The sequence below is a fragment of the Dyella sp. genome (assembly GCF_035503745.1).
Lineage (GTDB): Bacteria > Pseudomonadota > Gammaproteobacteria > Xanthomonadales > Rhodanobacteraceae > Dyella_B.
On the sequence record NZ_DATJTC010000042.1, the window covers coordinates 1 to 57,671 of the forward strand.

48 protein-coding genes and 1 pseudogene (1 of these 49 running past the window's edge) are annotated in these 57,671 nt (G+C 63.2%); 18 read left to right on the plus strand and 31 right to left on the minus strand.

Annotation, left to right across the window (positions count from 1 at the left end; translation table 11 throughout):
• The 5 genes and pseudogenes from VME63_RS15720 to VME63_RS15740 form a co-directional block, all read right to left on the minus strand.
• A pseudogene (locus VME63_RS15720) lies at positions 1-247 on the minus strand (type VI secretion system protein TssL); the annotation flags it as partial.
• Between the two features lie 5 nt (positions 248-252).
• Positions 253-1,590 (minus strand): type VI secretion system baseplate subunit TssK, encoded by a 1,338-nt coding sequence (tssK, locus tag VME63_RS15725; RefSeq protein WP_325434299.1) that lies wholly within the window; start codon positions 1,588-1,590, stop codon positions 253-255.
• A gap of 75 nt (positions 1,591-1,665) precedes the next feature.
• Positions 1,666-3,003, minus strand: a complete 1,338-nt coding sequence (gene tagH / locus VME63_RS15730) for a type VI secretion system-associated FHA domain protein TagH (protein ID WP_325434300.1) — start codon at positions 3,001-3,003, stop codon at positions 1,666-1,668.
• A 20-nt stretch (positions 3,004-3,023) separates the two neighbouring features.
• A complete protein-coding gene (locus tag VME63_RS15735) occupies positions 3,024-3,569 on the minus strand; it encodes a DUF6931 family protein (protein ID WP_325434301.1) in 546 nt (181 codons plus the stop codon).
• 87 nt (positions 3,570-3,656) lie between these two features.
• Positions 3,657-5,669: a type VI secretion system Vgr family protein gene (locus VME63_RS15740; protein ID WP_325434302.1), complete on the minus strand. Its 2,013-nt coding sequence runs from the start codon at positions 5,667-5,669 to the stop codon at positions 3,657-3,659.
• 231 nt (positions 5,670-5,900) lie between these two features.
• Between VME63_RS15740 and VME63_RS15745 the strand changes: the two genes are divergently transcribed.
• Positions 5,901-6,692, plus strand: coding sequence for an N-acetylmuramidase family protein (locus VME63_RS15745; protein ID WP_325434303.1), 792 nt, complete (start codon positions 5,901-5,903; stop codon positions 6,690-6,692).
• 47 nt (positions 6,693-6,739) lie between these two features.
• The gene (locus tag VME63_RS15750; RefSeq protein WP_325434304.1) at positions 6,740-7,249 is read left to right on the plus strand and encodes a hypothetical protein; all 510 of its coding nucleotides are present in this window, start codon (positions 6,740-6,742) and stop codon (positions 7,247-7,249) included.
• A gap of 36 nt (positions 7,250-7,285) precedes the next feature.
• Here VME63_RS15750 and VME63_RS15755 read toward each other — a convergent pair whose 3' ends face one another.
• The 14 genes from VME63_RS15755 to ald form a co-directional block, all read right to left on the minus strand.
• Positions 7,286-8,626, minus strand: a complete 1,341-nt coding sequence (locus tag VME63_RS15755) for a tetratricopeptide repeat protein (protein WP_325434305.1) — start codon at positions 8,624-8,626, stop codon at positions 7,286-7,288.
• Positions 8,627-8,661: 35 nt separating this feature from the next.
• On the minus strand, positions 8,662-9,801 hold the full coding sequence (locus VME63_RS15760) for a lipase family protein (protein ID WP_325434306.1): 1,140 nt from the start codon (positions 9,799-9,801) through the stop codon (positions 8,662-8,664).
• A 47-nt stretch (positions 9,802-9,848) separates the two neighbouring features.
• Positions 9,849-10,349 carry a DUF6795 domain-containing protein gene (locus tag VME63_RS15765; protein ID WP_325434307.1) on the minus strand — a complete coding sequence of 167 codons (501 nt, stop codon included), beginning with the start codon at positions 10,347-10,349 and terminating at the stop codon, positions 9,849-9,851.
• 7 nt (positions 10,350-10,356) lie between these two features.
• Complete coding sequence (locus VME63_RS15770) at positions 10,357-10,644, minus strand: PAAR domain-containing protein (protein WP_325434308.1); 288 nt, start codon at positions 10,642-10,644, stop codon at positions 10,357-10,359.
• An 80-nt stretch (positions 10,645-10,724) separates the two neighbouring features.
• Entirely contained in the window at positions 10,725-11,327 is a 603-nt protein-coding gene (locus tag VME63_RS15775) for a hypothetical protein (RefSeq protein ID WP_325434309.1), read from the minus strand.
• Between the two features lie 63 nt (positions 11,328-11,390).
• Entirely contained in the window at positions 11,391-14,123 is a 2,733-nt protein-coding gene (tssH, locus tag VME63_RS15780) for a type VI secretion system ATPase TssH (RefSeq protein WP_325434310.1), read from the minus strand.
• Positions 14,124-14,212: 89 nt separating this feature from the next.
• On the minus strand, positions 14,213-15,235 hold the full coding sequence (gene tssG / locus VME63_RS15785) for a type VI secretion system baseplate subunit TssG (protein ID WP_325434311.1): 1,023 nt from the start codon (positions 15,233-15,235) through the stop codon (positions 14,213-14,215).
• Positions 15,199-17,082 (minus strand): type VI secretion system baseplate subunit TssF, encoded by a 1,884-nt coding sequence (tssF, locus tag VME63_RS15790; RefSeq protein WP_325434312.1) that lies wholly within the window; start codon positions 17,080-17,082, stop codon positions 15,199-15,201. The genes tssG and tssF overlap by 37 nt, the downstream gene beginning before the upstream one ends.
• A gap of 4 nt (positions 17,083-17,086) precedes the next feature.
• The gene (gene tssE / locus VME63_RS15795; RefSeq protein ID WP_325434313.1) at positions 17,087-17,590 is read right to left on the minus strand and encodes a type VI secretion system baseplate subunit TssE; all 504 of its coding nucleotides are present in this window, start codon (positions 17,588-17,590) and stop codon (positions 17,087-17,089) included.
• Positions 17,591-17,608: 18 nt separating this feature from the next.
• Positions 17,609-18,406, minus strand: coding sequence for a type VI secretion system accessory protein TagJ (locus VME63_RS15800; protein ID WP_325434314.1), 798 nt, complete (start codon positions 18,404-18,406; stop codon positions 17,609-17,611).
• Between the two features lie 95 nt (positions 18,407-18,501).
• Entirely contained in the window at positions 18,502-19,005 is a 504-nt protein-coding gene (locus VME63_RS15805; RefSeq protein WP_325434315.1) for an Hcp family type VI secretion system effector, read from the minus strand.
• 95 nt (positions 19,006-19,100) lie between these two features.
• On the minus strand, positions 19,101-20,591 hold the full coding sequence (gene tssC, locus VME63_RS15810) for a type VI secretion system contractile sheath large subunit (protein ID WP_325434316.1): 1,491 nt from the start codon (positions 20,589-20,591) through the stop codon (positions 19,101-19,103).
• Between the two features lie 6 nt (positions 20,592-20,597).
• Positions 20,598-21,116: a type VI secretion system contractile sheath small subunit gene (gene tssB / locus VME63_RS15815; RefSeq protein ID WP_325434317.1), complete on the minus strand. Its 519-nt coding sequence runs from the start codon at positions 21,114-21,116 to the stop codon at positions 20,598-20,600.
• A gap of 426 nt (positions 21,117-21,542) precedes the next feature.
• Complete coding sequence (gene ald, locus VME63_RS15820; protein ID WP_325434318.1) at positions 21,543-22,661, minus strand: alanine dehydrogenase; 1,119 nt, start codon at positions 22,659-22,661, stop codon at positions 21,543-21,545.
• Between the two features lie 163 nt (positions 22,662-22,824).
• Here ald and VME63_RS15825 point away from each other — a divergent pair, with 163 nt between their 5' ends.
• Positions 22,825-23,298: an Lrp/AsnC family transcriptional regulator gene (locus tag VME63_RS15825; RefSeq protein WP_325434319.1), complete on the plus strand. Its 474-nt coding sequence runs from the start codon at positions 22,825-22,827 to the stop codon at positions 23,296-23,298.
• 6 nt (positions 23,299-23,304) lie between these two features.
• Here VME63_RS15825 and VME63_RS15830 read toward each other — a convergent pair whose 3' ends face one another.
• A complete protein-coding gene (locus VME63_RS15830; protein WP_325434320.1) occupies positions 23,305-24,222 on the minus strand; it encodes a LysR family transcriptional regulator in 918 nt (305 codons plus the stop codon).
• 103 nt (positions 24,223-24,325) lie between these two features.
• Here VME63_RS15830 and VME63_RS15835 point away from each other — a divergent pair, with 103 nt between their 5' ends.
• Together VME63_RS15835 and VME63_RS15840 are read left to right on the plus strand one after the other, a co-directional pair.
• The gene (locus VME63_RS15835) at positions 24,326-25,075 is read left to right on the plus strand and encodes an SDR family oxidoreductase (protein ID WP_325434321.1); all 750 of its coding nucleotides are present in this window, start codon (positions 24,326-24,328) and stop codon (positions 25,073-25,075) included.
• 126 nt (positions 25,076-25,201) lie between these two features.
• Complete coding sequence (locus VME63_RS15840; RefSeq protein ID WP_325434322.1) at positions 25,202-25,996, plus strand: SDR family NAD(P)-dependent oxidoreductase; 795 nt, start codon at positions 25,202-25,204, stop codon at positions 25,994-25,996.
• Between the two features lie 58 nt (positions 25,997-26,054).
• Here the strand turns inward: VME63_RS15840 and VME63_RS15845 are convergent, their stop codons facing one another.
• The 6 genes from VME63_RS15845 to VME63_RS15870 form a co-directional block, all read right to left on the minus strand.
• On the minus strand, positions 26,055-28,283 hold the full coding sequence (locus VME63_RS15845; RefSeq protein ID WP_325434323.1) for a family 20 glycosylhydrolase: 2,229 nt from the start codon (positions 28,281-28,283) through the stop codon (positions 26,055-26,057).
• A 113-nt stretch (positions 28,284-28,396) separates the two neighbouring features.
• A complete protein-coding gene (locus tag VME63_RS15850) occupies positions 28,397-31,360 on the minus strand; it encodes a TonB-dependent receptor plug domain-containing protein (RefSeq protein ID WP_325434324.1) in 2,964 nt (987 codons plus the stop codon).
• Positions 31,361-31,514: 154 nt separating this feature from the next.
• A complete protein-coding gene (locus VME63_RS15855; RefSeq protein ID WP_325434325.1) occupies positions 31,515-33,194 on the minus strand; it encodes an alpha-L-fucosidase in 1,680 nt (559 codons plus the stop codon).
• Positions 33,191-34,222 carry a glucokinase gene (locus tag VME63_RS15860; RefSeq protein WP_325434326.1) on the minus strand — a complete coding sequence of 344 codons (1,032 nt, stop codon included), beginning with the start codon at positions 34,220-34,222 and terminating at the stop codon, positions 33,191-33,193. The genes VME63_RS15855 and VME63_RS15860 overlap by 4 nt, the downstream gene beginning before the upstream one ends.
• A gap of 517 nt (positions 34,223-34,739) precedes the next feature.
• On the minus strand, positions 34,740-37,355 hold the full coding sequence (locus tag VME63_RS15865) for a glycoside hydrolase family 3 protein (protein WP_414648282.1): 2,616 nt from the start codon (positions 37,353-37,355) through the stop codon (positions 34,740-34,742).
• Positions 37,356-37,399: 44 nt separating this feature from the next.
• The gene (locus tag VME63_RS15870) at positions 37,400-38,452 is read right to left on the minus strand and encodes a glycosyl hydrolase family 18 protein (RefSeq protein WP_325434328.1); all 1,053 of its coding nucleotides are present in this window, start codon (positions 38,450-38,452) and stop codon (positions 37,400-37,402) included.
• 492 nt (positions 38,453-38,944) lie between these two features.
• On the opposite strand from VME63_RS15870, the gene VME63_RS15875 reads away from it, so the two are divergent.
• The 7 genes from VME63_RS15875 to VME63_RS15905 all read left to right on the plus strand — a co-directional run bounded on the left by VME63_RS15875 (position 38,945) and on the right by VME63_RS15905 (position 46,536).
• Positions 38,945-39,973 carry an aldo/keto reductase gene (locus VME63_RS15875; RefSeq protein ID WP_325434329.1) on the plus strand — a complete coding sequence of 343 codons (1,029 nt, stop codon included), beginning with the start codon at positions 38,945-38,947 and terminating at the stop codon, positions 39,971-39,973.
• Positions 39,970-40,839, plus strand: coding sequence for an amidohydrolase family protein (locus VME63_RS15880; protein WP_325434330.1), 870 nt, complete (start codon positions 39,970-39,972; stop codon positions 40,837-40,839). Before VME63_RS15875 ends, VME63_RS15880 begins: the two co-directional genes overlap by 4 nt.
• A gap of 43 nt (positions 40,840-40,882) precedes the next feature.
• The gene (locus VME63_RS15885) at positions 40,883-41,629 is read left to right on the plus strand and encodes an SDR family oxidoreductase (protein ID WP_325434331.1); all 747 of its coding nucleotides are present in this window, start codon (positions 40,883-40,885) and stop codon (positions 41,627-41,629) included.
• A 20-nt stretch (positions 41,630-41,649) separates the two neighbouring features.
• On the plus strand, positions 41,650-42,513 hold the full coding sequence (locus VME63_RS15890) for a fumarylacetoacetate hydrolase family protein (RefSeq protein WP_325434332.1): 864 nt from the start codon (positions 41,650-41,652) through the stop codon (positions 42,511-42,513).
• Positions 42,514-42,604: 91 nt separating this feature from the next.
• A complete protein-coding gene (locus tag VME63_RS15895) occupies positions 42,605-43,924 on the plus strand; it encodes an L-fuconate dehydratase (RefSeq protein ID WP_325434333.1) in 1,320 nt (439 codons plus the stop codon).
• A complete protein-coding gene (locus VME63_RS15900) occupies positions 43,921-45,126 on the plus strand; it encodes an alpha-hydroxy acid oxidase (RefSeq protein WP_325434334.1) in 1,206 nt (401 codons plus the stop codon). Before VME63_RS15895 ends, VME63_RS15900 begins: the two co-directional genes overlap by 4 nt.
• 384 nt (positions 45,127-45,510) lie before the next feature.
• Positions 45,511-46,536: a hypothetical protein gene (locus VME63_RS15905; protein ID WP_325434335.1), complete on the plus strand. Its 1,026-nt coding sequence runs from the start codon at positions 45,511-45,513 to the stop codon at positions 46,534-46,536.
• A 112-nt stretch (positions 46,537-46,648) separates the two neighbouring features.
• Here VME63_RS15905 and VME63_RS15910 read toward each other — a convergent pair whose 3' ends face one another.
• Both VME63_RS15910 and fucP read right to left on the minus strand, forming a co-directional pair.
• Positions 46,649-47,008 (minus strand): L-rhamnose mutarotase, encoded by a 360-nt coding sequence (locus VME63_RS15910; RefSeq protein ID WP_325434336.1) that lies wholly within the window; start codon positions 47,006-47,008, stop codon positions 46,649-46,651.
• Positions 47,008-48,303, minus strand: a complete 1,296-nt coding sequence (gene fucP / locus VME63_RS15915; RefSeq protein WP_325434337.1) for an L-fucose:H+ symporter permease — start codon at positions 48,301-48,303, stop codon at positions 47,008-47,010. Before fucP ends, VME63_RS15910 begins: the two co-directional genes overlap by 1 nt.
• 192 nt (positions 48,304-48,495) lie before the next feature.
• On the opposite strand from fucP, the gene VME63_RS15920 reads away from it, so the two are divergent.
• Positions 48,496-49,272 carry an IclR family transcriptional regulator gene (locus VME63_RS15920; RefSeq protein WP_325434338.1) on the plus strand — a complete coding sequence of 259 codons (777 nt, stop codon included), beginning with the start codon at positions 48,496-48,498 and terminating at the stop codon, positions 49,270-49,272.
• A 44-nt stretch (positions 49,273-49,316) separates the two neighbouring features.
• Entirely contained in the window at positions 49,317-50,690 is a 1,374-nt protein-coding gene (locus tag VME63_RS15925) for an alpha-L-fucosidase (RefSeq protein ID WP_325434339.1), read from the plus strand.
• Here VME63_RS15925 and VME63_RS15930 read toward each other — a convergent pair.
• Positions 50,669-52,375, minus strand: coding sequence for an NAD-dependent malic enzyme (locus tag VME63_RS15930; protein WP_325434340.1), 1,707 nt, complete (start codon positions 52,373-52,375; stop codon positions 50,669-50,671). The genes VME63_RS15925 and VME63_RS15930 overlap by 22 nt on opposite strands.
• A gap of 143 nt (positions 52,376-52,518) precedes the next feature.
• On the opposite strand from VME63_RS15930, the gene VME63_RS15935 reads away from it, so the two are divergent.
• Positions 52,519-52,941 (plus strand): DUF2501 domain-containing protein, encoded by a 423-nt coding sequence (locus VME63_RS15935; protein WP_325434341.1) that lies wholly within the window; start codon positions 52,519-52,521, stop codon positions 52,939-52,941.
• Between the two features lie 83 nt (positions 52,942-53,024).
• Here the strand turns inward: VME63_RS15935 and fghA are convergent, their stop codons facing one another.
• Positions 53,025-53,855, minus strand: coding sequence for an S-formylglutathione hydrolase (gene fghA, locus VME63_RS15940; protein WP_325434342.1), 831 nt, complete (start codon positions 53,853-53,855; stop codon positions 53,025-53,027).
• Positions 53,856-53,866: 11 nt separating this feature from the next.
• The gene (locus tag VME63_RS15945; RefSeq protein WP_325434343.1) at positions 53,867-54,976 is read right to left on the minus strand and encodes an S-(hydroxymethyl)glutathione dehydrogenase/class III alcohol dehydrogenase; all 1,110 of its coding nucleotides are present in this window, start codon (positions 54,974-54,976) and stop codon (positions 53,867-53,869) included.
• A 152-nt stretch (positions 54,977-55,128) separates the two neighbouring features.
• Here VME63_RS15945 and VME63_RS15950 point away from each other — a divergent pair, with 152 nt between their 5' ends.
• The 3 genes from VME63_RS15950 to VME63_RS15960 all read left to right on the plus strand — a co-directional run.
• A complete protein-coding gene (locus VME63_RS15950) occupies positions 55,129-55,713 on the plus strand; it encodes a hypothetical protein (RefSeq protein ID WP_325434344.1) in 585 nt (194 codons plus the stop codon).
• 25 nt (positions 55,714-55,738) lie between these two features.
• Positions 55,739-57,094 carry a hypothetical protein gene (locus VME63_RS15955; RefSeq protein ID WP_325434345.1) on the plus strand — a complete coding sequence of 452 codons (1,356 nt, stop codon included), beginning with the start codon at positions 55,739-55,741 and terminating at the stop codon, positions 57,092-57,094.
• A 104-nt stretch (positions 57,095-57,198) separates the two neighbouring features.
• Positions 57,199-57,671, plus strand: the beginning of a protein-coding gene (locus tag VME63_RS15960; protein ID WP_325434346.1) for an ectonucleotide pyrophosphatase/phosphodiesterase. It continues 895 nt past the right edge of the window; only the first 473 of its 1,368 coding nucleotides appear in the window; the start codon lies at positions 57,199-57,201; its stop codon lies off the right edge, out of view.

Below are 57,671 nucleotides of genomic sequence, written 5' to 3' on the forward strand. Positions count from 1 at the left end.
GCGCCGCGTCGGGTGGCGTAACGCTGTGGCGCACCTGCACCCCCAGCAGCAACAAGGGGCTGGCCGCCCGCACCAGCGGATTCGTGCCGCCATCGAGCAGGTTGCCCATGTCCGCCGCTGGAACCGGCGTGCCGTGCGCTGGCGCGGCGGCATATCCGGGCGCCGCTGCGGGCGCCGCGCCGCGCGGGCGCACCACGGTGGCATCGCGCATCGGATCGTCGTCGTTGGGCCCGTTGCCATGGCTCATGATGATCAGCCCCTAATCGCCCACAATTGCAGATCGAGACCGGCAAATTCTTCGCCGAAATGGAAAGCGATGCCGCCGGAAGTCTTGAGCATTCGCCACATCGGCGAATTCTTGTCGAATTCAAAATACAGATAGCCGGAGTGGTAAGGAATCTGCCGCGGCGCCACCGGCATCGGCGCGACCGCGATGCCCGGCAATTGCAGATTCACCAGGTCGCGGATCTTTTCCACCGGACCGATCTTGGACTGTGCCGGCAACTGGCGGCGCAGGTCTTCGGATTTCAGGTCCGCCTTCGCCGCCAGCACGAAGACGGCGGTGTCCAGCAAGGTCAGATCGGGCACCACGGCCACCCACACGCCGAACTTGCGCTGTTGCAGCGGAATGGGTGTTGCGGTCTGTTCCATCACCGCGCTAAGGCTGTTGCGCAGCGCGACGATCACCGGCTCGAAACTTTCGCGCAGAAATTCGTGCCGATACGCGGGGAACGCCTGGGCGCGCTTGGCGGCGGAAGTAAACGTGGCCAGTTCGCCTGCCATCGCCACCAGCAGGCGGTACAGCTCTTCGGGATGTACGATCGGCGCGGCCGACAGATGCGCGATCAATGGTTGGTAGCGATTGACCACCTGCAACAGCAGAAAGTCGGCGATTTCCGCCGCGCCGCCGCGATCGGTTACCGCCACGCGGCTGGCCAGCGCCTCGCCGCGCTGGTGCAACAAGCCCAGCAGTTCGGTAAGGAAAGTCACCAACCGCGGCACGGCCTGACAGCTTTGCGCGGTGGGCATGAACACTTCGTCGAGCGTCACGCGCCGGTCGGGGCGGCATTCCACGATGCGCGCCAGCGGAATCTGCGCCAGCCCCTCCATCGGTTGCGATTGCGGCAACAGGCGGCTGCTCATGCCGCCCACTTCCAATGGCGTGATGCCATCGACGCTGCCCGACGCGTCGCGCACCTCCGCTTCGCGCACGCGGAAGCGGAACAGTTTCTCCGCCGGCGCTTCGGGGCGGCCGCTGTCGGGCTGGGTGGGCGAACGCAGCGGCAGCGTTAGGAAAACGGTCTGGTCGCGCCAGTTCGGATCCACCTCCAGCGCCGGCGGCAAGGGATCGTCGGCCGGCATCGAAAACGGCGTGCCATCCGGAAAAACGCCACGTGCGCGCTTGATGCCGAGCTTGCCGATCGCCAGCAGGTCCGTTTCCAGCTCCAGTTCGTGAAAACCCCAGGTATAGGGCCGCAGGCTGCCGGCGCGCAGTTCCACGAAGCGCTCCAGGTAGCGCTCCTGCTGCTGCATGTGCTGAGGCCGCAGGAACAGCCCTTCGCTCCACACCACTTTGTTGTTCTGCGTCATGTATTGCGCCCATCTGTCTTGCTGGTGTGATCGTCCGGCGCGGGTGCCGGTCCTTTGCCGTGCTGCCCTGCCTTGCTAACGCGGTTCATGCCGGCGCGACGTCTTCAGGCGCGCCAGCTGTTCTTCGTAGGCGCGCGCGAACTCGTCGCCGAACAGGCGGCGAAACGCGTCATCGGGGTTTTTCATCAAGACATCGAAATTCTCGCGATACCTTTCCCAATAGCGCCCCTTGCCGCCGCCGAACGCCGCGCGCTTGCCGCCGCCGTCTACGTCCTGCTCGTAGCGATCGGGGTTGAAGTGCATCAGCAGTGCTTCGAACCCTGCGCGCACGCCGGCAAGCATCGCCATCTGGTGGCAGCGGATATCGTCGAACGCATCCTGAAACGCGGCGGTGCCGGAAAGGAACGCGGGGCTGGCGGGGCCGAGGATCTTGAGCATGGCCTCGTCCGTGCCCAACGCGAATTTCAGCGGATTGTTTTCCGAGCGTTGAATGATCGTCACCGGCAGGCGGAACGTGTTCTTGATCTCCGCGCGAGCGCGCAGCACGTCCATCACGCCATCGACGACGATGCGGAACATCGGCTCCAGGTCGGCCGGCAGCGCACCGGCCGGAACGCTGGCGACCGGCACGGCAACGGCCGGCGGCGGCGCGGGTGCGGGCGCCGGCGGCGGCGCTGCCGGCTCGGCCGGCGCGGGCGCGGCGGACCCGAAGTTGCCCATCGTCAGGTCCCAGTTTTCCGGCAACGTGTTGGCCTGGCGCTGCACATCGGTGGTGGGCGGACGGAAGTGGTCGCTGGTGCTGCTGGTGTGATTCCAGCTTGCGGCGGGAGTAGCCGGCGCGGGGGCCGGAGCGCCGAACGGTTCGTCGAGAAAACTCAACGGATCCAGGTCCGTACCGCGCGAGGGGCTCGTGGGCGAACCGGGGATCAAGCTGTCGCCGGGCAGCGGCCGCGACGCGGGCGCCGGGCTGCCCGGTGGCCTGAGAAAATCGAAGTCCAATGGATCGGCCGCGGCCATGGGCGGGGCTACCGGCGCCGGTGCGGGTGACTGACGCGGCACCGATGCGCTGGGCTGGACGATGGTCTCGCTGTCCTGATCCATGCGCACGGAAATCTCGAAGGTGTCGATCTGCAGGCGGTCGCCGTTCTTCAGCGCGGCCGGATCGCCTTTGACCAGCGGCGAACCGTTGAGCAGCATGCCGTTGGTGCTGCGGTCTTCGATGAAATAAATACCGTTGAGGTAGCGCACCATCGCATGCACGCGCGACACGCCCGAGGCGCTGAGCACCCAGTCGCAATCCTCCGAACGCCCGATGCTGCCGTCCTTGCCGTGGAACGTTCTCTGGCTGCGACTGCCAAATTGCGCCGCCTGATGGCCTTGCACGGCTAGCGTCAATGTTTGCGGCGTCGGCACTTATCTTTCCTCCACGTCATTCAGCGATCGCCAGCACCGGTGCTGGCCTGCAGCAAAGTCATCGCGCGCTCGATGAACGCGTTGCGGCGCGGCTCGAACTGTTCGGTGACCAACGCGGCCATCAGGTTGATGGCCGCGACAGAGGCTCGCGCGGTCAGATGTTCGGGCGGCGGCACGGGTTTTTCCTGCGCCGCGGGCGCGAGGCTTCCGCCCGACCAGCCCGCGGCGGCGGCCAGCCATGCGCCCAGCGACTTATAGCCGCCGGCATTGGCAAATTCGAAGGCGGCGCGGCGGTTGTCCTCGTTGGGTTCGCGCACCCATTTTTCCGCCAGCGAGGCGCCGGCCTTGTCTTCCAGCCCCAGCGGCTGGTCGCGCGCGCACTGGCATAGCCATGCCACGGCGTAGCGCTTGGGCAGCAGGCGCGCGAGCAGTTTCAGCGCGTCCTGGGTGTCGCCGGCGTCGAGCAGGGCCTGCACAGCCGCCTGCGGCGCCATCTCCGGCGTCAGTTTGGCACTGGCCGTGGCGGACAACCCCATTTGTATTGAAGCCTGCGTAACGACTGACATGGCCGGTCCCCTTGCCCAAACCTGTTCGTGCAGCCCTACTCCGGTACTTGCCCCGATTGCCTGTGGTCGGTTGCCGATGCTGCGCGGCTAGCCGATCATGATGATGCCGCCGGACACCTGTGTCATGGCGTCGCCGCTGGCGGTCAGCATGGCGCCCTTCACCGTCGTCATGGCCCCGCCTTCCACGTCCATCATCGCGTCCGAATGCACCTTCATGCTGGCGCCGGCACCGATGTCCATGGTGGCGCCCGCCTTGATGCCGACCTGGACCTGTCCTTCCACCGACACCGACGAATTGCCCGTAATGGTGATGTTCACGCCGCTGATCTGGATCTCCCCGGTGCTCTTGAGGATGATACTCGAAGCACCGGTAACCAGCTCGATTTGCGTGCCGGCGGTGAGCTTGAAGCTCTGGCCGATGGTGGTGCTGCCGTTCTGGTTGACGTTGAGCGTGTCGTTGTTGGTAACCGTGTGGTTGCGGTCGTGCTGGACGGTCAGCGTCTGGTCGTTCTTGATGGTGATGGTCTCGTCGTGGTCGATGGTCACGACGTGGTCGTTCTCCACTTCCTCGTGCATGTCTTTTTGCGCATGCATGAAGAAATCCTCGCTGCCCTGCTTGTCCTCGAAGCGCAGCTCGTTGAAATCGGCCGTGCCGCCGTTGAGGCTGCGGCTCTTGATGCCGCTCTGTGTCTTGTTGGCCGGCAAGCTGTAGGGCACGGTGTTGTCGGCGTTGTAGACACTGCCGATGATCAGCGGCCGGTCCGGATCGCCTTCGAGAAAGCTCACCACGACTTCCTGCCCCACGCGCGGAATGCTGATGGCGCCCCAGCTCTTGCCCGCCCATGGCGTGGCGATGCGCACCGGGCACGAACTCTTGGCGTTGGTCTTGTCCGGCTTGTTCCATTGGAAGGTCACCTGCACGCGGCCGTATTGATCGACCGCGATGTCCTCGTCGGTGTCGCTGCCGGTGACGATGGCGGTCTGCAAGCCCACGATCGACGGCTTCACCGCCGTGGGCAGGCTGCGGAAGGTCTGGCTGCTTTCGATCGCCTCGAAGCTGCACTGGCAGGAGGGCTGCGCGTTGGTGCTGCCCGAAGCGTTGCCGCCGCCGGCCAGATGGATGACGGTACCGACGATCAGGTATTCGCGATTGAGCTCCTGGCGCGGGTAATCGGACAGCGTGAACAGGCCGCCGATCTCGCAGGCACAGGATCCGGTGGTGCCGGTGTAATGCGAGCGCGCCACGCTCAGCGCCTCGGCGCGCACTTGCGCGTAGTGCTGGCCCACGTCCGCAACGGTGTGCGCGCCCGGGTAATCGAAAGCCACCAGCCCGTTGCTGGAACCGGCGGTGCCGTGGCCGTCGCTGGTGCCAGTGGCCAGCAGCGAGGTTTTCGGCGCCATCGGGTCATAGTCGGTCAGCTGGTACTTGGCCGCGTCCAGGCCGCGCGCGCAGGCCCAGGTGGTGACGGTGGACTGCGTGCGCAATACGCTGTCGGTGGTGTGCAGGTACGGCACCTTGCCGAATTCCTTGTTCACCGAATGCGCGCTCATGCCGTCGGCCAGCACCATCGTGTGCGTGGTCGAATCGTGGGTGAAAAAATAATAGATGCCTTCCTGCTCCATCAATCGGCTGATGAAGTTGAGGCAGTCCTCGCGATACTGCACGCAATAGTCACGGGTGGCGTAGTTGCTGCTGAGGCTGAGCTTGACGTCGCTGTAGCCGGCATCGCTCAGCACCGACTTGACGATGTCGGGCACGCTCATTTCGGTGTAGATGCGGCAATCCACCTTCTGTCCCAGCAGCCAAGGCTTGGGTACCAGGCGCACGCCGTATTGCGCGTAGACGAGGCTGTCGATGGTTTCCACCCCGGTCTGCGCCGCTTCGCACACGATGCCGTTGAAATAGCGCTCGTAGCCGTCGGCGGTGGCGATCTTCACGGTCATCGGGGAGCCGAGCAATCCGCTCAGGTCGACGTTGCTGTCCTGGCTTTCGAACTGCACGTAGTAGCTGAACATCCGCCCCAGGCGTTCGTCGGCGGTCATGCTGACGAACAGCGCGTTGCTGCACTTGCTGGAGGAAATCGTGATCTGGTCGGTCATGGGGTGGATCTCCTCGGAACCCGATACAAGACGCTGCCGCCGGCCACCGTGCCGGCAGGACTTTCCCTGCCACCGTCCAGGCGAAGGTTATACGTGTGCGATGCCCGCTGCATGGCAGGGCGATGAGGACGCGCAAACCTGCTATAACTGCCCCCGCCAGCCAGGCTCCAACGTGATGCTTCCAGCGGCGGCAGGATTGCATCCGCCGGCCATTCAGTCGAGGGATCCAGCATGTCCAACGTCTCCCCACCCGGCCCGATCCTTTCCGGCCCGTTCTTTTCGGGTTTGTCGCCGGTGCCGGACCTTGACGCCCTGCTGAACCCCCTTACCTGCATCGCACCGCGCAGCGTATGGGCCGCGCCGTGGATGGGCCCCGCCCCGTTCGGGCCGCCGGCACGGCATCCCGCGGCCGAACCGGATGTGTCATTTCTGTTTCGCATGTGCCTCAATCCGAAGCAGGGGTTGGACCAGCAAAGCTACGAACATGCCGCCAAGCTGCTGGAAGCCGAAGTGGCGGCGATCCAGGCGGTGGCCGAGGTGGAAACCTCCGGCAAGGCCTTCGACGACGAGGGGCGGCCGCGCATCCTGTACGAACGCCATTACTTTCATCGCCTCACGCATGGTCGCTACGACCACCTGCATCCGGATATTTCCAGCGCGACGCGCGGCGGCTACGGCAAGTTTTCCGCCCAATACGGCAAACTCGAAAAAGCCTACGCGCTCGACCCCACCGCCGCGCTGAAATCGGCGTCGTGGGGACGTTTCCAGATCATGGGCAGCAACTTTCATACCGCGGGTTTCCCTTCCGTCCAAATGTTCGTGCTGGCGCTCACCCAATCGGAGGCGAACCACCTGCAGGCCTTTGCCAACTTCGTGAAGGCCAACAAGACCCTGCGCGAAGCCCTGAAAAAGAAAGACTGGGCCGCCTTCGCCAAGGGTTACAACGGCAGCGGCTACAAAGACAACAACTACGACACCAAGCTTGAGCAGGCATACAAGAAACTCACCTCTCCCCAGCGCTAAGCTACGCCACTGGCCTCCTGCGTCAATCGAACTTGGATCAATCCACCATGGGTCATTTCACCCTGCGCCACGCCTTCGCCCTGACCACCGCCGTGCTGCTGGCGTGGCTGTGCATCCATTCCGTCCCGGCGCGTGCCGGCGGCCAGTGCACGGCGCAGGAAACCACTTATTTCAGTTGCGATACCGCCAGGCACAAGGCCATCAGCCTGTGCGGCGCCACGCCGTCGGCACTGCAATACCGCTATGGCAAACCGCCGCAGGTGGAACTTAAATTTCCGGACAAGCCCTCCGACGGCGTCAACCAGTTGCGCTATGCCCACTACACGCGTTTCCAGGTCGATCGCAGCGAAGTCACCTTCAGCCACGGCGGCGTGGACTACGCCGTGTTCGACTACACCGAACAGGGCAAGCGCACGGCGGGCGTGCACATCACCCTGGCGGACGGCAGCGAGCATGAAGTGCAGTGCGCCGGCCCGATCGAAGGCCGCCTGAGCACGCTTGCCAAAAGCCTGCGCTGCGATGCGGACAACGCGCTCAACGGTGGCAATTGCCCTTGATCGGCGCCGGCTTGAGTCGCGTAAGGCGGCCACGCATCAACCCCGCTGTGCCAGGACCACCCAGCCATGTACGGGCTGGCCGCCTTCCCTGCGCAACGTATCCGAAGCAATCCGCGCATTTTGCAGGCCGGCCGCCGCGACCACGCGCTCCACATACGCACGCGTGTGCTGATAGCGCCCGCTGGGACTGAGTTCGATCCGGTCTTCCTCGCCCGCATTGGCCTCCAGCGTAAAGGCGAGCCAGCCGCCGGGACGCAACGCATCGTGGGCGGCTGCCAGCACGTCCTGCAGCCGCCCGAAATACACCAGCGTGTCGGCCGAGATCACCAGGTCGTAGGCGTGCGGGCGGGCGGCGAGGAAGGCGGTCAGCTCAGCTACGTCCAGCATGTCGTAACCGCCGCGCTGCCGCGCTTTTTCAACCATGCCGCCGGACAGATCCACACCGCTCAGGCTGCGTGCGTGGGGGCGCATCAACGGCGCGCACAGTCCGGTGCCGCAGCCGGCGTCCAGCACGTCCAGGCTGCCAGACGGCTGTGGCAATACCTGGGCGAGCGCATCGGCCAATACCTGCGGTGCACGGTAACCCAGGTTCTTCAGTAACTGTTCGTCGAAACTTTCTGCGAATCCGTCAAAGGTGTCGCGGACATAAGCGTCGTCCGCGCGTGGCGGTGCCGGGGCTCCGCCGCAGGACGCCAGCATGTGGCGCGGGATCGGATTGTCCGGTTCGCGCTCGAGCCAGTCGCGATAGACCTGCACCGCTTCGTCGCGCCGGTCCAGCACGTACAGCGAAATGCCCAGGGCCTCCAGTGCGCGCACGTTGCCGCCGTCCAGCGCATGCGCGGTGCGAAAACATTCGGCTGATTGCTCCATGTGCTGGACGTGCTGGGCATGGCTGCGCAGGAACAAGCCCATCAGGTAATGCCCCTGCGCATAGCGCGGCGCCTGCTGCAACAGCTTTCCATAGGCTTCAAAGGCCTCGTCCAGCCGCTCCTGCGCTTCCAACACCACCGCAAGGTTGCTCTGCGCGTTGTAATGGTCCGGGCCGCATTCGAGCGCGCGGCGATAGCAGCTTTCCGCCTCGCTCAGGCGGCCGCATTCCTTGTGGATATTGCCCAGGTTATTGTGCGCATCCGGATGGTGCGGCGTGATCTTGAGCGCCGCCGCGATCCACTCCACCGCCTCCTTGCTGCGCCCCTGCTGATGGCGTAACACGCCCAGGTAATGCATGGCATCCGGTTGTGCCGCGCGCAGTGTCAGAACCTGCTCGTACAGGCGCTCGGCTGCGTCCAGTTCATGCGCGCGGTGCGCCTGCAGTGCCTGCGCCAGTACCGCACGATAAGCCGGCGCCACTTCGGTAGCCCATGTATGAACAAACAAGCGGTCCGGGTCCCTTTGCATACTTCTGTCCAGCCTCAATCGGAAATCAGATCCACGGCTTTCCTCGCGATCGCCGCGATAAAGCGGAACAGCAAGCCAAGCACGTAGTCGATGAACGACACTGTGATATCGACCGTGGCCGACACCACTCGCCCCATGAAGCGCATCGCGGCCATCATCATGTTGCCGATCGCCCGCGCCAGGCGGATCGATTGCAGCATGCCGCTGTAGAGCAAGCGGGCGAGTCCGTCGATCAGGGTGGTTCCGGCAAACAGCAGCAGGCCGGCGCCATGGCCGATCTGCTTGAGGATCCAGTCCAGCGCCGAAAGAATCAGCCGCAGCGCGGCGGCCGAGCCCATGATGAAGGGGCCGCTGTCCTTGGCCGCCTCGGCAAGCCATTCGCTGGCCGCTTCGAAGCTGCTGTGCTTGGGCAGGATGACCGGCAGCGACGACCACGCGCAATCGGCCACCGACTTGCGGTACGTGGGCATCAGGTGCGACTGCACGTTAACCAGCGTGCCAGGCCCTTTCAGCCGATACGCATTGCTGTCGTAAGGTACGTGACTGTAGGGAAACACCGGCACCATCGGTACCGGATCGGTGTCGTGGTAGGCGCGGTAGATATTTTGGGCGCCCAATTGCTCGGTCAGGTATCGCGCATGTTCGTCCACGCCGCAGCGCGGCGCGCCGAAGGTGTACAAGCGCAAGGCGCAGCCGAGGTTGCTCAAGCTGTCGGCGATCAGGGTCGCCATCGCACCGCCAAGACTGTGGCCCACCACATGCAAGGCGGTGGGATTGTGTCCGTTCAATTGCTGGCGGATCTGCGGCAGCACCGACTGCGCGCCGCGCCAGAAGCCGGCATGCACGAGGTAGCCGCTCGGACCGATCACCCCACCCATGCGTACATTGCTCAGCCAGTCATAGGCGCTGGCCGTGCCGCGTACGGCAATCAGGCATTCGCCCTGGTGCGCGCCCTGCCCCCATGCCGTAAAACCAAAACCCGAGCGATGCTGCACACCGATGCCCGTGGCACCGATAAGGCGCGTCCCGCGGCCGATATCAAAGGCTTCGCTGACCGTCGGCGCGGCATCCTCGGCCACGCTCATATCGCGCGACAGACGCAACAGGTACGTGCTGGTTGCGACCTGGGCGGCCTGGGTCGGAGACAGTTCCATGACCATTCGCTACGATTCCCCCTGGATCAATCGCGTGAGCCGGTGCGTCACACTGCCTTGCAGATACCGTAATGCGTGCCTTCGTGTCCCGGAGCGCGAGTCAGCTCGCAGACCAGATTGATGGGCTTGCCGTCGAGTTCCGAATTGGCGTCGTAACTGTCCTTGCCGTAACGCCAGGCGATGTACTCCGTGCCCTGGTAGTGGATCACGATCTTCTGCAGCATGGCAGGTTGCGATGGAATCATGCGGCGCAAACCCGCCTTGCGTTCGATGGGCGCAAAGTGAAACATGCCCCTGGCATCGGTGGTTGTCTGCTGCGGCGGAATCTCATTTTCGTTCTCCGACCACACTACCGTCTGCACAAGCTCTGCGCCCTGCACCGGCTGGCCATCCTTCAACACCGTGCCATGCACCTCGGAAAAGAGCACCAACCGGTCGAACGCACCCATTGCACATCCCTCTGACAAACCCGATAACAAAAACACGATCAAGACCAGCGATGCCTTGCAAACCCCGCGTAGCATTGTCCGCCGCTTGCGCATCATCATGCACCCTTCAACCGATCATTACCGTGAAACATCCCAGCACGATCGTGCCACCGTGCGCGGTGGTGTCACCCATGCGCGCAGCAGGCTGTCCACCGATCAGCACCTTGGGCGAACCCATCGCAATGACGTCGGGCGGACCGACGCATACGGCCATGTCGCCCACCCGCGCGGCCGGCAGGCCACCGATCAGCACCGTTGGCGCGCCGGGGCCGGAGATAGGGCCGCCCACATGCGGCACGACGCCGGTCACCATCGGGCAGGCATGCATGTCGGTAAGGCGGGCTGCGGGCTGCATGGTGCGCTCCTCAAGAAAAGTTGATGCGGTAACCGGCTTGGATGTGCAGGCCTGTGCCGGTTGCTTTTGCCATTTGCCGCTTACTTATTTTTTTCTTGCCACCGGACGAAATTCTCCGTCGCGACATTCCTGTCGATTCGCCGATAGTATTGCTTATCTATGCGCTTTTCCGAGCAGCAGCACGATTGTTCGGTCTTGAACCAGTAGCAGTCGTTATAGACATTGAGAACGTTTGCGACTTCCGTAAAACGCCTCAGCTTGTTAGCCCCATTTTTACTGCTGACGCGGATCTGCGTGCGGGCACCCCACTGATGAATGGCCGACTCAATCCGCGCGGTGTGCAGAATGGCGCCCTGGTTGTATTCGCCTTCCTTACCGTTCAAGGCGCGAAAAACGATAATGTCGCCCACTTCCGGCTTTTTGTTCACCCGGCGCCACTCATCTTCCAATACGGTGTGCATATCGTCGTTGCTGAAAATGGAAAAGCCATGCAGCCAATAGCTGAACGTGGCATGCCCGTGACACCAATACCGGTACTGTTCCTGGATCCCTTCGTTGGGGCGCCAAACCTTGACCTTGCTGCCCGTATCGGTACGGCCCCAACCCAGATCGCCCACCGCCGCGGGTATTTGGTCTCCCCATGGTCGATAGCCGGAACTGATCAGTTCAAATGAACTTTTCATATCGATATCCCAATGAATGTTCGCAGGGTCGCCGCACCGCCAAATGGCGTACGCCGTCTCACGTCAAGCGAAACCATAGTCGAAATCCTGACCTTTGACCGTCACGTTCACTCCCTGCACGGCCTTGCCTTCGATCATCCGCATCAGGAACTCGCGGCTGACGTCCGGCAGCATCGAATTGGTGAGAATGGCATCGATCATGCGTCCGCCCGACTCGCTCTCGGTGCAACGACTGACGACCAGCTTCACTACCTCGTCGTTGTACTCGAACGGAATCTTGTAGCGCGCCTCGATCCGCTTCTTGATGCGTCCCAATTGAAGCTTCACGATCTCGCCCAGCATCTTTTCGCTCAACGGGTAATACGGAATCGTCACCAGCCGCCCCAGCAACGCAGGCGGGAAAATTTTCAGCAACGGCTCGCGCAAAGCCTTGGCCATGCCCTCATGATCGGGCATCAGCTCGGGGTCTTTGCACAAGCTTGCGATGAGATCGGTGCCCGCATTGGTGGTCAGCAGGATCAACGTATTTTTGAAATCGATCTGGCGCCCTTCGCCGTCTTCCATCACGCCCTTGTCGAACACCTGGAAGAAAATTTCGTGCACGTCCGGATGCGCCTTTTCCACCTCATCCAGCAGTACCACGCTGTATGGCTTGCGCCGCACGGCCTCGGTCAGCACGCCGCCTTCGCCGTAGCCGACATAACCGGGAGGCGCTCCTTTCAAGGTGGAAACGGTATGCGCTTCCTGAAATTCGCTCATGTTGATGGTGATCAGGTTCTGTTCGCCGCCGTACAGCGCCTCGGCGAGTGCCAACGCGGTCTCGGTCTTGCCCACGCCCGACGTGCCGGCGAGCATGAACACGCCGATCGGCTTGCTCGGGTTATCCAGGCCCGCGCGCGAGGTCTGGATGCGCTTGGCGATCATTTCCATCGCATGATCCTGGCCGATCACGCGCTGGCTCATGATCCGGGCCAGGTTCATCACCGTCTCCAGTTCGCTCTTGACCATGCGCCCGACGGGAATGCCGGTCCAATCGGCCACCACCGACCCGACCGCGGTGTAATCGACGGAAGGAAGGATCAACGGATGCTCGCCCTGCAATGCTGAGAGTTGCGCTTGCAGTCCGTGCAATTCTTCCAGCATGCCGGCGCGCTCCGCATCGGTGATCGCGGCAGGCGCGCTGACGGTTTGAGCCTCGGCTGCCGCGGCCTCTTCCAGCTTGCTACCGGTGCCTTCTACCGGGGAAAGGTCGCCGCGCAGCTTGGCGCGAATGGCAAGGAGCTTCTCGACCAGCGATTTCTCCGCCTGCCAGTTGGCTTCCAGTTTTTCCAACCGCTGTTTTTGCTCGGCGAGTTTGGTTGTCGCACTTGCCTCGCGTTCAGACACATTGATGCCGATGACTTTCTCGCGCGCGATGATCGCCAGTTCGGTCTCCAACGCGTCAATGCGTTTGCGCGTATCGTCCACTTCCGGCGGTACCGCATGCTGGCTGATCGCCACGCGCGCGCACGCGGTATCGAGCAAACTGACTGCCTTGTCCGGCAACTGGCGCGCGGGAATGTAGCGGTGCGACAACTTCACCGCGGCCTCCAGCGCTTCGTCGAGAATCTGCACGCGGTGATGTTTCTCCATGACGCTGGCCACGCCGCGCATCATCAGTATGCCCTTCTCTTCGCTGGGCTCATCGACCTGCACAGTCTGGAAACGACGGGTGAGCGCGGGATCCTTTTCGATGTGTTTCTTGTATTCGGCCCAGGTGGTGGCACCCACGGTGCGCAGGTTGCCGCGCGCAAGCGCGGGCTTGAGCAGGTTGGCGGCGTCGCCCGTACCCGCCGCGCCACCCGCGCCGACCAGCGTGTGCGCCTCGTCGATGAACAGAATGATCGGCCTGGGCGAGGACTGTACTTCCTCGATGACCTGGCGCAGGCGATTCTCGAATTCGCCCTTCATGCTGGCGCCGGCCTGCAGCAGGCCGACATCGAGCGTACGCAACTCCACGTCTTTCAATTGCGGCGGTACGTCGCCGGCAGCGATGCGCAGCGCAAACCCCTCCACCACCGCGGTCTTGCCCACGCCGGCCTCGCCCACCAGCATGGGATTGTTCTGGCGGCGGCGCATGAGAATGTCCACGACCTGCCGGATCTCCTCGTCGCGCCCCACAATCGGGTCAATCTTGCCGTTGCGCGCCTGTTCGGTGAGATCCACCGTGAACTGGCGCAAGGCTTCCTGCTTGCCCATCTGCGCGGGCGCCATCGCGCCGCTCGCTTCACCGGGCGCGGCACCGCCCATGCGGAAACCGTCGCTCGCGTTTTGCCCGTCTTCCGGCGAACCGGCCACGACTTCGGCGAATTTGTCGGCCAGCGTTTCCGGCTTGACCTTCTCAAACTCCTTGGACACGTTGATCAGTGCGTTACGCAGATGGCGGGTGCGCAGCACACCCAGCACCAGATAGCCCGTGCGCACTTGTGCTTCGCCGTACATCAGCGTGGCGATCACCCAGGCCTTTTCGACCGCTTCTTCCACATCGCCGGACAAGTCGGAGATGGTGGTGGAACCGCGCGGCAGGCGATCCAATGCATCGGTCACGTCGCGCGCCAGGTTCGAAGGATTGAGGTTGAACTGCTTGACGATGCGATGCAGGTCCGAATCCTGCAGCTGCAGGATCTGATGGATCCAGTGCACCAGTTCCACGTAGGGATTGCCGCGAAGCTTGCAGAACACGGTGGCGCTTTCGATGCCGCGATAGGCCAGTTTGTTGAGTTTGCCGAACAGCGCACTGCGACTGATCTCTGCCATGACGACTACCCTTGAGTTTTGGTTTCCCCTTCCCACTGCACGGAAAGGCAGTAAGGATGCATGTACCGCGTATTCGTCGCCGGCAAGGGTCAACCCACCGGCTTCAACACCACATCGTCGATATCGCCCTGCTGCCGCGAGGTTCCAAGCCAGGTGGACAAACCCATGCGCCCGGTCTTTCCAAGCTGGATGCCGGGCATTTCGTCCCGCCGCAACACCAGCTGGACGTCCCACGCTTTTTCTTCGCCGACGTACGTTTTAACCGCCGCCACCAGTTGCCGCAGCGCTTCGCCGCCTGGCAGGAAGTTGCCAAATTGCGCGCGCGTCAGCGGCCCCAACCGCAGCCGGAAGCGTTGTTGCGCACCCCATACGTACTCACCGAGCACCGCGGTAAGCCCCATGCACGCCACCTCGCGCGACGATCCCAGTCGCAAATGCGAGGAGGAAGGCAGGCGCATCCACTCCGTCACGAATTCGACGACGCGCACCGGTATATGGAAAAAATGTTCCAGCAGGCTTTGCAACCCTTCGGCATTGCGCGCCTGCGCCAGCAGGCGTCCGGAAAAGAAGCGCTTGTATTGATCGGGCAACGCGTCGCGCGACTGCAGATTGGGCGTAGAGAGCCCGATCAGCGCGCCGACGTACAGATTGAAGCGATCCTCGCCCGGACGGTCCAACTGCACGGTCGGCTGCGAATCGGCCCATGCCCGGTAAAACAGGCTGAGCATGCGATGATGAAAGATATTGGCGAAAGCGATGAAGGTATCGTCCTTCGCATTGCGCTGCCGGTCCAGCACGTACTCGGTCAGGTGCAGCGGCAATGGCGCGTTGGGGCCGAACAGGCCGAAGAACAGCCCGTGCATGCGCGGCGCCCTGCCCTCGGCCGCCTGCTCGAAACGCTCCACCGTGCGCGGAGCGAAGGCGAGCGAGGGCGTCTGGCACAAGCGCACCGCATCCTCGGCAGGCTTGGCCGAATGGCCCAGGCGCGGCAGTTCTGGATGCGCACACTCAAGCCAGCGCAACGCTTCGAAAAATTCGAAGGCTTCCGGCCGATCGCGCAGCGCATTCTCAAGCGCTACAGGATCTGGCGTTTGCCGATGCGCGCCGGCCATCGAGCCACCTCGTTCCGTTCCAGGGTACGCAACACCGTTTCGGTGAACGAATTCACCGAAACGTAGCGTGCAAAGAAATGCCGCATCACCGAACCGAGCAGGAAAGCGCCTGTGCCTTCGAACGCGCCGTCGTCGCAGGTAAGGGTGATTTCCAGGCCACGCCCAAACGTGATCGGTCCCGGCACCGGAATGCGCCGGACCACCGACTTGGAGCCGACCGCCTTGACGCCTTCGATCTGGCGCCGCGCGCTGGCGTCGAATTCGTCGCAATACAGCGTCAACATTTCGCGCAGGGCGGCCGCACCCTCTTCGTTACTTTCGCCCAGCAGTGATACGTAGTTGAGCTGCAGATGGCTCACCAGGCGCCATGCCGTTTCGCCGTTCGCACTGGGTGCGCGCGGCTTGGTCGGGCCGGCCACGCAGCGGATGGAAGCGATCGGCGCGCCTGTCTCCAGCGTGAAATCAGTGCGCGACTTGCCCACCGGCATCTGCAGTGGCAGATCGCGGTTGGTGCACATCAGCTGCATGCCGACCTGGCGCAATTGGGTGGAGTACGGCGCATCGTTGGCATCCACCAACGAAATGAACACCTCGCTGCCGATGTAACTGGAGCGCGCGCCCTGCAGCTTCTGCCGCGAGGACAGCAGGCGCGGCTCGCGGCGCGTGGTGTAGAAAGCGGCGCTGCCGCTATGCCAGACACGCTCGTCGCAACCGTAGAACGGCTGGAAACGCTGTTCGGGCTCCTGCCGGTCGCCGAAGCCCTCCACGTGATGCACGCTATGCACTTCGAAATCCATCGGGCGCGTGCGGTCGGCGACGACGTGGTATTCGGTTCGCCCCTGCTGCAGATGAATGCGATCGGCGCGGCGCGGAAACAGATTGATCGCCGGCGTGCAGAACAAACGGAAGTTGCCCGCATCCACCGCGTTGTGCAACCGTGTGACGCTGCGATCGAATAGCACCGTGATATCGAACTCGGTGGCCTGCGATCGCGCCAGCACCGATTTCAAGCCGGTGAATACCGCAAACAGAAAGCGCTCCGGGCAGGCGAAATATTCCTGTAGCAGCCGATAGCCGCTGAACGATCGATCGGTATAGGGCAACAGGGCCTCGCTATCGTCGAAGCCCTTGGCAACGATATTGTCGGCACTGAAAGTCTGCACCAGCATGCCGCTAGGGCTGGGCGCGCGCATGACGAAACCCACGGCGTTGCCCAGCAATTGTTCATACAAGCGTTTAGGCAATTCGTCCGCGCCCGCGATGAATACCGGCAACTCGTCCAGCGGCAGCATGTTGGCCTGCGCGCCGGCGGTAATGGTGAATTTCAGGCGCAGGCCCGCTCGCACGGTGCGATCGGCGGGAATCGGTACGCTGGCCGCGGCAATCGCCGCGGGCGTCTCGAAGTATTTGGCCTCGGTCAACTCCAGCGGCCACAGCGTGACATCGTGCGCGGTGCGGTATTCGCAGGCGGTGCGATCGTCGTTGGCCGTGAGACTGCGCAGCGCCGTGTTGCGCGCAACGGTGTAGCCGGCGGCCAGCGCACTTTCCTTGGTGTCCGGGTGCATCTGCACTACCGCCATCGATGGCACCGGGGCGAGATAGTGCGGATAAATCATTTCCAGCAGGTGCTGGGTGAACACCGGGTGTTGCGCGTCGAGCTTGAGCTGGATGCGCGCGGCCAGAAACGCAAAGCCTTCGAGCAGGCGTTCCACGTAGGGGTCGGCGCACTCGAAGCCTTCCATCCCCAGCCGCCCGGCGATCTTGGGATATTCACGCGCGAATTCCGCGCCCATCTCCCTGACGTGCTGCAGTTCGCGGTTGTAATAGCGGAGCAATCGCGGGTCCATGGCGTTAGCCGAAGCTCTCCGACACGTTGAATTTGCCCGTTTCCAGGTCCACTTCCGTCTTCAGGTAAAGGTTCAGCGGAATGGGCTGCGCCCACATTTCCGACTCGATGTTGAAGACCAGCGACTGCCGGTCCATGCGCTTGGTGTCGGTCTGTACGGTGACGCGCAGCGAACTGGCGGTAAGGCGCGGCTCGAAGGCCAGGATCGCTTCGCGCAGCTGCCGTTGCAGCACGCTGGCATCGACGCCGGCCAGCGCCGTGCCGGTGAGATCGGGGATGCCGAAATTGAGCACGGAGCGGGCGACGTCCGGATAATCGGCCAGTTCGTCATCCAGCCCCAGGTTCACGCAATTGAGCAGCCAGGAAATATCGCGCGCCACGCAGTCGCGCAAACGGGTAGCGGAAATCACCCGCTTTTCGCGGCTTTCGTCCGCTTTCGCCGGTTCGTCGTCGGCGAGCCGGTCCAGCAGCGAGGGTTGCAACCGTTCCTGGGTGGTCAACTCAGCCATGACGGTTCCTCGCGGCGGTCACGTTGAGTGGAAATTAATCGTGCGGATATCCAAGAGCGGATATTCGCCGGCATCGGTGGCCAACATGCGTTGGCCCGATCCCACGAAACAATCGCCGCCCAGATCCACCCATTCGGTCTTGCGCGCCAGCACCAGCTCGCTGTCGTGCGCGCGCTCGGAACCGGGATAACGGCACGGCACGAAGCCCACCGCTTCGCCGCCGTTGGTCCAGGTCACCTGTACCGGTGTCCAGACCTTGTCGCGCAGATCCGTCGGCTCGTCGAAAGACAGCCGCTGGATGCGCGAGAACGGTACCCATGAATAGCCACCGTTGACGATAATTTCCAGGCACGGACCGAAGCGCGGGTCGGCATCGGCGATCCACTCGAACGGTTCGCCGTCGATGTCGCCGCTTACCGCCTCGGCTTGTTCGAACGCCTGTTCGCGCAGCGGCAATGCCTGCGCGTATTGTCCCTGCCCGATCAGCTTGAGCGACTGCAGCAGCAAGGCGAGCCACTGCGCCGGCTCGCCGATGACCAGTGGCGAACGCGTGCCACCCATCACTGCCTGACGCTCCAGCTCGCCTTGCAGGGCTCGGCTGTATGCACCGACCATCAGCGTGTTGTTGGCATCCAGTTCGGCGCTCACCTTCAACTGGGTTTGCGCGCGCTCCCACTGGCCGAGCACCGACAGCAACTGGAACAGGAAAACGCGCGCCTTCGCATCAGCCGGGTTGCCGCGAACCTGCGCGGTAAGCCCCTGCAGGGCCTCGTCCAGGCGACCTTCTTTCAGCATGTTCTCGGGAGTCATGTCCACGCCCAGCATTCGGGAAGGCGACGAGAGAGCCTCGACGCAAATGGCGTCGAGACTCCTTAAGTCGATGCACACAAGATCAGCGTGAAACCAGCCGGTTAGGTGCTGGCGACCTGCTGGATGTCGAACGTGAAGTCCTTGGTGCCGCCCTGCTTGCCGCCCTTGTCGTCCTGGGGCTGGAACGAATACTTGAACTTGCCGAAGTGCAGCGTGATGTTTTCGGTGAGTCGGTCCTCGCCGCCGCTACCGCCCGTGGAGGTGGAGGTGACCAGGATGCCTTCGCTCAGCTCGATGGTGAGGAAGTCGGTCTGCTCGCCGGTGGCGTTAGTGACATACAGCCACGCCTGATCCACGCGCGCGCCAGTGCAGCACGCCTGCAGCAACGCGTTGGAGCACCCGTCCACGTACTTGGTAATGGAAATGTCCTGCACATGGGCCTTGCCGCCGCTGGCCGAGCCCGCACCGGTGTGCAGGTCGCCGCTATTGCTGGTGCCCCACGACCACGCCAGGATCGGCACTTCGCCCTTGTGCTTCTTGTGGTTGGACGCTCCCTCGATCTTGACCTTGCCGGAGCCGAACTTGATGTGCATATCGAATGCCATGAAACCTCTCCTCGGTTACCTGATTGATGGTGGATGCCAACGGGCCGGGCACAAAGCCCGGCCACGCTGCCCCTTTGCAGCAACACTGTCCTGATTCAGGCTTTCGCCGCCGATGGCAAGCGCGAAACCAGACGCAACGACACGGTCAAGCCCTCAAGCTGGTAGTGCGGCTTGAGATAGAACTTGGAGGTGTAATACCCGGGTGCGCCTTCCACTTCCTCCACCACCACTTCGGCGGCCGAAAGCGGCTTGCGCGCTTTGGTTTCCTCGCTGGAGTTCAACGGATCGCCGTCGATGTACTGGGTGATCCAGTTGGTCAGCCAGTTCTGCATCTGCTCGCGGCTGCTGAACGAGCCGATCTTGTCGCGCACGATGCACTTCAAATAGTGCGCAAAACGGCAGCAGGCGAACATGTACGGCAGTCGCGCGGCCAGCGCCGAGTTGGCGGTGGCGTCCGGATCGTCGTACTCCTCCGGCTTGGATAGCGACTGCGCGCTGATGAACGCGGCCATGTCGGAGTTCTTGCGATGGACCAGCGGCATCAGGCCCATCTTGTCCAGTTCCGCCGAGCGGCGGTCGGTGATGGCGATCTCGGTGGGACACTTCATGTCCACGCCGCCGTCGTCGGTCGGGAAGGTGTGCACCGGCAGGCCTTCCACCGCCCCACCCGATTCAATGCCGCGGATGCGCGAGCACCAGCCGTATTCCTTGAACGAGCGGTTGATGTTCACGGCCATCGCGTAGGCGGCGTTCTGCCAGGTGTACTTGGACGAATCGGCGCCGGCGGTGTCTTCCTCGAAATCGAATTCCTCCACCGGATTGGTCTTGGCGCCGTAAGGCAGGCGCGCCAGCGTGCGCGGCATCGCCAGGCCAAGATACTTGGCATCGTCCGATTCGCGCAGCGAACGCCACGCGGCGTAGTCGGGGGTGGAGAAGATCTTGGCCAGATCGCGCGGATTGGCCAGTTCGTTCCAGCTCTCCATGCCCATCAGGCTGGAATTGGCGGCCGCGATGAACGGTGCGTGCGCCGCGGCGGCCACTTGCGCGATGCCGCCGAGCAGTTCGACGTCCGGCGGGCTATGGTCGAAATAATAGTCGCCGATCAGGCAACCGTAGGGTTCGCCGCCGAGCTGGCCGTATTCCTCTTCATACATCTTCTTGAAAATCGGACTCTGGTCCCACGCGGTGCCTTTATAGCGCTTGAGCGTCTTGCCGAGTTCTTTCTTGGAGATGTTCATCACGCGGATCTTCAACTGCTGATCCGTTTCGGTGTTGTTGACCAGGTAATGCAGGCCGCGCCAGGCGCTTTCCAGCTTCTGAAATTCGGCGTGGTGCATGACCAGGTTGATCTGCTCGCTGATCTTGCGATCCAGTTCGGCGACATAGGCGTTGATGGTCTGGGTGACATCGTCGGAAACAATGTCCGACTTGTTCAGCACCTGCTCGGCCAGCGTGCGCACGGCCGATTCGACTTCTTCCTTCGCGCGCTCGCTCTTGGGCTTGAATTCCTTGCTCAGAAGGGCGGCAAAATCACCCGCTTCGATGGTTTGTACTGCACCGCCTTCGGCTACTTTCTCGGTGGCCATGATCGCTTACTCCCCGTCCTTGCCGGCGTCGCCCGGCTTGGGTGCCGATGCCAGTGATTGCAGCAGTGCCGGGTCATTGATCGCCTGGGCGATGAGTTTTTCCGCGCCGGCCTTGCCGTCAAGATAAGTACCCAGATTGGCCAGCTGCGTGCGCGCTTCCAGCAGCTTGGCGACCGCACCGACCTTGCGCGCCACGGCGGCGGGCGAGAAGTCGTCCATGTTCTCGAAGGTAATGTCAACGTTGAGATTGCCTTCGCCGGTGAGCGTGTTGGGCACGGCGAAGCTTACCCGCGGCTTCATCGCCTGCATGCGGTTGTCGAAATTGTCGACGTCGATTTCCAGCGCCTTGCGCTCTTCGATCGCCGGCAGATCGGCGTTGTTGGCGCCGGAAAGGTCCGACATCACGCCCATCACGAACGGAACCTGGACCTTCTTTTGTGCTCCATAGACCTCGACGTCGTATTCGATCTGTACCCGAGGCGCGCGATTTCGCGCGATGAACTTCTGACTGCTCTGCTTAGCCATACGACGTCTCCTTGAAAAGGATCAGGCAAGTTTGGGAGTAACCGCTTTCATTCAAGTCCATCCAACTTATGCAACCGGTTACAGGCACATGACAGGTGCGCGTCAGCAGACGGCACGATGCCTGCAACCGAAATTCAGCGACTAATAATATAGAGACAGCTGCTGCGGCTCCCCCCGGGCCTGCGTAGCGAAAGATTCAACGTGCCGAAAAAGCCGCGCACTTACGCAGCGTGACACGGTCTGGGAGTGCTCCTGTGCACTCGGCGAATTTATGCCTAGTCAACGCCAATGGCAACTACAGGGCGATGACGGCCGGGCGCGTTGTGAAAATCCAGTGAAGCGAGACCGGAGCCGTGGCGATCGCGGCGCAATGCAGCATGGGCTCCCCGCGCACCATCGGCAGGGAGCCCATATTCGCCTCTGGCGTTACATGCCGATGGCGGTTTCCGCCTGCACATAAGGCAGATTGTGAGCCTGGGCGACCGGCTCGCACGTCACCTTGCCTTCGAACACGTTCAGACCGTTGCGCAGATGAACGTCCTGCGCCAGCGCCTTCTTCCAGCCGTTGTTGGCCAGCGCCAGCGTAAAGGGCAGCGTCACGCTGTTGAGCGCGAAGGTGGAGGTGCGCGCCACGGCGCCCGGCATGTTGGCCACGCAATAGTGCACCACGCCGTCCACCACGTAGGTGGGATCGGAATGCGTGGTCGCATGCGACGTTTCCACGCAGCCGCCCTGGTCGATCGCCACGTCGACGATCACCGAACCGGACTTCATCGTGCGGACCATGTCGTGCGTCACCAGCTTGGGCGCCGCCGCGCCCGGCACCAGCACCGTGCCGATCAACAGGTCCGCGCGGCGCACCAGTTCTTCAATGGCCGAACGGGTAGAGAATACCGTGGAGATGGACGTGCCGAACTGCGACGCCAGGCGCTTGAGCACGTCGGCCGAACGGTCGACCACGGTCACCTTCGCGCCCATGCCCACGGCGATGGTCGCCGCGTGCGTGCCCGAAACGCCGCCGCCGAGGATCACCACTTCGGCCGCCGGCACGCCCGGCACGCCGCCCAGCAGCACGCCGCGTCCGCCCTGGGCTTTTTCCAGCGAGTGGGCGCCGACCTGGGGAGCCAGCCGGCCGGCCACTTCGGACATCGGCGTCAGCAGCGGCAGCGAGCCGTTGGCGGAAGTCACTGTTTCATAAGCGATGCAGATCGCGCCGGAGTCGATCAGGTCCTTGGTCTGCTCGGCATCCGGGGCAAGGTGCAGGTAGGTAAAGAGAATCTGGCCCTTGCGCAGCTTCTTGCGCTCCACCGCCAGCGGCTCCTTCACCTTCACGATCATGTCCGCTTCGGCAAAGATCTGGTCGGCGCTGTCCACGATGGTGGCTCCGGCGGCGACGTAGTCGGCATCGGTCAGCCCCGCGCCCATGCCAGCATCCTTCTGCACCATCACCTGGTGGCCGTGGTGCACCAGTTCCTGCACGGACGACGGGACGAGGCCCACCCGGTATTCATGATTCTTGATCTCTTTCGGCACACCGATGCGCATGGCTTGACTTCTCTTGAGGTGAAGGAGGGATGGCGGGCCGGCTCTCCCAGGCCCGTGCGAGCGGCAGTATGATCTAGCCATTGCACAATTTCTCGCCCATTACGGGTGCAAAACCGGCAATATTTCGCATTCAATGCGAAGTATCTTTAAATAAGCAGAATTCATGACGAATAACGAACAAGCCCTCGACGACCGCGACCGTGCCATCCTCCGGCTGCTGCAGGAGGACGGCCGGCTGGCCAATATGGAGCTGGCGCTGCGGATCAACCTGTCGCCGTCGGCGTGCCTGCGACGGGTCAAGCTGATGGAGGAGCGGGGTCTGATCGCCCGCTACGTGATGCTGCTGGACGAGAAGACCGCGGGGCTGCCTGGCACCGCGTTCGTGCTGGTGACGCTCGACCAGCAAGGCCGCGCCGCCCTCGATGCGTTCGAGGCGGCCATCCAGAGGCATCCGGAAGTGACCGAATGCTGCCTGCTCGCGGGCGCCGCCGATTACATGGTGCGCGTGGTCTATGCCGACTCGGCCGACTTCGAGCGCATCCACACCGAAATCCTCACCCAGCTTCCCGGCGTGGTGCGCGTGCAATCCACGCTCGCCCTGCGGACGGTGAAGAAGACCACCGCCCTGCCCGTGTAGGCCTGGCTAAAGCGCGACGTCGATGCCCTGGATCAAGCGCTTGGCCAGGCGCGGCTGCCGCAATTGCTCCAGCCACCATGCCAGCGCGCGCCCCTGCTGATCGCCGCGCCAGGCCACGTACAGGACATTGGGTTCGCGCGGCTCGGCCATGCGCTTTTCGATCAGCGCACCATGCTTGAGCAGCGAGGCGGTGCGCTGGCGTGGCAACCAGCCCACACCCAGACCTTCGCGCTGCGAAAGAATTTTTGCGCGCATCGACGGCACCGCGAGCGTGGACTGGCCACCGAGCAGGCCGTATGCGCGACTGTCGATGCTGCGCGAGGAATCGGCCACCACGACGGCGCGGTGCGCGCTCAACTGCTCCTGCTGCAACGGCTCTTTTGCCTTGGCCAGCGGGTGCCGCGGCGACACCGCGAACACCCATTCCATCACGCCCAGTTCGAACCAGCGCAGTTTCGGCATCGCCGGCGGTTCGTTGGTGGCGCCGACAATCAGGTCGGCACGTCCATCGCGCAGCGCTTCCCACGTACCGCCCAGCACTTCGTGCGTCAGGCGAAGCGCGACGCCCGATTGCAATGCGTCGAACGCCCGGATCACCGGCAGCAGGATGTCGTATTCGAGGATTTCGTCGGTGACGATCCACAGGCGATCCTCCCATCCGCTGGCGACCTGCTTCACCCGCCGGGTCAGGCGCGAAACATCCAGCATCAGCCGCGACGCTTCCTGGGCCAGCAAGTGGCCGGCCGGCGTCAGTTGCAGGCGGTAGCGGCGGCGGTCGAACAACAGCGCATCGAAACGCGCCTCAAGCTGACGTGCCGCGTGCGAAACGGTCGACGGCGCCTTGCCCAGCCGGGCGGCCGCGCGGGTGAGGCTGCCGGTCTCGCGAATCGCCTCCAGCAAGGCCAATTCGTCCTCGGACAACATGTTCGACCTCTTCGAACGAGTGCATCGGAATCATCATACGGCACGTGCATGTCGAACGCTCATGATGGCCCCATCCCAACCACACCGACTCTCGGAGAACATCATGAAACGCTTCAACGATAAAACCGTACTCGTCACCGGCGGCAATGCCGGCATTGGCCTGGGCGCCGCCAAGGCCTACGCGGCCGAAGGAGCACGCGTGGTCATCACCGGCCGCGATACCGCCACGCTGGAAACGGCCCGCGCGGCCCTGGGCCCGCAGGCGATCGCCCTGCGCAACGACGCCAGCGACATCGCCTCTGCCCGGAAACTGGCCGCCGAACTCGCCCATCGCGGCATCAAGCTGGACGCGGTGTTCATCAATGCGGGCGTCGCCCGGTTCGCGCCCTTTGCCGACATGGATGAAGCGACCTGGGACCAGAGCTTCGACATCAACGTCAAGGGTGCGTACTTCCAGCTCCAGGCGCTGTTGCCGCTGTTGAACGACGGCGCGGCCATTGTGCTCAACGGCTCGATCAACGCGCACATCGGCATGCCCGGCTCCTCGGTGTATGCGGCCAGCAAGGCCGCGCTGATTTCGCTGGCCAAGACGCTGTCGGCCGAACTGTTGCCGCGCGGCGTGCGCGTGAACGTGGTCAGTCCCGGCCCGATCAGCACGCAGATCCTGGACAAGCTCGGCCTGGATGCCGATGCCCTGGACGCCACCCGGGCACAGATTCAGGGCCAAATTCCGCTCGGCCGTTTTGGCACGACCGAAGAGCTTGCCGCCACGGTGCTGCATCTGTCGTCCCGGGAGTCGGCCTTCATCGTCGGCACCGAAATCGTCGTCGATGGCGGCATGAGTCAGCTGTGATCGGCGCGGCGCCCGTCCGGCGATGGACGGGCGTCGCGCGAACGCGCTTGAAGATCCCGCTATCGCCATCACGTTCAAGCCCATCTACGCGCAAACCGCTTGCCTGAATAACTTTAGGAGTCACCCATGCAGATCGACCTTAAAAACCGCCGCGCCATTGTGACCGGCTCCACCGCCGGCATCGGCCTGTCCATTGCGCTGGGCCTCGCCGCCGCGGGTGCGCAGGTAGTCGTCACCGGCCGCACCCAGGCGCGCGTGGACGAAGCGCTCGCCATCATCAGGAAGCACACGGCGGGTGCCAACGTCGCGGGCGTGGCGGGCGACCTTGGCACGCGCGAAGGCGCCGATCAGCTGATCGCGCAGGTTCCGGACGCGGACATCCTGATCAACAATCTGGGCATCTTCGAGCCCAAAGCGTTCTTCGACATCCCCGACGAAGACTGGTCGCGCTTCTTTGAAGTCAACGTGATGAGCGGCGTTCGCCTGTCGCGGCACTACGCACAAGGCATGGCCAGGCGCGGCTGGGGCCGCATCCAATTCATCTCAAGTGAATCGGGCGTGCAGATTCCCGCCGAGATGGTGCATTACGGCACCACCAAGACCGCGCAGCTGGCGATATCGCGCGGGCTTGCCGAAACACTGGCCGGCACGGGCGTGACGGTGAATGCGGTGCTGCCCGGCCCGACGCGCTCCGAAGGCGTCGGCGATTTCTTCGGCAAGATAGCCACCGAACAAGGCGTGGCGCAGGAGCAGGTCGAACGCGATTTCATTGCCACACATCGACCTTCGTCGTTGATCAAGCGGCTGGCGACAACCGAGGAAGTGGCCAATCTCTGTGTTTACCTGGCTTCTGAACAGGCCTCGGCCACCACCGGCGCCGCGGTGCGCGTGGACGGCGGCGTGGTGCGTTCGATCGTGTAATCAATGTGCGCCGTCTGCCGCGAGACGCCATGGCTTCGCGGCAGACGGCACCGTAGTGTCATTGCACGAGAATTTCGTCGGCGAACAGCCAGGTGTCGCTCGCGCCCTGCGGAAAGCTCGCCGGCAGTGAGGTATTTCTTTCCGCCTTGATGCGAATGTAGCGCGCGGTCACCGCCTTCATCGATTTGAAACCGACGCGCTGCATGCGCATGGGCGAGACAACGTCAAGCAATAACGGCTGCACATGCAGCGACGTCCAATGCCTGCCATCGCGCGACGCATAAAAGGTCACCTGCCTGGGGAGCAGGATGCGCGACTGGGGTGCCAGCATGAAGCCGACGTCGATGGTGTGGAAGGCGGTTTCCTGCTGCAGGTCGATGGTCGCATCGATGTCGCTGTTCTCCCACGCCGCCCAGCGTCCGTCGTGGAAATCCGCGCTGCCCAGCACGCCATCCACCAGCACATCGCCGGCGGCGTATTCGGAAGATGGCGGCTGTGCAAAGCTGATCGGCTTGCCTGCAGCACGATTGTTCACCAGCGTAAAATCGATCGCATTGTCGTACTGCAAGCCGTGTCGGAACGGCACCACCTGTAACGTGCCTGCCTGCTTGATTTCAACCTGGTCGTCGAAGGACGGCGACTGCGTGCCCGGTTCGGCGCCGTTGATGGCGTAGTGGCTTTGCAGGTCATCGAAACCACGCTTGGCATGCAGCTGCCATCCATCGTGACCGGCGTTCCGGGTGACCGTGTAAGTGACGACCGGGCGGTCCTCCGGGCCGTAGGCGACATGCTGCGCGTCCAGCCATGCGTACTGCGCCTGCAGCCGCCGCTCGAAGTCCGCAAACGACGCCTCATCATGTGCGCCGCCGTGCCACAGATTTTCCGAAAATGCCAATAGGCGCGGATACATCTTTGATTCGGCATTGAACGGATTGGCATGCTCGCTCCACAGCGGCGCCTCGGCCCCCAGGATCTGCGCCTGATGCGCGGCAAAAACGCTGTCGCCGGGCGCACCGGCGATATTTGTGCGATACACGTCGCGCACAGTCAGCCGATCCAGCGGCGCGTCGATGTAGAACGGCCCTGCGACGATGATGCGATTGCCATTGGCCAGCGCCTTGCGCGCCTCGTTGTCGCCACGCCAGATTTCGATGATGGCGTCCTTGTTCGCGCCACCTTCGAGAATTTCATCCCAACCGATCAGCGTCTTGCCCTTGCTCGTAAGGTAACGCTGGATACGCTGGATGAAATAGCTTTGCAGCCCCTCTTCATCTTTCAGTCCCTGCGCATGCATCAGCGCCTGGCAGGATGCACATTCCTTCCAGCGGTCCTTGGGCGTTTCGTCGCCGCCAATGTGCACGTAGGGCGAGGGAAATATGCCCATCACTTCGTCAAGCACATGCTGCAAGAAGACGAAGGTATAGTCGTTACCGACGCAATCGATGTCCTTGAACACGCCCCAGGTGGTCGCCACGCTGCCCGGTGCCTGTCCGCAGGCAAGCGCCGGATAGGACACCAGCGCCGCCACGCTATGTCCGGGCATTTCGATTTCAGGTATCACCATGATGTTGCGCAGGCGCGCGTATTGGACAATATCGCGCGCCTGTGCTTGCGTGTAGAAACCGCCGTAACGGCTGCCATCGGCCTCGATGCGCCAGCCGCCGACCTGGGTCAGCTTGGGATAGCGATTGATCTGCAAACGCCAGCCCTGGTCTTCGGTGAGATGCCAGTGGAAAACGTTGATCTTGTAGTAGCTCAACAGATCGAGCTGCTTCTTGATAAAGGAAACCGGGTAGAAATGCCGGCCTGCGTCGAGCATGAAACCGCGGTAGGCAAAAGCCGGCGCATCCTCGATCTTCACGGCGGGAACAGCCGCCGACGCGCCTCGCTGCTGCGCAAGCAACTGGCGCAGCGTCTGTACACCCCAGAACAAACCCTTGTCGGTCGACGCCTGGATGATCACGCCACGGGAGGTGACAGAAAGCCGATACGCCTCCTCGCCCTTGATGGACGGATCGATCGCCAGCGCGATGCCGTGCGCATGCTTGCTGTCGGAAAGGCGGATGCCGGTTTGATCGAGCACCGCATCGCGCAAAAAAGCGGCGATTTCGTGCGCCCGCGCATCGTCGCCGGGAACATCGATACCGGTGCTGGCATCCAGTTGATAGCTGCCCTGCCCCGTTTCCATGTGCTGCGGCTCGGGGACGATTGCGATCCCTGCCCAGGCGCAAAGGCTCGTCATCAAGGCCAATGCGCCAACACAGCAAACAAGCGGCAACTTCACCATCTGCAAAACTCCATCGGTACGAACTTAAAAGATGCTTTGCATTGATCAGGGCATCCTTAACACTCAAAGCAAACGAGCCCGGCTTTTGGCCGGGCTCGCTTGAATGACCTACATCAATCGATCTTCCAATCCAGCGTCAGGAACACCTCGCGGCCATCGTATTCATCGGCGGACTGGCCCGTCGTAACGAACTCGAAGCCACCGGCGTAGTACGGGATGGTAGCGACCCGGTTGAAGATGTTGTTCACCGTGAAGCTCAACTTGATCGCCTCGTTGAACCGATACCCCACTGAACCGTTCCAGGTGATCCATACCGGCACGTGGCCGTCGTACACCACGCAATTGGGATCGCCCAGGCTCGGCTGGATGCCGTTCGCAAGCGTTTCGCAACCGCCGTAGCCGGGCGAGCGCAAGGTACCGTCACGCTCGCCGGAGATCGATGCGTTCCACGGCCCCTTGCTCCAATCACCCACCCAGTTGATCCTGCTTGCCACCTGGTTGTAGCGCGTGTTGAGCAACGGGTCCGAAGCCAGCACGCGCTGCTTGTAGGACAGGTTGTCGGTGTAGCTGATGTTGCCGCGGAAGTTGCCGAAGTCGGTGTGCTTCTTGTAGTCCAGCGACGCATCGATACCGCTCACGTACAGCGACGCCTCGTTGATCGGACCCGATTCCACCGAGGTGATCTGGCCTGCCGCATTGCGCGTGACGAGCTTCTCCACCATCTGGCAGTACGCCGAACCCGGGATGTGCGCGGTGTACGCCTGCACGGCGGCCGAACCGTTCGCCTGCAAGCCGGTAAGGCAACCGGCCTCGTCGGTCAGCACGGTGGTCTGGCTGAGGTACTCGATAGCGTTGTCCACGCCCATGTGCCAGTAGTCGGCCGAGAACGACAGGCCGTCCACGCCCGGGATCTGCCACACGAAACCGTAAGTCCACGAGTGGCCGGTCTGCGGCAGCAGGAGGCGGCTACCGCCAGTGATCATGTTGTAGTACTGCGAGGGCGGGCGCTGCACCAGCGAGCACCAGGTGCTGTTGGTCTGGCCGGCCTTGATCGCGTTGATGCACTGCAGAGGATCGATGTAATCGCCCTGCGGCTCGCTGGACTGGGTCTGGTAGATCGCCTGCATGTCAGGCGCCTTGAAGTTGGTACCGTAGGTGCCGCGCAGCAACAGGCTATCGATCGGGCGCCACTCGATGCCGGTGCCCCAGGTACGGGCGATATCGGCAACGCTGGCGTCGTGGTACTTGTCCAGGCGGCCGGAGATGGTCCAGGTCACCGTATCCAAAATCGGCACGCGGAACTCGGTACCCAGCGAGTAGCGCTGGCGCGTACCGCCACCGGTGTTGTACTCGTCAAACGGGTTCTGGAAGGTCGCGCTATCGGCGGCGCGCGGATCAGGCGAAAGCAGGAAGCCGTTGTGCGCCGCTTCAAGCACGGCCGCCCAGCCGATCGACTCGTCGCTCACCCACGGCAGCTTGTACAGGTCGCCATTGATGCGGAACTGCGCCTGGTCCAGCCACGACGAGGAGGTATTTTCGCCGCTGACACCAAACTGGCTGTATTGCTGCGGAGTGATGGGGTTCCACCACTGCTGCCAGTTCATCGCGTAGATGGGCAGGCCGGCGCTGGTGGTGCCCAGCTGCTTGCCGAGGAAGAAGTTGGTCATCGCCTCGGGATCGACGCCCACGAAATCTTCGCGCACGGTGTACTTCTGGGAGTTCAGGTTCAAATCCCAGTTGAATTGGCTGTCGAGGAAGCTGCCGCGCAGGCCCGTCTGGATGTTCCAGTTTTGTTCGCGGTCGTGGGTGTTGCCCGCGGTACCCATTTCCTGCGCCGTGAGCTGGCGCACGGCCTGGTTGATGACCTGACCGGTGGTCTGGTCGTAGAACGTGGGGCTGACGTATACGGGCAACTGGGTATTGGAAATGCCCACGGTGTCATACAGGGCCGCCGAAGCGTACAGCTGCAAGCCGTTGCTGAAATCGTACTCGCCGCCCAGGTAACCGCTGTTGTTGCGGCTGCCGGGGGTTAGCACCCAGTCCTTGAACAGGGCCGGCTGCGAGCAGTAATAACCGTTGTTGGTAACGCCGGTGATCTGGTCGCCCTGCGTGGTGACGGTGTGCGACTGGCTCAGCGCAAAGTTGTTGCCGAACCGGTTACAACTGCCCGCGGGCGGCGTGATGTACTGGCCCGAGGCGTTGGTGGCGGAGATGCCGATGGCGCTGGCAGCGTCATACTGATAGCCGAACATGCGGTCGGCCGGGCCCCAGGCACCGTAGCCGGCGTCGGACACCGAATCCTGGTAGGGACGATCGCTACCCCACAGCGCCGAGCGGTTGGACTTCTCCACGTTGTAGATGATGTGCCAGTTCTCGCCCGAACGACCACCGGAGAAATTGGCATCGCCATAGCGGCGGCCGCCGCGCGTGGCGCCGCCACCGGTCACCTGCAGGTCATCGCCCTGGTAGTTCTTCTTCAGGATGACGTTGACCACGCCGGCGATCGCATCCGAACCGTAGATCGACGAAGCGCCGGAGGCCAGAATTTCCACGTGGTCGATCATGCCCGAAGGCAGGTTGTTGTAGCTCTGGAAGTTGCTCTGCGCGTTCATCGGCTGCGGGTAGTCCACCACGCGATGGCCGTCGATCATCAACAGACTGAAGCCGGCGCCGAGGTTGCGCAGATTCACCGAACGGGCGTTCACCGAGGTGGCGCCCCAGCTGGCCGGATCCTGCGTCTGGCCCATCTGCGGCAGCGAATCGAGGAATTCCCACAGCGTGGTGTAGCCCTCCTGCTTGATCTGTTCGCCGGTGATGATGCTTACGGGCGCCGGGCCTTCGATTTCCACACGCGGAATCATCGAACCGGTGACGGTAACCGTCTGCATCTGCTTGGCATTGCGTTGGTCCGCCGGCTGCGCGTTGGACGAAGTGCTCTGCTGCGAACTGCTGGACGAAGTGCCCTGCTGCGTATTGCTGGAAGACGTGCTCGACGTCTGTGCAAGCGCATGCGGCGCGAACAGCGCCAAGGCCAGTGAACTGGCAAGTACGCCATGGCGTAAGCGGATGGTGCTCATGTTTCTCCCCTCCCGGTGAAATTCGGAGTCGTGGTTGCTCCGACCCCCTAATTAAGTCGGAAACAACATTTGTGGTTTACCTGTTGTCGATCGCAATCCGGCGATCAGATGCTTTTTCTTGCTTTTACTTTTGTTTGGCGGCAACGATTTATGGTCAGGATGCGTCGCCCTCCTTGGTTGCATGGACTGAAGGCTGCTGCAGCTCGATGCGATAGGCGTACACGTGCACACCCGCCGGTTGCGCAGGCAAAACCAGGTGCAGGCCATCGGAGCGCTGCTCGAATGCCACGGCCTTACCGGTCCCTAGCTGCGTAACCGAAGCGACCTTCATCGACGGCGTGATGGAATGGATCAGCGCATGCCCCGAAGCCGGCCATGCCATCTCGATCGCGTACAAATGCCCGTTGCCCGTGGTGAAACGAAAATCCTCGGCGGTATAGGGCTTGGTCTTGGTGTCCTGCATGGTGCCGGCCACCACCTGGGTGGGGCCTTCGCCAAAGCGATGCCATGGACGCGTGCCGTAGATGGCCTCGCCGTTGGCATGCATCCATTGGCCGATGGCCTTGAGAATGTGCTGCGCCGGCGCAGGGATCGTGCCGTCGGCCTTCGGACCGATGTTCAACAGCAGGTTGCCGTTCTTGCTTACTACGTCGGCAAGCAACTGCACGATTTCATCGGGCGTTTTATACGTATCGCCTTCGGCGTAACCCCACGAATCGGGGCTGATCGAGGTTTCGGTCTGCCACGGTTGCGCGCGGATATCCGCTGCCTGCCCGCGTTCGATGCTCAGCGTGCCGGTGCCCGGACGCATGTCGTCGAGCTTATAGTTGAGAACCACGCCCTGCCCGCGCGCATGCGCCTGGTTGTAGAAGAACGCGGCAAACTCGGCCAGGACATTGCGAAAACGCGGCTGTCCGACCCACCAATCGAAATACATCAGGTCCGGATGGTAGTCATCGACGATCTCCGAGGAGCGCGCCAGCCAGTCGTTGAGATACGCATCGGAGACAAAAGTCCAATCGACCTCCTGCCCGTCTTCGCCCTTTGCCGACATGGACGGATGCGCAGGACCATACAGCGCGGCGTAACGCGGATCGTTGACGTCGGAATTGAAGGTGCGGCCGTACTCGTAAAACCAATCATGCTCGGCGCGGTGCGAAGAGAGGCCAAGCTTCATGCCCTGGGCGCGGATGGCCTTGGCCAACTCGCCGATCACGTCGCGGTGCGGCCCCATTTTCACGGCCGTCCAGTCGGACAGCTTGGAATCGTACATGGCGAAGCCATCGTGATGTTCGGCCACCGGCACCACATAGCGCGCACCCGCTTCGCGGAACAAGGTCGCCCATGCATTCGGATCGAAGTGCTCGGCCTTGAACAGCGGAATCAAATCCTTGTAACCCACCTTGGGCATCGGGCCGTAGGTAGCGATCTGGTGCTGGTAGTAGTCGGCGTATTCGCCGCTGCGCTCGTAGATGTGCCGCGGATACCATTCGCCCTTGTACGCGGCGACCGAGTACACGCCCCAGTGGATGAAGATGCCGAACTTCGCATCCCGATACCATTGGGGTGTGCTGTAGGCGGTCAGGCTCTGCCAGTCCGGCTGCATGGGGCCTTGCCAGGCGAGCTTTTGCGTTACCGCAAGAATGCTCTGCCGCACCTGGTCGAAGGGCCGGTTGGCAGCTACCCATTGCTGTTCGATGGTCTTCGCATCGGGCGGCACTACCGAATGCGTGGCGTCCTGCGCGACAGCGCTTGCGACGAACAAGCCAAGCGCAAGCGCAACGCCGCACACAGCCTGCGCGTAGCCGGCGAACGTTTTCGCCCGGCTGCTCATGCGGCGCCCCCGTGTTCGGAACGTTCCATCAGCCAGCTCGCCGCGCCGATGACGCCCAGCTGCGCATGATCCACCACGTGGACCGGAACGGTTTGAAGGAACGGGCGCATCACACCCTTGTCGAGAAAGCGGCTGATGAAGCTGCTCTTCTCCATGAAGCCGGTCATGCGAGAGAGAAATCCGCCGGCCACGTAGATACCTCCGGTTGCGCCGTACAACATGCCCAGGTCGCCGATGAAAGACCCCAGCCATCCGCAGAACAGCTGCAGCGTTTCCAGCGCTTGCGCGTTGGTACCCGCGCAAGCCGCGCCGGTGATCGCCGCCGGATCCTGGAACACCGCCGGTGCGCCATCCAGGCGGCACAACGCGCGATACAGCCGCACCAGTCCGGGGCCGGACAAAATATCGTCGTAGGGAGCATGTGTGTCGGGCGGGGAAATCTCGCCCAGCACTTGTTGTTCGCGCCCCACGCGAGCGGCCAGCTGAATATGCCCGGCCTCGGTCGCGAGCACCTTTGGATGTGCATCGGGCAAGCGCACGGCCACACCCAAACCCGTACCGGGGCCGACGATCACCGCCGGCCCGCGGCTCGCCGCCGCGCGCTGCGGAGGGTTATGCAGCGTGGTGACGCTGTCCGACTCCAGATAGGCCGTGCCGTAGGCCAGCGCCGCGAAATCATTGAGCACCTCGACTTCGCTTAGCCCCAAGGCTTTGCGAAGTTCTCCGGGCACCACCGGCCAGCGCAGATTGTTGTTGACCACGATGCCTTCATGCAGAAACCCCGCACAGGCGAGCGCGAACCGATCCGGCGCCACGGCAAATTCTTTGCGGAACGCGCGGACGATCGCGTCCAGTCCGGCGAAATCCGCGCACTTGTACACGCGATAAGCCAGCACGCTTGGCATGTGCTGGCCCGTTTCGAAGGCGATCAAGCCGATGCGCGCGTGCGTGCCGCCGACGTCGGCAGCGAGAAACGCATCCTGGACTGTGGAACGCGGGGCCACCGTTGCGCGCGACAAAGCATTCATGCGCAGCGTCGTTCCCGGCCCATGGCCGTCGGAACTGCCACAACGTCGTCCAACTGGATCGAACCCTGCATCTACCCTCCCGTGCTTACCGAAACCCCGTGCTTGCAACGACCGTGTGAGAACTGTGACCGCGCGGGCAAAACGACCTTTGGCCGTGTTCCATCGGCTTATTCGAATTCATATACGAACGCCGATTTCATATGTATTTGTAAAAATCTTATGTGTCGAATTTAGATCGTGGCAAGTCGCAGTGCAACAGTTTTTGCGACGTATTTTTCGGACCGCCCAAATTACTTGTAAATACTTGTTTTACATACGCAAGCAAGTAGCTGCCTGGGCATCTTGTTTGGGGCGAACGCAAGCTTGGCGCAAGGTTTCTCGAAACCCGACTTACCCCGCCACTGCCGACCGACAAATCTTGTCGGCAAAGCCGCACGCGCGCAGTCGCCATCTACCGACATACCGCCGGGCAAGAGGCCGCTGCGCCTTACGATGCCGCTGGGAGCCATACGCTTTCTCATCGCGGGAGTTCCGCGCGCCCGCTGATCGCGAACGACGCACTGACCCCGCCGCCTTCCTCCGGCTGGTTGCCGCCGACGAACACGCGATAGTGCCCCGGCACCACCGCACGATGCCCCAGCGCATCGACACTGCTGAGCTGACGCGGCAGCAACGCAAAGACCACGCGACGCTGCTCGCCCGCTTGGAGATGGATGCGTCGAAAACCTACCAGTGCATGCCGCGGCGCTGCGGGTACATCCGGCGCGTCCAGATAGACCTCCACCACTTCATCGCCCGCGCGGGCACCGTCATTGCGAACCATTGCGCTGACTTGGAGCGTATCGCCGGCTGCCAACGACGCAGTCGACAGGTCAGGTTGTGCATAGGTGAAGTGCGTATAGCTCAAGCCATCGCCGAACGCATAGAGCGGCGTACCCTTGAAGTAACGATACGTGCGCCCTTCCATCGCATAGCTGACGAAGGGCGGCAGATCGCTGGTGGCTCGGTAGAACGTCACCGGCAGCCGGCCGGCCGGACTGTCATCGCCCGCCAGTACGCGCGCTACCGCCTCGCCGCCGCGTTCACCGGGATACCATGCGACGAGAATGGCGTCCGCGTGGGACTTGGCCCATGTCAGCGCCACGGCACTGCCCGACATCAGCACCACTACCAGCGGCTTGTGCGTGGCGGCGAGCTGTTCGAGCAATGCCCGCTGCGTTGCCGGCAAGCCGATATCGGTGCGGTCGCCGCCGTTGAAGCCTGGTACCTCCACGTTCAATGCTTCGCCTTCCACGTCCGGCGACAAGCCGACGAAAGCGACGATCGCATCCGCCCGTCGCGCGGCGTCTTGCGCTTCGGCCAGTTGCGCTTGAGGGGGTGCCAGCCACTGCAGGCGGATACCCTGGTCCTGACCGCTATGCACCAGCTCAAGCCGGATGGCGCGTGGGTGCGTATCGGCGAAATGCAGCGTCGCCTGCATCGCTTTATCGTCGCCTTTATCGTCGATCACCTGCTGACCGTCGATGTACAGGCGTACCGGATCGTGGCCGGCACAATCGAAGCAACGATCGATATGGACGGCCAAGGTATAGTCGCCTGTGCCTGGCGGAACCAGCTCGCCCGTCCAGCGCACCGCGTAGCGATCCGCATGCATGCCATCCAGCGGCGCGACATGGTCCCAATCAAAATCGATGCGGCGATCGACACGGCTCGCCCACGGGGCGCCGGAGAAATCGAGACGGTTGAAGTATTCGCCGGTCAACCCGACTTGCGCATCTTTGCCCGTGCGCAGTGCCGTTTCCGGAATCGGCACCGGCACGCCCGCCGCAATGGGCGCGCCTTGGGCATAGCGGATGTGCTGCGCACCGAAGCGTGCGCGCAAGCCTTCCAACGGCGTCACCGGCGCTCGCGCGGTGCCGTGATAGTTTGCCTCCAGCGTCTCCAGCGTGTCGGCATTGGGGCCGATCACGGCAAGCTTCACATTGCGCTTGAAGGGCAGCGTGCCCCGTGTATTTTTCAGCAGCACCATCGATTCCAACGCTGCCTGCAGGGCAAGCTGGCGATGGCTGGCATTGTCGAGCTGGTCCATGCCGATGGAGGCATACGGATCGACCTGCGTTTTGCCCCACTCACCCAGGCGATAGCGCGCGGAAAACAGCCGTTCAAGCGAAGTATCCAGCACCGATTCGGCAACGGCATGCTTTTGCACCGCCGTGAGCAGCGCCGCATACGCATCGCCGCAATCCAGATCCGTGCCGGCTGCGATGGCCGCCGCGGACGATTGAGCGTTGTCCGGCCGGTAGTGATGGAAATGCGTCATGTCATCGACCGCATCGCAGTCAGACACCACGTATCCCTTGAAGCCCCAGTCATCGCGCAGCAGCTTGGTCAGCAACGGATCGTTCGCGCACGCCGGCGTGCCGTGCAACGCGTTGTAGGCGCACATGATGGAACCGGCATGCCCTTCGGTGATGGCGGCGCGAAAGGCCGGCAGATAAGTAGCCTCCAGATCGTGCGCGGACACGTCCACGTCAAAACCGTGGCGGCCCGATTCGGGTCCGCTGTGGGCCACGAGGTGCTTGGGCGTGGCGATGGCACGCGGGTGCAGCGGATCGTCGCCCTGGATGCCACGGATGAACGCCACGGCCAGCCGGCCGGTGAGAAACGGGTCCTCGCCGTAGGTTTCCTGCCCCCTGCCCCAGCGCGGATCGCGAAAAATGTTGATGTTGGGCGACCAGATCGTCAGTCCCTGGTAGCGGGCGTGATCGTGTCCGGCACCGGCGGCGTTGAATTTCGCCCGCGCCTCGGTGGAAACCACGTCGCCGACCTGCGCGAGCAGATCGGTATCCCAGCTCGCGGCCAGACCGATCGCCTGCGGAAAGACGGTGGCATAACCGTCGCGCGCGACGCCATGCAGGCCTTCGTTCCACCAGTCGTAAGCGGGTACGCCAAGGCGCGCTATCGCGGGGGCATGGCTTTGCAACTGCGTTACTTTTTCGGCCAGCGTCATCTTCGACACCAACGCCGCGACTGCCTGCGCGGCAGCATCCTGGGTCGCCTGCGCCGCGCGCGCGCCGGCGCCGGACACGATGCCCAGCGCGAGCAGCAGCACACCCATCAAACCCATGCGCATACCCTTCATGCAACCCCTTCTTCCACGCCGCAACCGTTGCCCAACTACGGGCGCTGCACCACCGGCAATTCATCCCATACCTTGGGATCCTCGGCACCCAGCACCCATGCGCAAAAGCCTTCGAGGCCAAACTGCTTCACCACCGCATAGCGATCGCGAAAACTGTGCGCGTCCGGCATGAACACCCATTCGCGCATGTCATCGCGATAGAAGTAGAACCAGGATTCGTGCTCGACCGGATCCCATTGCACATGCGCCTGCTGTTCCTTGGCCAACGGAAATGACTCGTCCGCATCGATGTACTGGGCCTTGATATTGGAGGATTCCGTGCCGTCCGGCCTCACCGGATCGCCGGTGTACCAGTGATAACCGTACAGGGCGATACCGAGCGAGAGCTTTTCCCTGGGCACGAGCTTCAACGCATAGTTCAATTGCTCCATCACCCATGGCATGCCGGCGACCGGACCCGGCGCGGTCCAGCGCGTATGCTGGTCGTAGGTCATCAGGCAGATCAGATCGGCGTATTTGCCCAACGCCGCCAGGTCGTAGACGCCTCGCCAGTATTGCCACATCCACTTGGAGAACTCGCCCGCACCGGCATGCCCCGGCGCGTTGGGCACGACGGCGATGGAAAGCTTCAGGCCATGCTTGTGCAACGCCTGGGCCGTCTGTTCGACTAACAGGGTGTAGGCGTCGCGGTCAGTCCAGGAAATGCTTTCGAAGTCGAACTGGAAACCCGCATAACCATATTCGGAAGCTTGCTGCAGCATCGCCTCGATCATGTGCTGCTTGGCCGTCTCGTCATGCAGCAGCTCGTGGAAGCCGCCGCGGCCGGCCGACATCGAGATGATCGGCTCCACCGGCAAGCGGTGTGCCTTGGCGATGCCGAGCACGTACGCATTGGGACCTCCGTTCACCAGGCCCTGGTTGTCCACCCCATACCAGCCGGGCACCAGCAGCCCGATCTTGTCGACGTGCGCTTCAAACGAGGCTATCGATTTGGGCGAACTGATCAAATAGAACAGCGCGTCGGGCTGCCTGGCCAAAGCACTGCCGCACACAAGCATGCCGGCCAGTAACAGAAGGATTCGTTTCATAAGCGTTCTGCTGGTGAGGGGGCGTCGCCGGGCCGATGCGCTATCCGAACCGGCTTTCGAGTCGGAAAGCGGCCATGCCGCAGGGCGAAGTCCTGGGGCGGCGCGATAAAAAAAAGAGCGATCGCGACCGCGTTGGGGGAAACAACGCGACCGCGACCGCTGCGCGAAACCCATGGCGGAGAAGCTGGACCACCGGCAACGCCGCTGTCCCGTTGCACGTGGCATTTGCCTTTTGCAGGACTTTTTGCACGCCCGCTCCCCTCGCCCGATGCCGCCGGACAGCCCGCCTCCGCGACGGCAGGCTGTTCATTAGCAAAATTTAGGTTTATATATGTTTTAGATCGTGGCAAATCGAAATGCAACCTTTTTTTGAAGGCGGCCCCATCACCGGCCAAAAAAACACCTGTAAATAGTTCGTTTATATATACACAAGACGCCGGCTGCGCGATCATGCGCCGCAAAGGCCGGCATGGCAGGCCGCAGCGAGGATCCATGACCCCCTCCATCACCAACCCGGAACCGAGTCAGGCCAATGCCCGGCCAGGTGGGTGGGTGCGTTCGCGGCTGGCCTTCGGCGGCGCGCCGATTGGCAATTTGTATGAGTCGGTCAATGAGGAAACCGCGGCCGCCGCGATCTCTCGCGCGTGGCTGCGCAACATCCGCCATTTCGACACCGCGCCCTACTACGGCTACGGATTGAGCGAGAGCCGCCTGGGCGCCGCCCTGTGCGCGCTGCCGCGCGGCAGCTACAGCCTGTCCACCAAGGTCGGCCGCGTGATCGAGTACGACGGGCAGCAGACCAGCCATGCCGACGGCTTTATCGTCGACGGCCGTTCGGCGCATTTCGACTACAGCCGCGACGGCGTCCTGCGCTCGTTCGAAGCGAGCCTCAACCGCCTGCGCACCGATCACGTGGAGATACTGCTGCTGCACGACATCGGCGCGCTGACCCATGGCCAGCGTCACGCACAGGTGATGCGCCAGGCCCTGGACGAAGCCTTGCCCGCCATGGCCGAACTGCGCGCGCAAGGCGCCTGCCGTGCCATCGGCATCGGCGTGAACGAGCAAGCGGTATGTCTGGAAGTGATGCCGCGCTTTCCCATCGACATCATCATGCTGGCCGGCCGCTACACGCTGTTCGAACAGCACGACAGCAAAACCGTGATGGCGCAGGCGCTGGCGCGCGACATCGCGGTACTTGCCGCCGGTCCCTACAACTCCGGCCTGCTTGGCGGCCGCAAGGGGCCCGGGCATTTCTATAACTACGCACCTGCCGATCACCACACCCTGCAACGGGCGCGCCGCTTTTATGAAGTGCTTGAGCAGGCCGATACGCAAGTGGGCGCCGCCGCGCTGCAGTTTCCGCTGGCGCATCCGGCGGTGGCCAGCGTGGTCTGCGGCATGCGTACCACCGCGGAAGTGGAGAGCGCCGACGAGCGCATCAAAACCACGATCCCAAGCGATGCCTGGCGCGCCCTGCGCGACGCCGGCCTGATCGGCGAAGACGTACCTACGCCATGATCATCGTCGATGCCCACCAGCACTATTGGCAGCCCGCCCGCGGCGACTACGGCTGGCTCGACGCTGCGCCCGCCGCGTTGCGCCGCGCATTCCTGCCGCCCGACCTGCAGGCGCAACGGAAAGCCGCGGGCGTGACGCACAGCATCCTGGTGCAGGCCGCGCCGAGCGAAGCGGAAACGCGCTACTTGTTCGAACTTGCGCGCGAAGATCGCGCGGTCACCGGCGTGGTGGGCTGGGTGGACATGCAGGCAGCCGACGTCGGCGCACGCATCGATCGCCTGCTGCGCGACGGCAACGGCCTGCTGTGCGGCCTGCGTCCGATGGCGCAAGACATCACCGATCCGGACTGGCTCGCCAGTCCATCGCTCGACCGCGCCTTCGATGACATCCAGGCATGCGGCCTGGCCTTCGATGCGCTGGTCGGCATGCCGCAGCTGCCCGCGCTGCTGCGGCGCTTGCGTCGCCATCCGCACTTGAACATCGTGCTCGATCACGCGGGCAAGCCGGCCATCGGCGACGGGCGCTTCGATCAGTGGACCAGTTGGATCGACGAACTGGCACAGCATCCGCAACTGCATTGCAAGCTGTCAGGCCTGCTCACCTTGCTCGATGAACCGGTGGACGCGGACGCGATCGAGCCTTATGTCGCCGACCTGTTCGCGCACTTCGGGCCAGAACGCCTGATGTGGGGCAGCGATTGGCCGGTGCTCACCACCCGTGCCGACTTCGGTCAATGGCTCGACCTGGCACTGACACTCACCGAACGCTATGCACCCGGATCGCAGCCGGATGTGTTCGCTGCCAACGCGGTGAACTTCTACGCGCTGGACATCGACCTCGGTGTACAGGAGTCACGCGCGCCATGACAGCGGCGATCACTCACCCACTTGGATATGACGGAGACACCGCATGAGCGGACGTTTGTCGGGCAAGCATGCCCTGATCACTGCCGCCGGAGCGGGCATCGGCCGTGCCACTGCCCTCGCTTTCGCGCAAGCTGGTGCCACGGTGCTGGCCACCGACATCGATACTGCGGCGCTGGCCAGCCTCGCGGCGGAACACGCATCCATCGCCACCCGCAAGCTCGACGTCACGCAGCCGGACGACATCCAGGCCCTGGTGCAGGCATCGGGCCCGTTCGACGTGCTGTTCAATTGCGCCGGCTTCGTGCACGCGGGCACCATTGTGGACACCGACCAGGCGAGTTGGCAGCGCTCCTTCACCATCAACGTCGACAGCATGTTCCATCTGTGCAAGGCGGTGCTGCCGGGCATGCTGGAGCGTGGCAAGGGCAGCATCATCAACATGTCCTCGGTCGCATCCAGCATCAAGGGCGTGCCGAACCGCTTTGCCTACGGCACCACCAAGGCCGCCGTGATCGGCCTGACGCGATCGATCGCCGCCGATTTCGTGGCGCGCGGCGTGCGCTGCAACGCGATCTGTCCGGGCACGGTGAAAACGCCTTCGCTGGGCGATCGTGTGCGCGCACTCGGTGGCGACGAAGCGGCCAACTGGCAGCGCTTCGTCGAACGCCAACCGATGGGCCGCCTGGGCGAACCCGACGAAATCGCCGCGCTGGCGCTCTACCTCGCCAGCGACGAATCGGCCTTTACCACCGGCACGATCCATGTCGTGGACGGCGGCTGGTCCAACTGAACGCAGGAGCCAAGTAGTCCATGAAACTGTTTCGTTACGGCGCGCCCGGCACGGAAAAACCAGGCCTGATCGACGCGGACGGCAAGCTTCGCGACCTATCGGGCGCTATCGACGACATCGACGCGCAGGCGCTAAGCCGCGATGGGCGCGCGCGCATCGCGGCCATCGATCCGCACACCCTGCCGGAAGTGACCGGCCAACCGCGCTACGGCGCGCCGATCGCCTATGTGAGCAAGATGATCTGCGTGGGCATGAACTACGCCGAGCACGCCGCCGAAACCGGCTCGCCGCCACCGGAACAGCCGGTGATCTTCATGAAGGCGACCAGCGCCATCGTCGGCCCCAACGACGACGTGGTCATTCCGCGTGGCTCGGTGAAAACCGACTGGGAAGTGGAACTGGGGGTGGTCATCGGCGAAACCGCGCGCAGCGTGAGTGAAGAAGATGCGCTCAAGTACGTGGCCGGCTATCTGGTGGTCAACGATCTCTCCGAACGCGAATTCCAATTCGACCATGGCGGCCAATGGGTGAAGGGCAAAAGCTGCGACACCTTCGGCCCGCTCGGCCCTTGGCTGGTAACCACCGACGAAATCGCCGATCCGCAAAACCTTAAGCTGTGGCTGCAGGTCAATGGCCATCGCTACCAGAACGGGCATACGCGCACGATGATTTTCAGCGTAGCCAAGCTGGTCAGCCACATCAGCCGCTACATGACCCTGCTGCCGGGCGACGTGATCAGCACCGGCACACCCGCCGGCGTCGGCCTCGGGCAAAAGCCGCCCAAGTACCTGCGCGCAGGCGACGTCATCGAACTTGGCATCGAAGGGCTTGGCCAGCAGCGCCAGCAGGTGCGCGGCGATGCGCAGGGCGAGAGGACTGCATGACCGGCGCCACCCTTCACCGACGTAGCAAACTCCTTCCCCACCGTCATGTCCGGGAGCGCAATGGGGCGCTTCTTTCAGGGACGAACATCGCATGAGCAAGATCACAGCGCTGGACACCTACGATGTCCGCTTCCCCACCTCCCGCGAGCTGGACGGCTCGGATGCGATGAATCCCGATCCGGATTACTCGGCCGCCTACCTCGTCATGCGCACCGACCAGCCGCAGGTGGCCGGCTACGGGCTGGCCTTCACCATCGGCCGCGGCAACGACGTGCAGACGGCGGCGATCAAGGCGCTGGCACACCATGTGGTGGGCCTGGACGTCGCCGACATGACTGGCGATCTGGGCGGTTTCGCCAGACGCCTGATCGGCGATTCGCAGCTGCGCTGGCTCGGCCCCGAAAAGGGCGTGATGCACATGGCCATCGGCGCGGTGGTGAACGCCGCCTGGGATCTTGCCGCGCGCCTGGCCGGCAAGCCGCTATGGCGTTTCATCGCGGACATGACGCCCGAGCAACTGGTCGCCACCATCGACTTTCGCTATCTCACCGATGCGCTCACGCCCGCCCAGGCACTGACCATGCTGCGCGCCGCCGCGCCCGGCAAAGAACAGCGCGTGGCGCAATTGCTGCAGGAAGGATATCCGGCCTACACCACCTCGCCCGGCTGGCTAGGCTACAGCGACGAGAAAATGCAGCGCCTGGCGCGCGAAGCGGTGGCGGCGGGTTTCCGCACTATCAAGCTGAAGGTCGGGCTGAACATGGAAGACGATGTACGCCGCTGCCGGCTCGCGCGCGAAGCGGTGGGCCCTGACGTGGCCATTGCCGTCGATGCGAACCAGCGCTGGGACGTCCCCGACGCCATCGCCTGGCTGCAGCGCCTGGCCGACGTGCAGTTGGCCTGGGTGGAGGAACCGACCAGCCCGGACGACGTGCTGGGCCACGCAGCCATCCGCCGCGCCGTAGCGCCCGCGCCCATCTCCACCGGCGAGCACACGCACAACCGGGTGATGTTCAAGCAGCTGTTCCAGGCCGGTGCGGTGGATCTGATCCAGATCGACGCCGCGCGCGTGGGCGGCGTGAACGAAAACCTGGCCATCCTGCTGCTGGCGGCCAAGTACGGCGTGCGCGTGTTTCCGCACGCCGGCGGCGTGGGCCTGTGCGAACTGGTGCAGCACCTGGCCATGGCCGACTTCGTGGCGATCAGCGGCAAAAAGCACGATCGCGCGATCGAATTCGTCGATCACCTGCATGAGCATTTCGTCGACCCGGTGACAGTACGCGACGGCCGTTATCTGCCGCCGGCCGCGCCGGGTTTTTCCGCGCAGATGCACACCGATAGCCTGGAGCGTTATGGTTACCCCGACGGCCCCGCATGGCGCGAGCCCGCCGAGGTCCTGAGGACGCGATGACCGCTCCGATTACTAACGTCGCCGATTTGCGCGCGCTGGCCAGGCACCGCGTGCCGCGCGCCTTCTTCGAGTACGCCGATCGCGGCTCCTACGACGAAGTCACGCTGCGCGCCAATCGCACGGCGCTGGAAAGCATTGCGCTGCGCCAGCGCGTGATGTGCGATGTGGACAACCGCTCGCTCGCCACCGACATGCTGGGCCAGACGGTGTCGATGCCGCTGGCGATCGCCCCGACCGGCCTTGCCGGCTTGCAGCACGGGGCGGGCGAGATCCTCGGCGCGCGCGCCGCCGCCAAGGCCGGCATTCCGTTCTGCTTGAGCACCATGTCCATTTGCTCCATCGAGCAGGTGCGCGCGGCGGTGGATACCCCGTTCTGGTTCCAGGTGTACGTGATGCGCGATCGCGCCTTCACGCGCGACTTGATCCAGCGCGCGAAGGAAGCCCAATGCAGCGCGCTGATGCTGACCGCCGATCTCACGGTGCAAGGCCAGCGCCATCGTGAAATCAAGAACGGCCTATCGGTGCCGCCGCGCATCACCCTGCGCAACATCCTGGACATGGCCAGCAAACCGCGCTGGGCATGGAGCGTATTGCGTGCGCCAAGCCGCTCGTTTGGCAACCTGCAGGGGCGCGTGGAGAACACCGACAGCCTTTCCACGCTGGCGCAGTGGATCGCCAAGCAATTCGATCCGCGGCTCAACTGGAGCGACCTGGCATGGATCCGAGCGATCTGGCCCGGCAAGCTGATCATCAAAGGCATCCTTGATCCGCGCGACGCACGCATCGCCGCCGATCACGGCGTGGATGCCATCGTGGTGTCCAACCACGGCGGCCGCCAGCTCGACGGCGCTCCCGCTACCATCGACGTGCTGCCATCCATCGTGCAAGCCGTGGGCGATCGCATGCAGGTGCTGTTCGACGGCGGCATTCTCAGCGGACAAGATCTATTCAAGGCGCTGGCCTGCGGTGCGCACGCCGGGCTGATCGGCAAGGCTTTTCTCTACGGCCTGGGCGCCATGGGCGAAGCCGGCGTCACCCAGGTGATCGAGCTGATCCGGCGCGAACTGAGCGTCACCATGGCGCTGACCGGACAAACCGACGCGCGCCGCATCAGCCGCGACGTGATCTGGCGCAAAGCGCCGGAAAGCACGTTCAACATCGTCAGCACGTTGCTAGACGATTCCAACGTACCCTGCCGCTAAAGCCACCGCGCGGCCGTTCGGCCGGCTTTCTACCGCGTCGGTCCGAAGTGCGTGACTACCCGTGGGGTGCCGCCGTCACGCAGGCTTTTGCCAATCAAACGCGTATCGCCAGTCCGGCCGGGCGAGTCTGCACGCCGGTAGCGCTGGAGCCGGAAATTCCTTGATGAGGCGCAGGATTTCCCGCGCAAGAAGGCAAGCGTCTTCGCCCGTGCTGCGGATGCACGCAAAACCGAAAATGTCCCACACGAATCGTCACCATGTTATGGCATACCTTGCATGCAGGGGATTCATAGTCAAATCGCATGGAATCGACTTGACGACATGCACATCTGCAAGCCTCACGCACCCCATGCGAAACGCTTGGATTACAGGAGTTCCATCAACATGACGACCTATCTCCCTCCATCGTACCCGCAGACTTATTACGCGCCGCCGTCGTGGCCACCTGCGCCAGCCCAGCCGCATGCGGCCAACCGCGCATCACATCCTTCCATGCAAGCACCCTTGGTCAACCGGATGCCATACAACCCGTGGCAGCGGCAGCGCCAACGGACATATGGCAGACCGACGCCGCGACCTACGGTACCCAATCCAACTGGCCGCTTCACGTATTTTCGGCCCGTGCCACAAACCGCGCCCCGACGCCCCGTTTACCGGCCGGTAGCAACGCCGCGACCTACCGCACCCAACCCAACTGGCCGCCGCGCCTATTTTCGGCCCACTTCTCAAACCACGCCTCGACAACCTGTTTACCAGCCAGTGACAACGACGGGCGCCATCCCCAATCAACCACTGCAAATTCCGAAGATTATCGAGTCACCTGCCGGCTCGATGCGGTTTCGCGATGACTACTCCATAGCCAAGCCCTTGTCCGGCAACGTACGGCACCGCGCGATGACAGCCTTGAACACCGGCATACAAGAGGTGAAGCAGGCGATCACAGCGCTGGATTCGCCCGCACGCTGGAGCGCTGACGTGCAAAACAGGTTGCGACACCTGATACCCGGTGGACTACAAAATGCCAACGAAAGGTCGGCTTTCAAGAATCAATTGAATGCCATCTTGTACGGCATGAAAAGAACCGTCGCGAAAAACGCAAACAATATCGGCACTGTTACCTATCTATGGGGCGGAGGACACGCCCACCCTGGCACCGACAACATCCACTTCACCGAAGCAAACCTGCTTTATCCACCTGCAACGTTTCTCGCCAGGACCATGATCCACGAGCATGCGCACCTTTACCTTGCCGGGGGCGGGACCGACTACTGGTACATCGACGGAAACTTGCGCCAGAAGATAAACTCAAACGGCAAACAATACCCATTCACCTTCTACAACGCGATGAATAACGCCGACACGCTGGCCCTCGCGGCACAGACGTTATCCACGGTACCGCGCCAGGCTTAAGCCAATCGTGTTGTCGCCAATGACATCGCCGCGAAACAGGTGCTACGGCAGGCAGAACCCGTAGCACCTTTGCCGGACTCCTTGCCTGAAGGCGGCCTATATCAGCGGCGATTCAGCAGCTCCCGCCTTGCGCAGCCAACGCCTGCGCCAACGAAAATATCCGCGTCATCGGCACCCACTTCTGCCCTGGCTCGCTCCACGGCAAGCGTTGCTGGTAGCGGTCCATCAACGCCTCCCACGCCTGCGATTTGGCATCGCTTGCGCGCGTGGCGGCGGCGTCGTAATCGTCCGGTACCTGCACGGCCATCACCAGGCGGTTGCCGGTGCGGAAGATTTCCATTTGCTCGATGCCGGCGGCGCGGATGGAGGCGACGATTTCCGGCCAGATGTTTTGCGGTTGGTGCCAGCGTTCGTATTCGGCGATGGCCTGGGCATCGTCGCGCAGATCGAGTGCGTAGTAGAGACAGGCCATCAGCGGGCACCCTCCATCGTTCCATGCCGGCGTTGCCAGGCGAACAGCAGTACCACGGCAAAGCAGCAGGCCGGCACGCTCATGGCGGTGGCGATGCTGGAGTGATCGGAGACGGCGCCCATCGCCGCGGTGAGTACGGCGCCGCCGATAATGGTCATCACCAGCAGGGCCGAACCCAGTTTGCGTTCGTCGTCGCCACGCCCTTCCACGCCCAGCGCGAACACGGTGGGATACATCACCGACATGAAGAAGCTGCACGCGGCCAGCGCGTAAGCGCCGCTGCTGCCGGGATGAACCACGGCGTACAGCGTCAAGCCTACGTTGATGGCGGCGAAGAGCATCAGCAGGCGTACCGGTGCCACGTATTTCATCAGCGCCGCGCCGATAAATCGCCCGGCCATGAAACACAGCAATTCCGCCGTGAGAAAATTGGCGGCATCCCTGGCCGAGAAGCCGCTCATCGTCGCCTGCACATAGCGGATGGTGTAGCTCCACACGCCGACCTGGGCGCCCACGTAGAAAAACTGCGCGCACATCGCGCCGGTGAAACGGCGATCGCGCAACAATTTACCCAACACGCTCGCGCCCGCATGGGTTGCCGATGCCGCATGCGCCGACACCGATCGGGGGAAACGCGTCAACAGAATCAACAAGCCCCACCCCAGCACTACCAGGCCGATCACCAGGTACGGCCACTGCACCGCATGGGTTTCGGTGGCGTAATAGGCGGCCCGCTCGGCCGTGCCCATGGCGGCGATCTGGGCGGGCGATCGCTCGACGCCCGAGAAAATGAAATGCTGGCCGATCAGCACGCCAGCGATCGAACCCAGCGGATTGAATGCCTGGGCAAGATTCAAGCGGCGCGTCGCCGTTTCGCGCGGGCCAAGCAGGGTCACGAAGGGGTTGGCCGAGGTTTCCAGGAAAGCCAGCCCGCTGGCGATCACGAACAAGGCAAGCAGAAACAGCTCATACGTACCCGCCGACGCGGCCGGCCAGAATAACAACGCCCCCACGCCGTAAAGCACCAGGCCGAAAATCACCGCACTTTTATAGCCAAAACGGCGCATGTACATGCCCGCCGGCATCGCCACCAGGAAATACCCCAGATAAAACGCGCTCTGCACCAGCCCCGCGCGAAAATCGCTCAGCACGAAAGCTTTCTTGAACTGCGCGATCAGTACATCATTGAGATTGTTGGCACCGCCCCAGAGGAAAAACAGGCTGACGATCAATGCCAGCGGCAGCCAACCGGGCCGCTCGCCGCCGGCCGTGGGCGTGGGGACTTCTTCGGTCACTCTGCGCACATCCACCCTCTTCTCCCGCTCGGCGCCCCGTGGCGCGGACTGCGTGACGTTGCCGCCCATTTGTGCAAATATGAAACCGTTATTCATGGATACTACAAGACGCGCCGCAACATGCCAGCGCTGGACAGCCCAGCCAGGGCGCCCGTAAGAGTCTTGGCCGGTGACCGTTAGGAAAGAAAAACCATGGCGAACCCAACCCCGAAATACCGTGCACCCGCGCTGGACAAGGGCCTGGACATTCTGGAACTGCTGGCCGGCGCGAAGCGGCCGCTGAGCATCGCGGAAATTTCCGAAGGCGTCGGGCGCTCGCGCGGGGAGATCTTCCGCATGCTGCAGGTGCTGGAAGAGCGCGACTACATCGCCCGCGGCGAAGGCGACATCGGCTACTCGGTCACCCCGCGGCTGTTCCGGCTGGGCATGGAACAGCCGCCGGTGAAAAGCACCATCGAAGCGGCGATGCCGGTGATGCACCGGCTGGCCGATGCCAGTGGCCAGGCCTGCCACCTGGTGGTGCCGTCGGGCGAACAGATCGTGGTGGTCGCACGGGTGGACCCGCCGGGCGAAATCGCGCTGGTCGTGCGCGTGGGACACCGCCGTCCAATGGCCAAATCCACCTCCGGCCACGTATTGCTCGCCTTCCAGGAAGAACAAGTTCGCCAACGCTGGCTGGACCTGATCACCCGCTACGACCCGGCGCTGGAGCGCAAGAAACTGATAAAGCTGCTGACGCAATTGCGCGCGCGCGGCTATGCCACCGAGCACAGCAACGTGGTCGATGCGGTGACCGACATTTCCGCGCCGGTGATGCATCACGGCAGCGCCGTGTGCGCGCTCACCATTCCGTACCTGGAGCAGCAGACTACCGCGCAGACGATGGAAGACGTGATCGAGGAACTGCTGCGAGCCACGCGCGAAATTTCCGATACCTTGCAGTTTGGCATGTCCTCGCAGCCCGATTGAAAGGTCCCCGCCACCCCTTTCGCACTCCAACAGGTTTCCACGCAATGCCCCTGAATCGATGCGCTCTCTTCGCCGCCGCCGCACTGGCCCTGACGGTTGCCGGCAGCAGTTCCGCCCAGAACTTCGTTGACATCAAGCCTTCCCCGCAGCAGGTGCATTGGCAGGATCTGGAATTTGGCGTGATCGTGCACTTTGGCACCAACACGTTCCTGGATCGCGAGTGGGGAGACGGCACAGCCGACCCGAAGGTGTTTGATCCGGACCATGTCGATCCTGACCAATGGGCGCGTGCGGCCAAGTCCGCCGGGGCGAACTACGTCGTGCTGGTCGCCAAACATCACGATGGCTTCGCGCTTTGGCCGACCGAGCAGAGCGATTACTCGGTAAAAGCCAGTCCCTGGATGCACGGCAAGGGCAACCTGGTGCAGATGACCGAACAAGCCGTGCGCAAGGAAGGCATGGAATTTGGCATCTATCTCTCGCCGTGGGATCGCCACGAGCCGCGCTACAAGGATCCCGCCGCGTACGACAAGTATTACCTCGCGCAGATGGACGAACTGGTGCAGTCCTACGGCCCGTTGGTCGAATGGTGGCTCGACGGCGCGGGTAGCGCCGGCCACGTCTACGATTTCAAGAAGTACATGGAAGAACTGCGCACCTACCAGCCCAACACGATGGTGTTCGCCGACGTGGGGCTGTTCGGCTATGGCGACATCCGCTGGGTCGGACAGGAAGACGGCCATATCCGCGGCGAAAACTGGAACGTGATCGACCGCCACGGCGAGCTGCGCTGGCGCCCCGTGGAAGTGGATACGCCGCTGCACACGTTGCAGTGGTTCTGGCATCCCAATAGCGACCAGACGCTCAAAAGCGTCGAGGAGCTGATGGATATCTGGGAAAACAGCGTCGGTCGCGGCGGCCAGCTGATGCTAGGCATCGCGCCCAATCGCCACGGCTTGCTGCCCGACGCCGACGTCGCCCGCCTCAAGGCGTTCGGCGATGCTTTGCGCGCGCGCTACGGCGTGGATAAGGACCTGGCCCGCAACCACCTTGCCACCGATGCCAACACCGCGGCCGCGCTGGATGGCGATCGCGATACGTTCTGGTCCGCACCGGACGATTCGCATCATGCCGTGCTGGAAGTGGATTTCGCCAAGCCCATGACCTTCGACCACACGCTGACGATGGAGTGGTTGAACGAAGGCCAATGCGTGCAGAAGTACGCCGTCCAGGCATGGATCCACGGCACGTGGACGACCCTGGCGAAGGCCGAGGCGATCGGCCATATGAAGATCGACCGCTTCGCCCCCGCCACGGCCAGCAAGGTACGGCTGGACATTCAGTCCACGACCTGCCCTGCGCGCATCCGCGAATTCCAGTTATTCAACGTCGGCGATCACGTCACCACCAACTCGTAAGGACGATAGCGCGGCTCCCACGCAATGGCTTGGATGCGCTTGTCCAGCGTTGCTTCATCGCAGGCTTCCGCCACGCCGTCGGCCTGTGCCTGGACGGCTACGGCGCGGGCCACCGCTACCGAGACGGCCCGCAATTGATCCACGGGCGGCAGCAGCCGCCCGCGCGGATCGTTGACGGTCGGCGACATGTCGGCGACGACTTTGCCGGCCGCGACGAACATCGCATCGGTCACCCGCGTGGCGCCTGCCGCCAGCACGCCCAGGCCGACGCCTGGGAAGATGTAGGAGTTGTTGGTCTGGTCGATGTCGATGCGCTTGTCCTGCCATTGCACGGGAGCAAAGGGGCTGCCGGTGCCGATCAAGGCGCGCCCTTGCGTCCATTCGACCAACTGCTGCGGTGTCGCCTCGCTGCGCGAGGTGGGATTGGACAAGGGGAAAATCACCGGACGCTTGACGTTTTCCGCCATCGCGCGCACTACCGGTTCGGTGAATGCGCCGGTCTGGCCGGAAACGCCGATCAGCACGGTCGGCTTGGCGTTGCGCACGACGTCGAACAAGCCGATCTGCTCGGGTTTGCTCAACGCCCAGTCTTTGACGACCTCGCGCTGCTGCACGAAAGGCATCTGCGCCTGTGTGATGCCCTCCATGCCCTCAAGCAGCAAACCGTTGCGATCGACCAGGAAGAAGGCCTTGCGCGCCTGCTCTTCGCTCAAGCCGGCATCGACCATGATCCGCAGCAGCAAGGAGGAAATACCGCATCCGGCCGAACCGGCGCCAAGCACGGCGATGCGCTGCTGGGTCAGCGCGATGCCGGTTACGTTGATCGCCGCCAGGAGCGTGCCCGCCGCTATCGCGGCGGTGCCCTGGATATCGTCGTTGAAGGTACACAGCCGGTCGCGATACTTGTGCAGCAAGCGGCTGGCATTGGAACCGGCGAAGTCTTCCCATTGCAGCAATACGTTCGGCCAGCGTTCGACGACCGCGCTGACGAATTCTTCCACGAAAGCATCGTATTCTTCGCCCACGATACGTTCGTGGCGCCAGCCGATGTAGAGCGGATTGGTGAGGCGCTCGTGATTGTTGGTGCCCACGTCCAGCAGGATCGGCAGAGTGAGGTCTGGATGGATGCCTGCGCAACCGGTGTACAGCGACAGCTTGCCGATCGGTATGCCCATGCCGCCCGCGCCTTGGTCGCCCAGTCCCAGGATGCGTTCGCCGTCGCTCACCACGATCACGCGCACATGATCGAAGCGCGCATCGGAAAGGATCTCGCGGATGCGGTGCCGGTTGGGATAACTCAGAAACAAGCCGCGCGGCTTGCGCCAGATCTCGCTGAAATGCTGGCAGCCCTCGCCCACCGTAGGCGTGTAGACCAGCGGCAGGAGTTCATCGAAATGCCGCACCAGCACGGCATAGAACAACGTTTCGTTGGTATCCTGCAGATCGCGCAGGAAGGCGTAGCGCTCAAAGTCGGTGTTGAAGGCACGCATCACGCGCAGGCGGCGCTCGATCTGTTCGTCGAGCGTACCCACGTGCGGAGGCAGCAGGCCGTGCAAGCGAAACACGTCACGCTCGCGCTCGCTGAACGCCATACCCTTGTTCAACATCGGCTTGGTGACCAGGTCGTAGCCGGTCAGGTGGGTCCGGACGGGCGTATCCGCACCGAAAGCGGGGAGTTCATACATGGCACGCTGTCTCCTCAGGCGATGCCCGTTACTTAAGCACAATCGCGATTACAGATCGCGCACCAGCCAGCCAAGCCGGCCGCTACATATCCCTAACAGTCCCGGGTGTTGAATGCCCACACCCTGGGAAGGAAGGAGCGTTTATGAACACGACTGGCGGCAAGTGTCTGGCGATCGGATTGATCCTGGCCTGCGGCGCGGCCCACGCGCAAAGTCTTGGCGGCCTGGGTAGCAAGCTTGGCGGCATGATGCCCGGCGGAGGCTCGATGACCTCCGGCAGCATGGGCAACGTGGCCGGCCTGATGGGATATTGCATCAAGAACAACTACCTTAGCGGCAGTTCCGGCGCATCGGGCATCCAGAACCAGTTGCTGGGCAAGATGGGCGGCCATGCCAGCAGCGATCCGGCTTACCTGAGCGGGTCCAAGGGTGTCTTGCAAAGTAGCGACGGCAAGAACATGGACCTCAACAGCGTCGGCGGTGGTTCGAGCGACATGAAATCGAAGATCACCGGCAAGGTCTGCGACACCGTGCTAAAGCAGGGCAAGTCGTTCCTGGCCCATTGAGTGCGTGGCCCATTGAGTGCATGGGCCATCCGCACCGGCGTCGCGTGCGCCGCTACCGATGGCCTGCTATCGAATGACACGTCTCAGTCGCGCAGCGCCGCGGCGTGATGGGCGATGTGCTCGCCGATGAAACTGGCGATGAAGTAGTAACTGTGATCGTAGCCGGGCTGCATGCGCAGCGTGAGCGGATAGCCGGCGGCATCGGCGGCCGTCTTCAGCAGCTCGGGGCGAAGCTGGGCATGCAAAAACTCATCCGCATCGCCCTGGTCGATCAGGAGCGGCAGGCGCTCGTGCGCGCGTACGATCAGTTCGGTGGCATCCCAGGCTTTCCATGCCTCGCGGTCATCGCCCAGATAAGCGCTGAACGCCTTTTCTCCCCACGGCACGCGTGCCGGCGCCACGATTGGCGAAAACGCCGAGACGCTGCGATAGCGGCCAGGATTGCGCAACGCCACGGTCAGTGCACCATGGCCGCCCATCGAATGACCGCTGATCGCGCGTGCGCCGGTCACCGGCAAATGCGCTTGGGTCAAAGCCGGCAACTCGTAGGCAACGTAGTCGTGCATGCGGTAGTGCCGCGACCACGGTTCGCGCGTGGCATTGACATAAAACCCGGCACCCAGGCCGATGTCATAGCCTTCCGCATCGGCCACGCCCTCGCCGCGTGGGCTGGTATCGGGCGCCACCAGCGCCACGCCGTGCTCGGCCGCGTAACGCTGCGCGCCGGCCTTGGTGATGAAGTTCTGCTCGGTGCAGGTAAGGCCGGACAACCAATACAGCACCGGCACCGGCTTGTCGGCCGCCTGCGGCGGAAGATAGACCGCCAAATGCATGGCGCAGCCGAGCACGTCCGAATGATGGCGATAGACATCCTGCCAGCCGCCGGCGCACGCGCGATGTTCGATGCGTTCCATCGGCATTGCGTTCAGAAATGAATCACGGTGCGAATCGACTTGCCCTCGTGCATGAGTTCGAATGCTTCGTTGATCCGCTCCAAGGGCAGCGTATGCGTGATGAACGGATCGAGCCGGATCTCCCCGCGCATCGCCTGCTGCACCATGCCGGGCAGCTGCGTGCGTCCTTTCACGCCGCCGAAGGCGCTGCCGCGCCACACGCGCCCCGTCACCAGTTGGAACGGCCGGGTACTGATCTCCTTGCCCGCGCCGGCCACGCCGATGATGATGCTTTCGCCCCACCCCTTGTGGCAGCACTCCAACGCCGCGCGCATCACCTCGACGTTGCCGATGCACTCAAAGCTGTAGTCGACGCCGCCGTCGGTCAGCTCGACGATCACCTGCTGGATCGGCCTGTCGTGGTCTTTCGGGTTGATGACATCAGTCGCCCCCATCTCGCGTGCCAGTTTGAACTTCGCCGGATTGGTGTCGATTGCCAGGATGCGCGCCGCCTTCGCCTGCACCGCGCCCTGGATCACCGCCAGGCCGATACCGCCCAGGCCAAACACCGCCACCGTCGCGCCTGCCTCGACCTTGGCTGTGTTATGCACCGCGCCGATGCCGGTGGTAACGCCGCAACCGAGCAGGCAGACTTTTTCCAGCGGTGCCTGCGGATCGATCTTGGCCAGCGAAATCTCCGCCACCACGGTGTATTGGCTGAACGTACTCGTGCCCATGTAGTGATAAATGGGCTGGCCCTGATAGGAAAACCGCGAGCTGCCGTCAGGCATCAGCCCCTTGCCCTGCGTGGCGCGCACCGCCTGGCACAGGTTGGTTTTGCCGGACAGGCAGAATTTGCACTTGCCGCACTCGGCCGTGTAAAGCGGAATGACGTGGTCGCCGGGCTTGAGCGTCGTGACGCCCTCGCCCACCTCGACCACCACGCCGCCGCCTTCATGCCCGAGCACTGCCGGAAATACACCTTCGGGGTCATCGCCCGACAGGGTGAAAGCATCGGTATGGCATACGCCCGTGTGGGTGATTTTCACCAGCACCTCGCCCGCGCGCGGCGGCGCGACGTCGATCTCGACGATTTCCAGGGGCTTGCCGGGGGCGAATGCGACGGCGGCGCGAGACTTCATGGCGGTACTCCCAACGATCCAACAGAAGATGTGAAGAGTAGCAACGACGAGGCGGCGATCAAAATGGCTATCTCGCCGTGCGAAAAAGTGGTCATTGGGTGCGCTCCCAGCCAGGGGTAACGTAAATCCAGGCTTGCAGCGGAGAGACGACCATGACGTGGGGAAAGGCAGTACTGCCATGCATGGCGTGCATCGGCGTGTCGATGCTGTGCGCGCAACCGGTCCATGGCCACGCCAATGCCACATCCACCGAATCGGCATACCGCGATGGCAGGCACGATTTCGACTTTGAAATCGGCACCTGGAAAACGCACCTGACGCGCCTGCTTCACCCTTTGAGCGGCTCGCATGCCTGGGCGACATACGAGGGCACCAGTGTCGTGCGCAAGATCTGGGATGGCCGGGCCAACCTGGTGGAGCTGGAAGCCGATGGGCCTTCCGGCCATCTGGAGCTGCTATCGCTGCGCCTTTACAACCCCGACGCGCACCAATGGCGCATCAACGTCGCCAGCAGCCGCGGTGGCAACCTCGGCGTGCCGGCCGTCGGCGCGTTCAAGGATGGCCGCGGCGAATTCATCGACCAGGAAATTTTCGACGGCCGCGCCATTCTGGTGCGGTTGGTGATCTCCGACATCAAACCCGACTCATACCGCGTTGAACAAGCTTTTTCCGACGATGACGGCAGGACCTGGGAGGTTAACTGGATTGCCACCGACGTTCGCGTTAAAACAGGTTAAAAGCTGCCGTCCGCCGGGAGAGCCGATGTCCGCCCGCAAGCTGGCCGTGCTCGGGTGCACGCTGTGGATGGCCTCCACGGCGACACCGGCGCATGCGCAATCGGCCAGCGAATGGATGGCCGAACAGGCGAAGGCGGCGCAGAAATCCGACCAGATCATGGCGCAGGCCAGTGCACATAAAGGATTGCTTGCGCAATACCTGGTTCTGCGCAAGGCATACGCCAGCGACAATTCACGCGCGTTCCACATGATCTTCAGCCAATACCTGAGCTGGTACCAAAGTTATCTCGGTGCCTACCCGCTGGCCGCGCAAACCTTTTCCATCGCCTGCCCCTCGCAACCCGATGACCGTCCATCGCCCCTGGCCGGCGGCCACTACACCGCACGGCCCGCCGTGGAGGCGATTGCCGAGCTTGCGCAGCATTACAACATCGTGCTTTTCAACGAGGCGCACCACATAGCACTCACGCGCAGCCTCACCGTGCAGCTGCTGAGCCGGCTGCGCGCGGAAGGCTTCGATTATTTCGCGGCCGAAACGCTGGCGCCAAGCGACACCGCGCTGGCAACACGCGGCTATCCCAACCACGACAGCGGTTTCTATACCGAGGAACCGGTGTATGCGGAAATGGTGCGCACGGCGTTGAAACTGGGCTTCAAGGTGATCGCTTACGAAGCGACGTCAGGCGCAGCGAGCGGCGATGCGCGCGAGGCCGAGCAGGCACAAAACCTCTATCGGCAAGTGTTCGCCCACGATCCCAAAGCGCGTTTGATCGTCAATGCCGGCTACGAGCATATCGTGAAGTCCGGGCTCTACCTTGGCGGCAGGTCGATGGCCGAGCATTTATTCGCGCTCACCGGCCAGCCGATGCTTTCGGTGGAACAGACCATGCTGTACCCGCGACCATCCAGCAGTGGCGATCATCCGTACTACACCGAGGTGATGGGCAAGCTTCATCCGGACCAGCCCATCGTCTTTGTCGACGACAAGGGAAAACCGTGGTCGTTGCGACCGGGCTATGACGTAAGCGTGTTCTTTCCGCCGGTCATCCTGCGGCATGGACGTCCCACCTGGCTGGATTTGGGCCGATTGCGCCGGCCTTATCCGGTCAGTGCCGACGATTGCCGGCACCACTATCCCTGTCTGGTCCAAGCGCGCTACGACAACGAAGGCCCCGACGCCATTCCCGCCGACCGCCTGCTACTCGACCAAGCGCCGCTGGGCATCGCCGATGCGTCGCAGGTCGCCGTTTACAGCAGTACGCAGGAGGTGCCATCGGGCGATCTCTATCTGCGCCCGGGCAAATACGAGCTCAGTTTCATCGTCGACAACGACCGCGTGATCCACCGGGAACAGATCCTCGTCCCCGACGCACCGCGCTGACCCGCACCGCTCCCGTTTCCGGCACCGCATGGATTGAGTGCGGCAAGCGAAAAATGCGAAGCTGCCCGCTTTGGCGCGCTGTGCGCATCGACCCGGGAAACGCCATGCGGAAAATCGTGATCCTCGCCTCCTTGTTCGCCGCGCTGCTGGCTGGATCGGCCCCCTCGCTTGCCCACGCGCCCGACGATGGAGGCGCCGCCACGCAGGGCCCCATCGTCGTACTGATCACCATCGACGGCTTTCCCGCACGCGCGCTGCGCGATCAGAAACTGCCGATGCCGACCTTGCGCGCGCTGATCGCCCACGGCGCGCACGCCGACGCGATGCTGCCCATCAACCCGGCCATCACCTGGCCCAATCACACGGCGCTGATCACAGGTGTCGATGCCAGCGAGCACCACGTGCTGTTCAACGGCCTGCTGTCCTTTCCCGCCGACGGCAGCGCGGTGCAGGTGAAACCGTGGGTACCCAAGGACGAATTGGTGCATGCGCGTACCCTTTACGACGCGCTGGCGGAAAAAGGCATGAGCACCGGCCAGGTGGATTGGGTGGCGATCTACGGCGCCAGGAACGTACG

Coding starts and splice junctions, on each gene's coding strand:
- tssK (WP_325434299.1), bottom strand. CDS start 1,590: ATGACGCAGAACAACAAAGTGGTGTGGAGCGAAGGGCTGTTCCTGCGG.
- VME63_RS15735 (WP_325434301.1), bottom strand. CDS start 3,569: ATGTCAGTCGTTACGCAGGCTTCAATACAAATGGGGTTGTCCGCCACG.
- VME63_RS15740 (WP_325434302.1), bottom strand. CDS start 5,669: ATGACCGACCAGATCACGATTTCCTCCAGCAAGTGCAGCAACGCGCTG.
- VME63_RS15745 (WP_325434303.1), top strand. CDS start 5,901: ATGTCCAACGTCTCCCCACCCGGCCCGATCCTTTCCGGCCCGTTCTTT.
- VME63_RS15750 (WP_325434304.1), top strand. CDS start 6,740: ATGGGTCATTTCACCCTGCGCCACGCCTTCGCCCTGACCACCGCCGTG.
- VME63_RS15760 (WP_325434306.1), bottom strand. CDS start 9,801: ATGGAACTGTCTCCGACCCAGGCCGCCCAGGTCGCAACCAGCACGTAC.
- VME63_RS15765 (WP_325434307.1), bottom strand. CDS start 10,349: ATGATGATGCGCAAGCGGCGGACAATGCTACGCGGGGTTTGCAAGGCA.
- VME63_RS15770 (WP_325434308.1), bottom strand. CDS start 10,644: ATGCAGCCCGCAGCCCGCCTTACCGACATGCATGCCTGCCCGATGGTG.
- VME63_RS15775 (WP_325434309.1), bottom strand. CDS start 11,327: ATGAAAAGTTCATTTGAACTGATCAGTTCCGGCTATCGACCATGGGGA.
- tssH (WP_325434310.1), bottom strand. CDS start 14,123: ATGGCAGAGATCAGTCGCAGTGCGCTGTTCGGCAAACTCAACAAACTG.
- tssG (WP_325434311.1), bottom strand. CDS start 15,235: ATGGCCGGCGCGCATCGGCAAACGCCAGATCCTGTAGCGCTTGAGAAT.
- tssF (WP_325434312.1), bottom strand. CDS start 17,082: ATGGACCCGCGATTGCTCCGCTATTACAACCGCGAACTGCAGCACGTC.
- tssE (WP_325434313.1), bottom strand. CDS start 17,590: ATGGCTGAGTTGACCACCCAGGAACGGTTGCAACCCTCGCTGCTGGAC.
- VME63_RS15805 (WP_325434315.1), bottom strand. CDS start 19,005: ATGGCATTCGATATGCACATCAAGTTCGGCTCCGGCAAGGTCAAGATC.
- tssC (WP_325434316.1), bottom strand. CDS start 20,591: ATGGCCACCGAGAAAGTAGCCGAAGGCGGTGCAGTACAAACCATCGAA.
- tssB (WP_325434317.1), bottom strand. CDS start 21,116: ATGGCTAAGCAGAGCAGTCAGAAGTTCATCGCGCGAAATCGCGCGCCT.
- ald (WP_325434318.1), bottom strand. CDS start 22,661: ATGCGCATCGGTGTGCCGAAAGAGATCAAGAATCATGAATACCGGGTG.
- VME63_RS15825 (WP_325434319.1), top strand. CDS start 22,825: ATGACGAATAACGAACAAGCCCTCGACGACCGCGACCGTGCCATCCTC.
- VME63_RS15830 (WP_325434320.1), bottom strand. CDS start 24,222: ATGTTGTCCGAGGACGAATTGGCCTTGCTGGAGGCGATTCGCGAGACC.
- VME63_RS15835 (WP_325434321.1), top strand. CDS start 24,326: ATGAAACGCTTCAACGATAAAACCGTACTCGTCACCGGCGGCAATGCC.
- VME63_RS15840 (WP_325434322.1), top strand. CDS start 25,202: ATGCAGATCGACCTTAAAAACCGCCGCGCCATTGTGACCGGCTCCACC.
- VME63_RS15845 (WP_325434323.1), bottom strand. CDS start 28,283: ATGGTGAAGTTGCCGCTTGTTTGCTGTGTTGGCGCATTGGCCTTGATG.
- VME63_RS15850 (WP_325434324.1), bottom strand. CDS start 31,360: ATGAGCACCATCCGCTTACGCCATGGCGTACTTGCCAGTTCACTGGCC.
- VME63_RS15855 (WP_325434325.1), bottom strand. CDS start 33,194: ATGAGCAGCCGGGCGAAAACGTTCGCCGGCTACGCGCAGGCTGTGTGC.
- VME63_RS15860 (WP_325434326.1), bottom strand. CDS start 34,222: ATGAATGCTTTGTCGCGCGCAACGGTGGCCCCGCGTTCCACAGTCCAG.
- VME63_RS15865 (WP_414648282.1), bottom strand. CDS start 37,355: ATGCGCATGGGTTTGATGGGTGTGCTGCTGCTCGCGCTGGGCATCGTG.
- VME63_RS15870 (WP_325434328.1), bottom strand. CDS start 38,452: ATGAAACGAATCCTTCTGTTACTGGCCGGCATGCTTGTGTGCGGCAGT.
- VME63_RS15875 (WP_325434329.1), top strand. CDS start 38,945: ATGACCCCCTCCATCACCAACCCGGAACCGAGTCAGGCCAATGCCCGG.
- VME63_RS15880 (WP_325434330.1), top strand. CDS start 39,970: ATGATCATCGTCGATGCCCACCAGCACTATTGGCAGCCCGCCCGCGGC.
- VME63_RS15885 (WP_325434331.1), top strand. CDS start 40,883: ATGAGCGGACGTTTGTCGGGCAAGCATGCCCTGATCACTGCCGCCGGA.
- VME63_RS15890 (WP_325434332.1), top strand. CDS start 41,650: ATGAAACTGTTTCGTTACGGCGCGCCCGGCACGGAAAAACCAGGCCTG.
- VME63_RS15895 (WP_325434333.1), top strand. CDS start 42,605: ATGAGCAAGATCACAGCGCTGGACACCTACGATGTCCGCTTCCCCACC.
- VME63_RS15900 (WP_325434334.1), top strand. CDS start 43,921: ATGACCGCTCCGATTACTAACGTCGCCGATTTGCGCGCGCTGGCCAGG.
- VME63_RS15905 (WP_325434335.1), top strand. CDS start 45,511: ATGACGACCTATCTCCCTCCATCGTACCCGCAGACTTATTACGCGCCG.
- VME63_RS15910 (WP_325434336.1), bottom strand. CDS start 47,008: ATGGCCTGTCTCTACTACGCACTCGATCTGCGCGACGATGCCCAGGCC.
- VME63_RS15920 (WP_325434338.1), top strand. CDS start 48,496: ATGGCGAACCCAACCCCGAAATACCGTGCACCCGCGCTGGACAAGGGC.
- VME63_RS15925 (WP_325434339.1), top strand. CDS start 49,317: ATGCCCCTGAATCGATGCGCTCTCTTCGCCGCCGCCGCACTGGCCCTG.
- VME63_RS15930 (WP_325434340.1), bottom strand. CDS start 52,375: ATGTATGAACTCCCCGCTTTCGGTGCGGATACGCCCGTCCGGACCCAC.
- VME63_RS15935 (WP_325434341.1), top strand. CDS start 52,519: ATGAACACGACTGGCGGCAAGTGTCTGGCGATCGGATTGATCCTGGCC.
- fghA (WP_325434342.1), bottom strand. CDS start 53,855: ATGGAACGCATCGAACATCGCGCGTGCGCCGGCGGCTGGCAGGATGTC.
- VME63_RS15945 (WP_325434343.1), bottom strand. CDS start 54,976: ATGAAGTCTCGCGCCGCCGTCGCATTCGCCCCCGGCAAGCCCCTGGAA.
- VME63_RS15950 (WP_325434344.1), top strand. CDS start 55,129: ATGACGTGGGGAAAGGCAGTACTGCCATGCATGGCGTGCATCGGCGTG.
- VME63_RS15955 (WP_325434345.1), top strand. CDS start 55,739: ATGTCCGCCCGCAAGCTGGCCGTGCTCGGGTGCACGCTGTGGATGGCC.